General features: G+C 33.9%; 44 protein-coding genes (1 of these 44 running past the window's edge). 12 read left to right on the top strand and 32 right to left on the bottom strand.

The window, feature by feature from the left end:
- The 6 genes from addA to HMPREF3267_RS10125 form a co-directional block, all read right to left on the bottom strand.
- Positions 1-3,191: the 5' portion of a helicase-exonuclease AddAB subunit AddA gene (gene addA / locus HMPREF3267_RS10150; protein WP_062077419.1), read on the bottom strand. 460 nt of this gene lie to the left of the window's left edge; 3,191 of the gene's 3,651 nt are visible here — the first part of the coding sequence; it begins with the start codon at positions 3,189-3,191; the stop codon falls past the left edge of the window.
- A complete protein-coding gene (gene addB / locus HMPREF3267_RS10145; protein WP_070823854.1) occupies positions 3,188-6,655 on the bottom strand; it encodes a helicase-exonuclease AddAB subunit AddB in 3,468 nt (1,155 codons plus the stop codon). The genes addA and addB overlap by 4 nt, the downstream gene beginning before the upstream one ends.
- 159 nt (positions 6,656-6,814) lie before the next feature.
- Positions 6,815-7,384, bottom strand: coding sequence for a signal peptidase I (gene lepB, locus HMPREF3267_RS10140; RefSeq protein ID WP_002478435.1), 570 nt, complete (start codon positions 7,382-7,384; stop codon positions 6,815-6,817).
- A 13-nt stretch (positions 7,385-7,397) separates the two neighbouring features.
- Positions 7,398-7,919, bottom strand: a complete 522-nt coding sequence (gene lepB, locus HMPREF3267_RS10135) for a signal peptidase I (RefSeq protein ID WP_012990899.1) — start codon at positions 7,917-7,919, stop codon at positions 7,398-7,400.
- A 4-nt stretch (positions 7,920-7,923) separates the two neighbouring features.
- Positions 7,924-8,499 carry a TVP38/TMEM64 family protein gene (locus HMPREF3267_RS10130; RefSeq protein ID WP_002478437.1) on the bottom strand — a complete coding sequence of 192 codons (576 nt, stop codon included), beginning with the start codon at positions 8,497-8,499 and terminating at the stop codon, positions 7,924-7,926.
- A 159-nt stretch (positions 8,500-8,658) separates the two neighbouring features.
- Entirely contained in the window at positions 8,659-9,990 is a 1,332-nt protein-coding gene (locus tag HMPREF3267_RS10125; RefSeq protein WP_002478438.1) for a glucose-6-phosphate isomerase, read from the bottom strand.
- 330 nt (positions 9,991-10,320) lie between these two features.
- Between HMPREF3267_RS10125 and HMPREF3267_RS10120 the strand changes: the two genes are divergently transcribed.
- Positions 10,321-11,526, top strand: a complete 1,206-nt coding sequence (locus HMPREF3267_RS10120) for an argininosuccinate synthase (protein WP_002459540.1) — start codon at positions 10,321-10,323, stop codon at positions 11,524-11,526.
- On the top strand, positions 11,516-12,898 hold the full coding sequence (gene argH / locus HMPREF3267_RS10115; protein WP_002478439.1) for an argininosuccinate lyase: 1,383 nt from the start codon (positions 11,516-11,518) through the stop codon (positions 12,896-12,898). The genes HMPREF3267_RS10120 and argH overlap by 11 nt, the downstream gene beginning before the upstream one ends.
- A 215-nt stretch (positions 12,899-13,113) precedes the next feature.
- On the opposite strand, the gene HMPREF3267_RS10110 is transcribed toward argH, so the two are convergent.
- From HMPREF3267_RS10110 to HMPREF3267_RS10080, 7 genes are all read right to left on the bottom strand, one after another.
- Positions 13,114-13,479, bottom strand: a complete 366-nt coding sequence (locus tag HMPREF3267_RS10110; RefSeq protein WP_002478440.1) for a hypothetical protein — start codon at positions 13,477-13,479, stop codon at positions 13,114-13,116.
- Between the two features lie 296 nt (positions 13,480-13,775).
- Positions 13,776-14,057: a hypothetical protein gene (locus tag HMPREF3267_RS10105; RefSeq protein ID WP_002493130.1), complete on the bottom strand. Its 282-nt coding sequence runs from the start codon at positions 14,055-14,057 to the stop codon at positions 13,776-13,778.
- Between the two features lie 28 nt (positions 14,058-14,085).
- Positions 14,086-15,708 (bottom strand): hypothetical protein, encoded by a 1,623-nt coding sequence (locus tag HMPREF3267_RS10100; protein ID WP_062077413.1) that lies wholly within the window; start codon positions 15,706-15,708, stop codon positions 14,086-14,088.
- 370 nt (positions 15,709-16,078) lie between these two features.
- Positions 16,079-17,323 carry a Glu/Leu/Phe/Val family dehydrogenase gene (locus HMPREF3267_RS10095; RefSeq protein ID WP_002459545.1) on the bottom strand — a complete coding sequence of 415 codons (1,245 nt, stop codon included), beginning with the start codon at positions 17,321-17,323 and terminating at the stop codon, positions 16,079-16,081.
- 539 nt (positions 17,324-17,862) lie between these two features.
- Positions 17,863-18,993: an NADH-dependent flavin oxidoreductase gene (locus tag HMPREF3267_RS10090; protein WP_002478443.1), complete on the bottom strand. Its 1,131-nt coding sequence runs from the start codon at positions 18,991-18,993 to the stop codon at positions 17,863-17,865.
- 197 nt (positions 18,994-19,190) lie between these two features.
- Complete coding sequence (gene ygs / locus HMPREF3267_RS10085) at positions 19,191-19,571, bottom strand: S1 domain-containing post-transcriptional regulator Ygs (protein WP_002459547.1); 381 nt, start codon at positions 19,569-19,571, stop codon at positions 19,191-19,193.
- Between the two features lie 286 nt (positions 19,572-19,857).
- Positions 19,858-20,451, bottom strand: coding sequence for a peptidylprolyl isomerase (locus HMPREF3267_RS10080; RefSeq protein WP_002459548.1), 594 nt, complete (start codon positions 20,449-20,451; stop codon positions 19,858-19,860).
- Between the two features lie 68 nt (positions 20,452-20,519).
- On the opposite strand from HMPREF3267_RS10080, the gene kapB reads away from it, so the two are divergent.
- The 9 genes from kapB (at position 20,520) to HMPREF3267_RS10035 (ending at position 28,085) form a co-directional block, all read left to right on the top strand.
- Positions 20,520-20,900 carry a sporulation phosphorelay system protein KapB gene (gene kapB / locus HMPREF3267_RS10075; protein WP_002478445.1) on the top strand — a complete coding sequence of 127 codons (381 nt, stop codon included), beginning with the start codon at positions 20,520-20,522 and terminating at the stop codon, positions 20,898-20,900.
- Between the two features lie 128 nt (positions 20,901-21,028).
- Positions 21,029-23,446 (top strand): Na+/H+ antiporter subunit A, encoded by a 2,418-nt coding sequence (locus HMPREF3267_RS10070; protein WP_062078774.1) that lies wholly within the window; start codon positions 21,029-21,031, stop codon positions 23,444-23,446.
- A complete protein-coding gene (locus HMPREF3267_RS10065; RefSeq protein ID WP_002459551.1) occupies positions 23,427-23,855 on the top strand; it encodes a Na(+)/H(+) antiporter subunit B in 429 nt (142 codons plus the stop codon). Before HMPREF3267_RS10070 ends, HMPREF3267_RS10065 begins: the two co-directional genes overlap by 20 nt.
- Complete coding sequence (mnhC1, locus tag HMPREF3267_RS10060; protein WP_002459552.1) at positions 23,855-24,202, top strand: Na+/H+ antiporter Mnh1 subunit C; 348 nt, start codon at positions 23,855-23,857, stop codon at positions 24,200-24,202. Before HMPREF3267_RS10065 ends, mnhC1 begins: the two co-directional genes overlap by 1 nt.
- A complete protein-coding gene (locus tag HMPREF3267_RS10055) occupies positions 24,189-25,685 on the top strand; it encodes a Na+/H+ antiporter subunit D (protein ID WP_002478448.1) in 1,497 nt (498 codons plus the stop codon). The genes mnhC1 and HMPREF3267_RS10055 overlap by 14 nt, the downstream gene beginning before the upstream one ends.
- 2 nt (positions 25,686-25,687) lie before the next feature.
- Positions 25,688-26,167: a Na+/H+ antiporter subunit E gene (locus tag HMPREF3267_RS10050; protein ID WP_037543131.1), complete on the top strand. Its 480-nt coding sequence runs from the start codon at positions 25,688-25,690 to the stop codon at positions 26,165-26,167.
- Positions 26,164-26,454, top strand: a complete 291-nt coding sequence (locus tag HMPREF3267_RS10045; RefSeq protein ID WP_002478450.1) for a Na(+)/H(+) antiporter subunit F1 — start codon at positions 26,164-26,166, stop codon at positions 26,452-26,454. The genes HMPREF3267_RS10050 and HMPREF3267_RS10045 overlap by 4 nt, the downstream gene beginning before the upstream one ends.
- Complete coding sequence (mnhG1, locus tag HMPREF3267_RS10040; RefSeq protein ID WP_002478451.1) at positions 26,432-26,788, top strand: Na+/H+ antiporter Mnh1 subunit G; 357 nt, start codon at positions 26,432-26,434, stop codon at positions 26,786-26,788. The genes HMPREF3267_RS10045 and mnhG1 overlap by 23 nt, the downstream gene beginning before the upstream one ends.
- 127 nt (positions 26,789-26,915) lie before the next feature.
- Positions 26,916-28,085, top strand: coding sequence for an NAD(P)-binding domain-containing protein (locus HMPREF3267_RS10035; RefSeq protein WP_062078772.1), 1,170 nt, complete (start codon positions 26,916-26,918; stop codon positions 28,083-28,085).
- 31 nt (positions 28,086-28,116) lie between these two features.
- Here HMPREF3267_RS10035 and HMPREF3267_RS10030 read toward each other — a convergent pair whose 3' ends face one another.
- The 19 genes from HMPREF3267_RS10030 to HMPREF3267_RS09940 all read right to left on the bottom strand — a co-directional run bounded on the left by HMPREF3267_RS10030 (position 28,117) and on the right by HMPREF3267_RS09940 (position 56,150).
- Entirely contained in the window at positions 28,117-28,491 is a 375-nt protein-coding gene (locus HMPREF3267_RS10030; RefSeq protein WP_062078770.1) for a PaaI family thioesterase, read from the bottom strand.
- A 21-nt stretch (positions 28,492-28,512) separates the two neighbouring features.
- Positions 28,513-29,832, bottom strand: a complete 1,320-nt coding sequence (locus HMPREF3267_RS10025) for a Na+/H+ antiporter family protein (protein WP_002478453.1) — start codon at positions 29,830-29,832, stop codon at positions 28,513-28,515.
- A gap of 316 nt (positions 29,833-30,148) precedes the next feature.
- Positions 30,149-31,627: a M17 family metallopeptidase gene (locus tag HMPREF3267_RS10020; RefSeq protein WP_037544628.1), complete on the bottom strand. Its 1,479-nt coding sequence runs from the start codon at positions 31,625-31,627 to the stop codon at positions 30,149-30,151.
- Between the two features lie 215 nt (positions 31,628-31,842).
- On the bottom strand, positions 31,843-33,051 hold the full coding sequence (locus HMPREF3267_RS10015; RefSeq protein ID WP_002459561.1) for an NAD(P)/FAD-dependent oxidoreductase: 1,209 nt from the start codon (positions 33,049-33,051) through the stop codon (positions 31,843-31,845).
- Between the two features lie 283 nt (positions 33,052-33,334).
- On the bottom strand, positions 33,335-34,372 hold the full coding sequence (locus HMPREF3267_RS10010) for a saccharopine dehydrogenase NADP-binding domain-containing protein (protein ID WP_062078768.1): 1,038 nt from the start codon (positions 34,370-34,372) through the stop codon (positions 33,335-33,337).
- Positions 34,373-36,106 carry an ABC transporter ATP-binding protein gene (locus tag HMPREF3267_RS10005; protein ID WP_062078767.1) on the bottom strand — a complete coding sequence of 578 codons (1,734 nt, stop codon included), beginning with the start codon at positions 36,104-36,106 and terminating at the stop codon, positions 34,373-34,375.
- Positions 36,107-36,130: 24 nt separating this feature from the next.
- Complete coding sequence (locus HMPREF3267_RS10000; RefSeq protein ID WP_070823853.1) at positions 36,131-37,885, bottom strand: ABC transporter ATP-binding protein; 1,755 nt, start codon at positions 37,883-37,885, stop codon at positions 36,131-36,133.
- A 23-nt stretch (positions 37,886-37,908) separates the two neighbouring features.
- Positions 37,909-39,369 carry an ABC transporter ATP-binding protein gene (locus tag HMPREF3267_RS09995; protein WP_062078765.1) on the bottom strand — a complete coding sequence of 487 codons (1,461 nt, stop codon included), beginning with the start codon at positions 39,367-39,369 and terminating at the stop codon, positions 37,909-37,911.
- Positions 39,369-40,094 (bottom strand): energy-coupling factor transporter transmembrane component T, encoded by a 726-nt coding sequence (locus HMPREF3267_RS09990; protein ID WP_062078763.1) that lies wholly within the window; start codon positions 40,092-40,094, stop codon positions 39,369-39,371. Before HMPREF3267_RS09990 ends, HMPREF3267_RS09995 begins: the two co-directional genes overlap by 1 nt.
- Positions 40,091-40,669, bottom strand: a complete 579-nt coding sequence (locus tag HMPREF3267_RS09985; RefSeq protein WP_002491936.1) for an MptD family putative ECF transporter S component — start codon at positions 40,667-40,669, stop codon at positions 40,091-40,093. Before HMPREF3267_RS09985 ends, HMPREF3267_RS09990 begins: the two co-directional genes overlap by 4 nt.
- 16 nt (positions 40,670-40,685) lie before the next feature.
- Positions 40,686-43,439, bottom strand: coding sequence for a condensation domain-containing protein (locus HMPREF3267_RS09980; protein ID WP_062078761.1), 2,754 nt, complete (start codon positions 43,437-43,439; stop codon positions 40,686-40,688).
- Positions 43,440-43,444: 5 nt separating this feature from the next.
- Positions 43,445-44,137: a VOC family protein gene (locus tag HMPREF3267_RS09975; RefSeq protein ID WP_002478460.1), complete on the bottom strand. Its 693-nt coding sequence runs from the start codon at positions 44,135-44,137 to the stop codon at positions 43,445-43,447.
- Positions 44,138-44,139: 2 nt separating this feature from the next.
- Positions 44,140-46,248 (bottom strand): bifunctional Gfo/Idh/MocA family oxidoreductase/class I SAM-dependent methyltransferase, encoded by a 2,109-nt coding sequence (locus HMPREF3267_RS09970; RefSeq protein ID WP_062078760.1) that lies wholly within the window; start codon positions 46,246-46,248, stop codon positions 44,140-44,142.
- 2 nt (positions 46,249-46,250) lie between these two features.
- A complete protein-coding gene (locus tag HMPREF3267_RS09965) occupies positions 46,251-52,274 on the bottom strand; it encodes a non-ribosomal peptide synthetase (RefSeq protein ID WP_070823852.1) in 6,024 nt (2,007 codons plus the stop codon).
- Positions 52,275-52,302: 28 nt separating this feature from the next.
- The gene (locus HMPREF3267_RS09960) at positions 52,303-53,886 is read right to left on the bottom strand and encodes a (2,3-dihydroxybenzoyl)adenylate synthase (RefSeq protein ID WP_062078755.1); all 1,584 of its coding nucleotides are present in this window, start codon (positions 53,884-53,886) and stop codon (positions 52,303-52,305) included.
- Positions 53,883-54,548 (bottom strand): 4'-phosphopantetheinyl transferase family protein, encoded by a 666-nt coding sequence (locus HMPREF3267_RS09955; RefSeq protein WP_062078805.1) that lies wholly within the window; start codon positions 54,546-54,548, stop codon positions 53,883-53,885. The genes HMPREF3267_RS09960 and HMPREF3267_RS09955 overlap by 4 nt, the downstream gene beginning before the upstream one ends.
- A 22-nt stretch (positions 54,549-54,570) precedes the next feature.
- Positions 54,571-55,302, bottom strand: a complete 732-nt coding sequence (locus HMPREF3267_RS09950; RefSeq protein WP_002478465.1) for a thioesterase II family protein — start codon at positions 55,300-55,302, stop codon at positions 54,571-54,573.
- 239 nt (positions 55,303-55,541) lie between these two features.
- The gene (locus HMPREF3267_RS09945; protein ID WP_037540859.1) at positions 55,542-55,901 is read right to left on the bottom strand and encodes a HesB/IscA family protein; all 360 of its coding nucleotides are present in this window, start codon (positions 55,899-55,901) and stop codon (positions 55,542-55,544) included.
- A gap of 12 nt (positions 55,902-55,913) precedes the next feature.
- Positions 55,914-56,150, bottom strand: coding sequence for a YuzB family protein (locus tag HMPREF3267_RS09940; RefSeq protein ID WP_002459576.1), 237 nt, complete (start codon positions 56,148-56,150; stop codon positions 55,914-55,916).
- 324 nt (positions 56,151-56,474) lie between these two features.
- On the opposite strand from HMPREF3267_RS09940, the gene HMPREF3267_RS09935 reads away from it, so the two are divergent.
- Positions 56,475-57,539: an NAD(P)/FAD-dependent oxidoreductase gene (locus HMPREF3267_RS09935; protein ID WP_002492328.1), complete on the top strand. Its 1,065-nt coding sequence runs from the start codon at positions 56,475-56,477 to the stop codon at positions 57,537-57,539.
- Positions 57,540-57,671 lie beyond the last annotated feature (132 nt).

The following is a 57,671-nucleotide window of genomic DNA, read 5'->3' as shown; positions in this document are numbered from 1 at the left end:
CGCTCAGGTTTGAAAGGCAAATGTTGCATGACGGTGTGCATTAATGTTCCTACTTCGTTGGCTTTACGCTTCGTAACATGACGCATAAATCTTGGCCGTTCATATGTCGCAACACCAATGCGATATTGTCGAACGCGATCGTAGTTCGTATCGCTTTCTTCAGTTTCCAGTTGTCGTTTTAATTCAGATACGGATTGCTTAGAAGGCTTAGTGGTATTAATCACGTTTGGATATTTAAACTTAAGCTGTTGCGTAATTTTCGCCTTAATATCATCGTTACCTGTATCCAACGTATTAAGATCCGAAATAGAACGCTGCTCATTCATATCTTGATGATTAGCTTCAATAATATCTTCAAAATAATCAATAATGATATTTACGTTTGGTCTTATGCTTTCTGCTAAATTTGCAATATCATTTTCGAACATTAAATCCGGTGTCAGTTCATAGGACTTATGCTTCGACAAAATACCATAAATAAGTTCAAAAGGATGTTCTGCTGTCAAACGCTCATTAACAGCTATATGTGAACCTGAAATAGCTAATTTTTCGTACTCTCCAAGTTTTTTTGTAGATTTAAGTCTGCCAATTAAAATAAGTTGTTCCTTTGCACGTGTCAATGCCACATAAATTAAACGCATTTCTTCTGATATCATTTCTTTTTCTGTTATTGCTTTATAAGCAACAGATGACAGTGAAGGATATGCCATATTTTTATCAATATCATAATAATCGATACCTAAACCATATTTTTGGTTTAAGATAACTTGTTCCCGTAAATCTTTCTTATTAAATTCCCTTGTTAATCCTGAATAAATAACAAATGGAAATTCTAATCCCTTACTGCTATGAATAGTCATCATTTTAACGACATTATCATTAGGACCTACGATATTTTCTTCGCCAAAATCTTGGCCGCGGTCAATCAGTTCATCTATAAAACGAATAAATTGATAAAGTCCTCTAAAACTAGAATTTTCAAATTCGATAGCCTTATTAAATAATCCATAAAGATTGGCCCGTCGTCCTTTACCACCAATCAAACCACTGAAATATTGGATAACATAATGGTCATGGTAAAACTTATCTATGAGTTGGTAAACTGGATTACTTTGACTATAAATCTGATACATTTTAATATCAGCTATGAAATTTTGTAGTTTCTTTACTAATTTTTTATTAGCCAAATCATGGTTAATATAGTTCACAATAGATTGATAGAAATAGTCATCATTAGGACTGAAGACACGTATATTAGCTAATTCATCTTCGGTAAATTGATAGATGACCGAACGCATCAATCCTACTAAATAAATATCTTGTAAAGGATTATCTATTGTTCTTAATAATGATAAAACTAATCGCACTTCCGTTTGTTCGAAATAGCCTTGTCTACTGTTCACGTGAAAGGGTATGTCATGATCTTTAAACGCTTGTTGCAAGTCTCTAGCTTGCGAAAAACTACGTTCTAAAATAACAATATCTTTATATGTTGGTTGACGATAGTGACCCGTTTTCATATCAAATATACGCTTATTTTCTAAAATATCTTTCACCTGTTTAACAATATATTCAGCTTCTTGTTCTGAGCCATTTAGTTCACTATGTTCTTTATCTGCTTCAATCAATGTACGCAGCTCTACTGGATGATCCACCTCATCAAATGGCGCACCATAGTACAATTGTGCAGCATCATCGTAACTAATTTCACCAACTTCTTCGTCCATCATGTGCTTAAATAAATAGTTAGTGGTACTTAACACTTCTTTTCTAGATCGGAAGTTTTGCGACAAATCAATGCGTATACCTGTGCCGTTACCCTCTGCATTAAAACGTTGATATTTCTCAATAAATAGACTTGGGTCTGCTTGTCTAAATTTGTAAATAGATTGCTTGACATCCCCTACCATAAATAAATTACCGTCTGCTTCTGAACCAGTCTTAATGCAGGATAATATTTGTTCTTGTACGCGATTGGTATCTTGGTATTCATCTACTAATATTTCAGCAAACTGTTCGCGATACATCTCCGCGATATGAGAAGGTGAGCCATCATCATTTGTTAATATTTGTAACGCAAAATGCTCATAGTCAGCAAAGTCTAGGATATTACGACTTCGTTTTTTTTGACCAAATGCAGTTATAACGTCTTTAACAATGTCTGCTAATATATTTACTCGTGGTGCCAACCTTTGCATATCTCGCTTTAAATCTTGCGCACTGCGTGAGAAATAGTCTGCTTGGACTTTGGATACAAGCGATTTATATTTATCGTAATATGCTTTAGCTTCAACAAGTGCATCACCCATAGTTTCATTTACTTCTTTTATCTTTTTAGTCAATGCAGGAAATCTACTGACAAATTCATGATTTGCAATTACATCACTTTGTATCATATCTCCATCAAAGGCTTTAGTCATAAAAGCCATTTCATCTTCAATGACAGCTATTTGCTTGTCCGTATCTTCAGCTAAAGTAAATATTTCATAGCTTTTACTTAAAGCCTCTTGTGCAGCACGTAAAAAAATACGCGACAAATCTGTCAACAATTGTAACAAGTTGTCTTGTTGTGCTTCATTTTGGTATGGTTTCACTAATTGGGTTAACCATTCAAAAGGATTGGGGTTCGCAATACTAAAGTAATAAAGAGATTTAATGATTGTTCTAAAGTCATCGTCATTTCTATCCTTAGACAATTGCTCTGCTAGTTCAATGAAATCGCTGTTTAACACATCATAGTAGTGTTCTAAAGTTTCATCTATGGTCTGTTCTAACAGTAAGATGTTTTCTGCTTCACTACTCGTTCTAAAATTAGGATCAACATCTAACACATCGTAATGCTGTTGTATTAGCTTTAAACAAAAACTATGCAATGTAGAAATTTGAGCTTGGTGTATCTTTATGCGTTGATTCTTTAAATGCGTATTATTAGGATCTTCAAGTGCTGCTTCTTGAATGCGTTGTTCTACCCTATGTTTCATTTCACGTGCACTTAAATTAGTAAAAGTAACCACCAATAATCGATCAACATCAACATTGTCTCTGATGATACGTTGAATAATTCTTTCTACTAAAACTGCCGTTTTCCCTGAGCCGGCAGCGGCCGCAACTAACACATCTTGACCTTTAGCATATATACTTTGCCACTGCGCATCTGTCCAAATTACCCCTTCGGGCTTGACTGGTATCATGCATCGTCACCTCCATCTTTAACCGCCTCTTGGATTTCTTCAATAGGATTAATTGTTTCATCAACTGTACGATATCGTTTACTATCAATCATGCCATCAACATGACAAACAGACTGATAGCTACAATATTGACAAGGTAAAGTTTGTTTATATTTTAATGGCGCCACTTCTGTATGTCCTGCCATAATATTAGATGCGGTTTCAATAAAGTTACGCTTATTATGCTCAATAAACTTCATGATTGTCGCTTCATCAGCGACTTGACTGCCTCGCTGATTTATAGTGTTTTTAGCTGTTTTTCCCACGGGTATGATATCAGACACAAATTTTGGTTCCATTCTTAAATCTAAAGCATTTAACACTTCTTCTGAGCTATTTACTAATCCACTCATTCTAAACGCTTTTTTAAAATCTAATTCTAACTGAACATTATCAATATCAGTCCAATGTTTATAATTGATGCGAGGTTCATGCACATGAAAATACAGCAATCCCCCTGGTTTAATTGTGTCTGATAATCCTAACCGTTCATGGTTCTGCAAAACAATATCCATATATGTCATCATCTGCATTTGTAAACCATAGTAAACCTTCTTTAAATCTAGCTTTGCACTTTCTTTTGACGATTTATAATCAATAATATTCACATAACTTTGATCATCTTCAGTGTAGGTATCTATGCGGTCAATTTGTCCTCTTATATTAATCGGAATGCCTTGAGTTGTTTGAAGTGATTCGGCCATAAGTTCATCTTGATGAGGCTTGCGACGAAATCCGGTTTCAAAGCGTTGTGGCTTAAATTTAGAATAGCTACTTTGGTATTTTAATGCGCCAAGTGTCGTTTCTATAATGGCGCCAATACGCTGCGATAAATAGCGATAATAAGCTGTAGAATTTAATAAATTAAATTGAACTTTCGGTAAAATTTCTTCAAGTGCTTCAGAAGTCAGCTGTTTGATTGTCTTAGCGTTTAAATGTTTAAAATCACCATTAACTCTGTCAGAAATGTACTTTAATACAGAATGAAAAATGTCACCAAGATCAAAGTTTTGCAATTGATATTTCGTACGCTCATTTAAGCGTAACCCATGAGAAGCATAGTGTTTAAATGGACATTGTTGATATCCTTCAAAACGTGACACACTGGCATTAATCGCTTTACCATATAATTGCTGTGCCAATTGATCACTCAATTGTACAGTGTGATTATCATAAGTTAATGACGTTAATAAATAATCAAGTCCATCATTTAATTGTGCATCATCTCGCATGACTTGATACGTATCTATCCATGTATCTGCAACGATTTCATCATCAAGCCATGCACGTAAAGCTTCAAATAAATGAATTTTAGTTTGATGGCCATGTTCAACGAGTAATAATGGTTGTTGCGCATGAACATAATTTAAATTATCTATCTGCATGTTTGTATAAAGCTGCTTAATTTGAGACAAAAATGGACTGATTTCTTTTTCATCGCCAGAATTACCCATTAAGCTGTACGAAAAAGTTACTTGTTGTGTCGCACGTGTCATTGCTATATAACATACAAATGCTTCATCCATCTGCAAAACATCTGATGTTGGACTCAACTCAATATGAGTTTGTGTTTCAAAAAATTTCTTTTCTTCATCAGATATTAAGCTCGTAGAAGCAATCGGTTGAGGTATCACGCCATCATTCATACCAACCATAAATACTTTAGCCTTGTTGTCTACTTTAGCTAAATCCATGCTCCCTATTGATACTTGATCTAGCGTTTGAGGAATCATGGCAAATTCTAACTGTTCTAAACCAATATCTAGTACTTCGGTAAAACGTTGTAATGACATCTCAGTCGTTCCAAATACTGTGACTAAATCATCTAAAATTTGAATGATGCCATTCCAAATTTGATCAATTTCTTCTGCTTCTTCATACCGATGATCAGCCTCTAACGTATCACGTATAGTCATTAATTGATTAGGCAGTTCAAAATATTCCATGCTTTCGTAAAATGCCGTAGCATAATCAATGACAGTATGCGCATCATTCATCGCCTGTTCGAAATAGAGAATTTTATGAACCACATCATCTTTTAGTTGCACAACCTTTTCAAAGGTTTCTTGTTCTTCAGGTGTAAGCTGATGTTCTTTACGCCCCATTTTCTGGAAATGTTCTATTTGAAATCGAGATTCATCAAACCAACGTTTCCCAGTGATACCGCGTTCTAATACAAAATTTTCTAATAAATCAATAAGATAACTGCTGTTTTTTATTTGGTATGTTAAGATATCTGTTTTAAATAAGCGCAGCATAGCATCTGTACTCCAATTTGTACGCATAACTTCTATTAATGAACGCACCATTTCCATGATAGGATGATGTGTCATAGATTTCTTTATATCAATATGAAATGGGATGTCAAATTGTGGCAGGATAGATGCTAATAGATATGCATAGCTTTCATCTCGATACAGTATAGCTATGTCTTGATACCTTAAGTGTTGCTCACGCGTCGCTTTAATAATTTGTCGTGCAACTTCATTGACTTCTTCTCGTATACTTGCTGCTTCAAGTATTTGAATGTGACCTTGTTGTTGGATTGGATTAATTTGTAAAGCATCAAATTCTTGTTCTAAGTGCACCAAATCATGATTAGTAAATCGATGTTGTTGGTTAAAATGTTTGCGATTTAAAGTTATATTTAATTCTGCTGCAATTTCTTCTAAATGTTGTAATACTTCAGATGGCTTTCTAAATAGACTAAATGGATCAGTATTTCCATCAGTTGTTAGAAGTACAGTTACCTTCTTAGCATACTTCACTAAATGTTTGATAATGTCGTACTCTAATGATGAAAAGTTATGGAAACCATCTATATAAATTTCAGCACGCTTCAACCATTGTGACTGTGGCATAACATTAATGAATTGCTTCAGCTTATCTTCTGATGTGATATAACGTCCAGCAATTTGACGCTCAAAAGCATTATATATTAATGCAATATCTTCTAATTTATGTTGCATGCGTGTAGGTAATGAATGTTGTGTCACAAGCGATTGCAAATCCTCAGGTGTTACAACATATTTCTTAAAATCTTGTATTTGTTCTGCTAATTTCTCACTAAAGCCATAATATTTAGCTTGAGAATGATAAAGCTTTAATTCCTGTTGGTGATTTTGAACAATATCATAAATCATCATTTCCATGGCTGATTTAGATAAGCGTTCTTCTGATAAGCCACCTACTTCTTGAAACACACGATGGCTTAATCGCTCAAAATGTAGTACTTCTGTTCTAAGACTTCCATACAATTCATGGTCGCTTACAAAAGCTTGTTCCAACTGAAAGGTACTTTGAGTAGGGGCTATGAGTACAATCGGGTCTCCAAGAGGTTGGCGTTTCATTTCTGATTTAATGTCACTAATCATTTGATAGGATTTGCCGGTCCCAGCTCTTCCGATATATGTATTAAATTCCATAAATATAGCCACGCTCCTTTATTAAATTCATTTTAACACAGAACATACGTTTCTATATAGTGATTTTATGAGGTTGTTCGCAGATAATCGAAAATACTTTTTATGATAAATAAAAAGAGACGTTGCGCATTGAAATGCAATCATCTCTTGTCTATATCATTAGCTCATATCAGGGTTAAAATTAAATTTAAAATCAGTTAATGGCCAAAATCTTAAAGACACTTTACCGACAATTTGCTTTTCATCGATAAGGCCAAAAGCACGGCTATCTTTACTTACCTCACGATTGTCTCCTAACACGAGGTATTTATGTTGAGGTATGACATTAGAATTATGTTTTGCACCGGCCAAATCTTTTATATCTAAAGATCCAGTAATATACTCTCCTTGCTTACGTTTCATATTGTATTCGAGATAAGGTTCTTTTACTTTTTTTCCGTTTATAATAAGTTGATCATCTCGATAGTATACTTTGTCACCTGGTGTGCCTATAACGCGTTTAACATAATCATCCTTTTGGTTAGCATGGAAGACAATGACATTCCCCTTTTTCACAGTGCCTACTTTATAGCCGATAATATTGACCAGAACATGATCGCCATCTTTTAATGTTGGATTCATTGAGTCTCCTTTAATGGTATATGATTTCGCTACAAAATTAATGATTAGTATGACTAAAATAATACCTACCGCTATAGCTATTAACCATTCTGTCAATTCCTTTTTCACATAAACACCTCCTTTATCGTTCATAGTTATAACGAAAATGATGGAAAGGATAATAAGTTAAATTAACATCACCAATAATGTCTTTTTTATCTATAAGTTGATATGACTGAGATTGCTTATTTAATCGACTATCATCAGATAGTACAAGGTACTTATCAGGTGGAATGATATCTCCTTCTGAATGAGGTAAATTGCGTAACTGAAAGTCTGTTTTTATATTTTTAGCATATGATGCTTTAATTTGTCTATCATCTCGATATAATTGCCCCTGCTTGACTTCAACTGATTCACCAGCCATACCGACAATTCGACTAAACTTTAAATCACCATGTTGTCGGAACATAACGACATCGCCATGTTGTAGTATGTTAAACGTCACTTTGACTTTATTAACAATGACACGATCATTTTTTTGTAAAACAGGTGCCATGTTCTGTTGCTTTACTACTGCACCTTGAATAATAAAAACATTTAAAATGAAAACAAAAATTATCGCAGCAATAAAAGCTATTATATATTGACTAACTTTTTGCACCTTGTCACTTCTCCTTTGATTGACCCATAAAATACTTTTCAACTTGTTTGCCAACAATCCATAATACAACTGTAACTAAAATCAATAATATGCCACGAATAGGATGCGTAAATAATGTTGTTATTCCTGTGCCCATCATGCCTAATAATAATATAGAAATCAATTTAGAGATTAGCAAAATAATAAAGTAATATTTAGTCTTAATATGGGATAAACTTGCAACAAAATTCACTAACGTAGTGGGCGTAAACGGGAAGCATAGTAAGATAAATATAGGCACCGGTCCTTGTCTATCTATAAAATGAATAAGCCTTTTCACCGCTGTTCTTTGCTGAATTTTAAGCATAAATTTGGAATGAATAAATCGTTTGCAAATAAGATAGACTGTAAATGTACCTGCTACAATTCCCAACCAAGATATAATAATTCCTACAGTAAATCCATAAGCATGAATAACAACTGTAATATAAAGAAATAACGGTAAGATGGGTACCATAGCTCTTAAATATAGAAGTAGAAAGCCAGCCAAATAGCCCAAATCTCGAAACGCATCAAACCATTGTTCAATTTGTTGTAACATGAGTGACCTATCCCTTCTATAAATAATGTCTGACATTGCTATTTACTTAAAAACATTGTAGCAAATAAACGCCTACAATACCTTATTGAAAGACTAAAAACCGATATGCGGCACTATTACCACATATCGGCTCAACAAACTTTAATAAACCATTACCTATTATAGGCGTGCTTCTAAATCAGCTTTTTTATCTTCATAACCTGGTTTACCTAGTAATGCAAACATGTTTTGTTTGTATGCTTCAACTCCAGGTTGATTGAATGGATTAACGCCTAGTTGATAACCGCTCATTGCGCAGGCTAATTCGAAGAAATATACTAAATAGCCAAATGTTTCTTCATCTAATCTTGGTACATTAATGACAATGTTTGGAACACCGCCATCTGTATGTGCTAATAGCGTACCTTCAAATGCTTTAGTATTGACTTCGTCCATTGTTTTGCCTGCTAAATAGTTTAAACCGTCTAAATCCTCGCTATCTTCTTCAATCGTGATATCTTGTTTAGGATGATTTACTTTAACTACAGTTTCAAATAAGAAACGACGTCCTTCTTGTACATATTGTCCTAAAGAGTGTAAATCAGTTGTATAGTTAGCACTTGATGGATAAATACCTTTGAAATCTTTACCTTCTGATTCACCAAATAATTGTTTCCACCACTCGTTGAAATATTGCATAGACGGCTCATAGTTAATTAACATTTCAGTTGTGTAGCCTTTATTATAAAGAACGTTACGAATCGTTGCGTATTGATATGCAATATTATCGTCTAAATTATCAGATGATAACTCTTTACGTGCTTTATTTGCACCTATCATCATTGCTTCAACATTAATTCCAGCTGCTGCAATAGGCAATAGACCTACGGCAGTTAGTACAGAATATCGTCCGCCAACATCGTCAGGAACAACAAATGTTTCATAGCCCTCATTATCAGCAAGTTGTTTCAACGCACCCTTTGCTTTATCAGTAGTAGCAAAAATACGTGTTTGTGCTTCTTTTTTACCATAACGTTGTTCAACTAATTGCTTAAATAATCTAAATGCAACTGCAGGCTCAGTAGTCGTACCTGATTTAGAAATTACGTTAACAGAAAAATCTTTATCAGCTAAATAATCGAGTAATTCTTGAGTGTATGTGGATGATAAATGATTTCCAACAAAAACGATTTCAGGATATTCTGTATTATTACGGAATGATGAGGTTAGCATTTCAATTGCAGCACGTGCACCTAAATAAGATCCTCCAATTCCAATTACAACAAGCACATCAGAATTAGCTTTAATGCGTTTTGCCGCTTCAACAATTCTAGAGAATTCTTCTTTATCATAATTTTCTGGTAAATCAAGCCAACCTAAGAAATCATGACCCGCACCTGTTCCCTCATGAATTGTACGATGAATTGATTTTACAATTTCTTGTTGTTGTTCTAGTTCATGTTTTTCAAAAAATTCTAACGTTTTACTATAATCTAATTGAATATGCGTCATTTAAAAAGCCTCCTGTGGGGTAGATTACTTTAATTTTACTAACTTTGTATACCTTATTCAAATTTCAAGTCCTTAGAACTAAATTTGAGCTATTTAAAAAATGATAATGATATCAAATTAAAGTAAAATCTACCATTACTTTTTTATGCATTTTTCATATTTTTTAGAAATTACAAAAAAGCTTTAAATGTGAACATATAAGGCTAATAAAGAAAAATGATAAAGTTATAAAATGTATAATTATGTAATAAAACGGTTTTATTTTCATTACCTTTCTGTTATGATAAAGTCATAATGATAATTATGAAAACAATTTGAGGTGACTATATAATGAAAGATAAAATCGTGTTAGCTTATTCTGGTGGATTAGACACTAGCGTAGCAGTTAAATGGCTTATAGATAAAGGATATGATGTTGTAGCTTGTTGTTTAGATGTCGGTGAAGGAAAAGATTTAGATACTGTACACTCTAAAGCTTTAGAAATGGGCGCAATTGAATGCCATATTATCAATGCTACGAAAGAGTTTAGTGATGACTATGTAAGCTATGCTATTAAAGGTAATTTGATGTATGAAAATAGTTATCCTCTCGTATCAGCATTATCACGACCACTCATTGCTAAAAAATTGGTAGAAATTGCTGAACAAACACAGTCAATTGGTATTGCACATGGCTGTACAGGTAAAGGAAACGATCAAGTACGTTTTGAAGTAGCAATCAAAGCTTTGAACCCTAAATTAAAAACATTTGCACCCGTGCGAGAATGGGCTTGGAGCCGTGAAGAAGAAATTGATTATGCATTGAAACACAATATTCCTGTATCTATCAATCATGATTCTCCTTATTCAATTGATCAAAATTTATGGGGCAGAGCAAATGAATGCGGTATTTTAGAAGATCCTTATGCAACGCCTCCAGAAGATGCATTTGATTTAACAACACCTATTGAAGAGACACCAGATACTGCTGATGAAATTATCCTATCATTTAAAAAAGGTATTCCAGTTAAATTGAACGATAAAGCCTATGATTTAGATGAGCTAATCTTAACTTTGAATGACCTAGCTGGGAAACATGGCATCGGTCGTATCGACCATGTAGAAAATAGACTTGTAGGTATTAAATCGAGAGAGATTTATGAAACGCCTGGTGCTGAAGTCATTTTAAAAGCACACAAAGCGCTTGAAACCATTACGCTAACAAAAGATGTGGCACATTTCAAACCGATCATTGAAAAACAATTCGCAGAGCAAACATACAACGGGTTATGGTTCTCACCTTTGACAGACAGCTTAAAAACATTCATTGATTCAACACAGCAACATGTTGAAGGAGATGTCAGAATTAAATTATTTAAAGGTAATGCCATCGTTAATGGCAGACAATCACCTTACACGCTTTATGATGAAAAATTAGCAACCTATACTAAAGAGGACGCATTCAATCAAGAAGCTGCTGTTGGCTTCATTGATATCTTTGGCTTACCAACACAAGTCAACGCCATGTTACATGGAGGCTATAGCAATGAGCAATAAAGCATGGGGTGGACGCTTCCAACAGCAACCCGAGGAATGGGTAGATGATTTTAATGCGTCCATCGATTTTGACCAAACCTTAATTGATCAAGACATTGCAGGAAGTATTGCACATGCCACAATGTTAGCAAATCAAGGTATCATCTCAACACAAGACAAAGCGGATATTATAGACGGGCTAAAAGCAATACAAGCTGATTTTCATCAGCATAAATTAACATTTAAACATTCATTGGAAGATATTCATTTAAATATTGAACATGAATTAATTGAGCGCATAGGTGCTGCAGGTGGTCGACTGCACACTGGTCGTAGTCGCAATGACCAAGTTGCAACGGATATGCATTTATATACAAAACAACAAGTTTTAGATATAACAACGTTAATTAAATCTTTCCAACAGACCATCGTTGAGCTTGCCAATCAACACGTTGATACGATAATGCCTGGATACACGCATTTACAACGTGCTCAACCTATATCTTTCGCACATCATATTATGACATATTTTTGGATGCTTGAACGTGATAAAGGACGCTTTACTGATAGCTTAAAACGTATAGATATCTCACCATTAGGTGCAGCAGCCTTAAGCGGTACAACATATCCAATTGATAGACATGAAACGAAGGACTTACTCGGATTTGCTAGCGTTTATGAAAATAGTTTAGATGCCGTTAGTGACCGTGATTATATTGTAGAAACATTGCACAATATTTCATTAACAATGGTTCATTTATCACGCTTTGCCGAAGAAATTATTTTTTGGTCAACAGATGAAGCAAAGTTCATTACACTTGCGGATGCATTTTCAACTGGTTCCTCTATCATGCCACAGAAAAAGAATCCCGATATGGCTGAACTTATCCGTGGCAAAGTGGGACGTACAACAGGTCACTTGATGAGTATGCTTGTAACACTTAAAGGGTTACCACTAGCATACAATAAAGACATGCAAGAAGATAAAGAAGGATTATTTGATGCTTTGCATACGATCAAAGGTTCATTAAGAATATTTGAAGGTATGATTGCAACTATGACTGTTAATTCAGAACGCTTAGCACAAACAGTTACACAAGATTTTTCAAATGCAACAGAGTTAGCTGACTATTTAGTTACTAAAAACGTCCCATTTAGAACTGCACATGAAATCGTTGGAAAAATAGTATTTGAATGTATACAACAAGGTATTTACCTCCTAGATGTCTCACTAGAACGCTACCAGGCTTATGACGCACGCATTGAAGCAGATATCTATGACTACCTCAAACCAGCAAATTGCTTACAACGTCGCCAAAGCTATGGTTCTACGGGACCTGATGCAGTTAAACATCAACTTAAAGTAGCGCAAGCATTACTCGATGAATCATAAATCATTCATTAAAAATTGATTTCATTTTATAATGATTTCTTTTGGTTCTATAATAAATCGGACTGGTGAGATAAAACACTAGTTCGATTTTTAAATTTTGAATAGAAAAATAGTCCAATTACCTCTATAATAATTAGCCTATTGGTTATTCGACCTACTTGCAGATAATCACTAATTTAAGCTGTAACATAAATATGCATTTACCATAAAACTGCCTAAGACTTATCATCTTTTGGTGTGATTGTATAAGTAATTGCTATCGTTACCAGTATGATGATATGACTGATTATTCCTAAAAAAATGGCATAACCAGATGCATAGAACGGTTTAAAATACCCTGATGTTTCATACAAATTCATAAAAACATGCGTACAAATGAAAGATATTACTATACCTATTGTTCTAATCATAAATGTTGAGACATAGCTCTTAAAGCTTTTAATAAACATTCCGAGAGCAATAGATATTATAACTAGCGGAATATATCCCCACATCACTTTATAATGATAATCTATAATTAAACCAAAATAATCTATTGGAAGAATGGATAGTAAGTAGATGGATAATTTAAATTTATTCACTGGTATGGTTCTCCTTTAACATGTGATGATTTCAAATAAAGTATTATTAATTATCTTTACGTAATATATTATATCTGCTAAGTTTTAAAATTTTATGAAGAATCGACATGCGTTTGTATTTAAACTTTGTTATTTACAGTAATATTTTATTGTGATAACTATGCTATTAATTTCTAATCATTTTTATAAAAAAACTTTCGCTAAGTTCACATTAAATCAATTTAGCGAAAGTGTTAGGTATCCTTCTCACAACAAGTCTTATTACAATAACGCATGAGATATACATTCTTATAATATTAACTAAAATATAGCAGCAGCGCATTAATATCAATATACATAAAATGTTTGCCCATTTTAAATAAGTATAGTAAAACAATAATCAGTAAAACAACAAACATTGCCGATTTGTATTTTTTCTTTTCCTGCTTCTCTTCTTTTTCATTAGTTTTATCCCTATTTAAATATTCCAGTAATTCTGCTTCTATTTCTTTATCTATTTTTGATTTCTTGTCTTCATAATTTTTACTGTGTTTTTCAGGAACTTTATTGTCATTCTTTTGATTATCCTTTCGAGTCATATCTTATACTCCTTTTTACCGACAAAACTTACGCCTTAAATACTTTCTGATATTGCACGTACCCTGACACATAATGTTCTATATCATCAATTCTTACACGATAACCATGATGTTTAATAAAGAAACTATTTAAAATGCGACCTGGCTTTTTAAAATACATCGCAATTTCAGGATAAAAGAAACCCGTGCGTTCATAATCTGCCCTTGTATGGATCGTATCAATAAATTTATCTTCGTCTAACCATTCTGCAACCAAATCATCATATCCCGAAGCTTTAGCCTTTTCAACTAAATGATATGTGGCCATCAGCATTTCTAAAAACGTAGGGTATGTTGTTTCCCTCTGTTTAATATAATCCAAGTGAGAACTAACGTTTTGAATTCCAAAACGGTAATACTTTTCTTCCGATGAAATTTGAACTAACTCATTTGTGCAATAGCCTAACCAATGGTCATGATATTTCCAATAATCATTAGCAATAAAATACTCAAATAATATTTTTACCGTTTTTAACCATTGCGGCTGCTGATCGATTTGATATAACCGTAATAGCGCAAGTGCTGCTTCTCCATCATAATATACAATACGATATTTTTCTTTTACAGTTAAATCTGGATAATTTAAAATATGTACCGTTTCGCCTGTCGTCTGATTAATCATTTTTAACATACCTTGAGCAACTTGCTGCGCTACATTTAAATAACGTTTATTAAATTGTCCATATTTTAAATATTCACATACAGCAAAAATAAATGACGCATTTTGACCTAATTTAATTTCATTGATATCATTCGTACCATCAAAAACAAACATTGCTCCTGAGTTATCTTTGCATAAACAATAATCAATAATATAGTCAATTGCTTTCTCTGTTGATGTAATATCTTTCTGTTGATATGCTAAACCTTCAATTAATGCATACGTTGAGGAAGCGTGTCTAAGTACGTTATAAAAATTAATCGTTTTATCAAAATGTGGAAAATAACCATAAATATAGCGTCCATTCGGCATTAGCATATTTTGTAAAAAGTCAGAACTCTTATCTATTAACTTATCAATTTCTGTATGTAAATTATTAACTATACGTAAGTTTTTTTGATATCCTCTTCCATGTAATTGATAAATACCTTCACCATCATATATAAACCCTTGTGTATAAAACTTCGTTACATTTTTATCTTTGTAAAATTCATAGCTAAAGCCTTTTTTATGTGTCGTATATTTTTTAAGATAATTATTAATATTTTCTTCGGATAAAAATAAAGTGTTCGTACCTTTTTTAGGTCTAACAAATGCATTGGCATTAATTTCTTCTGGTAAAAAAGTTAAATTCCAATAATTATCCATTGCAATACCAAAATCAATATAATTTCTACGAGTAGTTATCAATTCTTCAGCTACATTATCAAAACGAATGGTTTGTGTATCAGTAACGATATCCAATTTTATCCATTGCGGGTAACTACCTGCTTGTTTCTTAAATTTTTGGCATCGCTTCATAACATCACGTTCAAGATTACGCTTATTTTTTAATAATTTGACTTGCGCTTTAATATTGGGTCTGCCCAAACTCACAAATATTTTATCAAATTCAGGATAGAAATTGTTGACTTGATCAACTAAGTCTTGAATTTTACTTTCTATATTCATAGGCTTTCTCCTTTAATAATAGGTTAACTTTACTTTACAAATATTTTATTTTTTCTGCAAATTTTCAATCAATTATAAAAAAGGACGGACAGACGCCCGACCTTTCTGTAAAATATAATTAATTTTCTTTACGATTTTTATGACGTTTGCCGAATAATAATAAGGTAAGCAATGATATCAAACCAAAATTAATTTATAATTCGAACACCATCGTAGGACTACATCTTATCCCCCTAAAATGATAACGAGCTGTATATTATCTAATACATAAGAGAAAAGACAATTTCTCTCAAATAGTTTTAATAGAAATTGTCTTTTTTACATTGTTTAAGAACTTAATGTCCCAGACCCTAAAAATTATTATTGTATTTTATGCCCAACCACGATAACGAGCAGCTTCAGCAGTACGCTTAATGCCGACAATATATGCTGCTAATCTCATATCAATTCTTCTATTTTGAGATAATTCATATATTGTATCAAAGGCTTCAACTAATTTTTCACGTAATTTTTCATTAACTTCTTCTTCTGACCAATAGTAGCCTTGGTTATTTTGCACCCATTCAAAGTATGATACCGTTACGCCACCAGCACTTGCAAGCACATCTGGTACTAGTAAAATACCTCTTTCTGTTAGAATACGTGTTGCTTCAGGTGTCGTTGGTCCATTAGCTGCCTCAACAACAATATCAGCTTTAATATCATGTGCGTTATCTTCAGTAATTTGATTTGAGATTGCTGCTGGAACTAAAATATCACAATCTATTTCAAATAGCTCTTTATTCGAAATCGTATCTTCAAATAAATTTGTTACAGTACCGAAACTATCTCGACGATCTAATAAGTAATCAATATCTAGTCCATTAGGATCGTGTAATGCGCCATATGCATCAGATATACCTACAATTTTAGCACCCATATCGTATAGGAATTTTGCTAAAAAGCTACCTGCGTTTCCAAAGCCTTGAATCACTACTTTAGATCCTTCGATTTGACGTCCTCTTCGCTTAGCTGCTTGTTCAATAGCTATAACAACACCCAAGGCAGTAGAACGATCACGACCTTGTGAACCGCCTAAGACAATTGGTTTTCCTGTAATGAAACCAGGTGAATTGAATTTATCTAATGCGCTATATTCGTCCATCATCCATGCCATAATTTGTGAATTTGTAAATACATCAGGTGCTGGAATATCTTTAGTCGGTCCAACAAATTGTGAAATTGCTCTTACATAGCCACGAGATAATCTTTCAACTTCATGAATACTCATCTCACGTGGATCACACACAATACCACCTTTACCACCGCCGTATGGTAAGTTGACAATGCCACATTTTAAGGTCATCCACATAGATAAAGCTTTTACTTCCTCTTCATCTACTTCAGGATGAAATCTTACGCCACCTTTTGTTGGCCCAACTGCATCATTATGTTGTGCACGATAACCAGTAAATGTTTTTACAGTTCCGTCGTCCATTCTTACTGGAATACGCACTTCTAAAAATCTTAATGGTTCTTTAATTAAATCGTACATACCATCATCAAAACCTAATTTATGTAATGCCTCTTTAATAATACTTTGTGTAGAAGTTACTAAATTATTAGTCTCAGTCATGATCCTCTTCGCCTCTTTTTAACTAATGATTTCGCTTTCATAAACATTGTAACAATATGTCTTATGTTTTTAAAGGGGTTTCATACTAAATGTTACAATTTTTTGAACAGCCTTTAGTACTACCATTACAGTATGCCTAGCAATTTGTATAAACATCATATCAAAACTTTATATCCCAATGTTTGATTGCCGAATTAAACATTGTGCCACAATAATTTAATCAATTTTACATCATACAAATAAATCAAAACAACTCCTTTATATAAATAAAAGAGTTGTTTTGTAAGCCCTTACATTTATAATGCCACAACCCACCAACAAAATACAAGCCCAATTTAAGACGACACTCCAATAAAAAGGAGCAGAACATAATTCATTATGAATTCGTAGTCCGCCCCGGTAAGGTTGACTAGGATTGAATAAAGCTGAGTATAAGCGTATTTTCAATTCAGTCAACTACTGCCAATATTTGGTTCAGAATATAATAGAGACATGTACTGTGTATTTCTTTTAGTCCCGCTAGCTCGTGTTAATGACCTCTAATTCTCATCTGTTCTTGGTAGTGGATAAAAGCCATTATTAAATTTTTTCCACAAGTTCGGTGGTAATTCATAATGATCTTGTCGTGTTGAATCAAATGTAGAAATAATATCTTGCTCTTTGCCTTTTTCGATTTTTGAAATAAATTGATAATCGAGTGCAAGTTCACGTCCTAAAGCCACTAATTCGATATCTGCTGTTTCAACTGCATCTAATGCTTGGTCAGCCGTGAATATAGAGCCTATTCCAATCAATGGCATGCGACCATCTATCCATCTATGGATCAGTGGTAAGCGTTCTTGACCAGCGTATTTACCTTCTCGTGTTTCACCATGTACATGCATTGTTGATATATGAATGTAATCAATAGGTTGTTCTGCCAAAAGTTCAACCAATTGCTGAGTGATTTCCATTGTAATTCCTGGCGATTCTTGTTCTTCTGGTGATAAACGATATCCAACAATAAAGTCATCACTTGCATATTTTTGCTTTGCTTGAAGTACTTCTTGAACGACAGCTAGTGGAAATTTCATTGAATCTGCCCATTCATCATTGCGTCTATTATAGTATGGAGAAACAAATTGATGAATAAGATAATGGTTAGCTCCGTGAATCTCAACGCCATCAAATCCCGCTTCAATCACACGACGTGTTGCTTCACCAAAATCTTTAATCGTTTGTTCAATTTCTTCTGGTGTTATCTCTCGCGCGTGATGTTCTTGCTGCTCTCCAAAACTTTTCATTGAAATTGGACTAGGAGCTACAACATCACCATTAGGAGTCAAGTTTGGCAATGACTGTGCACCACCGTGATGTATTTGAACTAACGCCTTTGCGCCGTGTTTTTTCATCACTTTTGCTAAACGCTTTAAACCATCGATATCGGAATCATGTGCGACTGAAGGTTGACCTGGAAACGCTTTACCAAGATCATTAACATTACTTGCTGCATTAATCGCTAGACCAACATCTTTAGAACGCGTTTCACTAAATGTTATTTCACTTTCAGAAATTGTACCATCATCATTTGAAGTATTGTGTGTCATAGGTGCCAAAACAAATCGATTTTTTAGTTCAACACCGTTCGGTAGTTTAACTTTCTCAAATAACTTCGCATATTTTTTATTCATTGCAAATTTTCCTCCTTAATTTTGCACAAACTATAGCATGTGAACAACTTTAGTTCTAATTATTTGCTTGTTAATACATGTTGACATCCACTTTTTTTCTTCCCGAAAAACTAAATATCAATCATTTGTGAATTTTTATATAAAAAAACTAACGTTCCTTTTAATCAGCAACGTTAGTTTGACGTGTTCACAGTCATTCAATTGTTATGCATCGCACGTTTTGACTGTTTAATCCAGACCGGTAGGCGTTCTTCAAGCGTTTGAAACCCATACTTTTCTGTCTCTTTTATTTCATCCAAAACGGATTGTTTTTCTTTTTTACGTTCATAGTTTTTAAAGTAATCATTATCTTTAAGGGACAAATTAAGCTTTCCTTCATCATCAATCGATAAAATTTTAGCTTTAACTACCTGTCCCTCTGACAGAAATTTCTTTAAATTGTGGACATAGTCATCCATAATCTCTGAAATATGAATAAGTCCTTCAGTATGGTCAGGGGTCTCAACAAATGCGCCATAAGGTTGAATACCAGTCACACGTACCTTAATATGTTGACCTGCTCTATAGTGATTATTCAACGTGATAACCCCTTATATCTATTTTACTTAACATAATAATAATAGCACAAAACGATAATATGGACTAATAATATTGTTAGGAACAGAGAAATCATGTAGTTTATAGACTAATTAAAAACCATGCAACTGATAACAATCAATCTACATGGTTTTAATCCTTGTTAAATCATATATTCTATTTATAAAAGTAGTGCTTGGGTTACCTATTAAATCCCAAGCAGCCAACAACTCATACAGCTAAATATTTAAATCCTTGTTGGTCGTGATTATATCGCGTTCTTAGTTCTTATTCTGCTACATCGATACCTTCAATAACAACATCATGTACAGGTTTATCTTGAGGACCTACTTTAGTATTAGCGATATCTTCTAATGTAGTGTCTCCTTCAATGAGTTGTCCGAAAACCGTATGCTTTTGATCCAACCATGGTGTACCGCCATTTTCTTTATAAGCTTGAGCGATTTCTTCAGGCCAGCCACCATCAACAAGTTGACTAATCATTGATTCTGGGATGTCTTTCATTTGTACAACAAAAAATTGTGACCCATTTGTATTTGGACCAGCATTGGCCATTGACAAAGCGCCATATAAGTTAAATGCTTCTAATGAAAATTCATCTTCAAAAGCACTTCCATATATGCTTTCTCCACCCATACCAGTTGCTGTAGGGTCACCACCTTGAATCATAAAGTCATTAATCACACGGTGGAATGTAACACCATCATAATAGCCATTTTTCGCATGTGTCACAAAATTTTCAACTGTTTTTGGAGCAATATCTGGGAATAATTTAAACGTCATGTCACCTTTATTTGTATGCATGATTACTTTAATTTCATTATCTTGTATTTCTTTATTTAACTGTGGATAGTTAGCCATTTCAATTCTCCATTCATGTTATGATGATATACATATATACTAACATATTTGAAAGGAAGTCATATAACATGTTACATCGATTTTCACATAAAACTGGGACTTATGGCGTCTCCATTGTAGAACAGCATGGTGATGAGGTTCTTGTTCAAATTGAGCAAGTGATTAAACATCCAAAACAAGGTGATTTACATCATCCCAAAGCTACAGAAGGCGTGTTCTTTCACGAGCGTAAAGCGCTAAGCCACTTTGAAAAGCGTTATGCTAAGCAGTCACAATTACGGGAATTTAATGTTGAACGTATGTCTTATGAAGCATCATTGCAACAAGCACTCTCCGCATTAGAAGATTCACTTAAAGAACAAAATGATGATTATGCACAGCGCGCATTAGAAAATTTGTCACGCATAAAAGAGGATTATACCCTTCAATATAAACAAAATTTTTACTAAAAAACGTGTTTCTTCTTATTTAAAAGTCTCGATAAATGTAAGCATAGTAGTGATTGTCACGTTTTTCAGAACAATATGATTCATGTATAATGAATAACATAAACAAATTTTTAAAGGAGGACAATATAATGAGTTGGTTACATATTGCGGTTATATTACCGTTAATATTTGCACTCATTATTCCAATCCTATATCGATTCGTACCACGTATCCATTTAGGATGGTTTGTATTACCTGTCCCTATCGTCTTATTTATTTATTTTTTAACCTACATACCAATTACGACGTCAGGTAATACGATAATGAGAACTTTAAACTGGATGCCTCATATCGGAATGAACTTTGACCTTTATATAGATGGCTTAGGTTTATTGTTTAGCTTATTAATTACAGGGATTGGTAGTTTAGTCGTACTTTATTCGATTGGATACTTAAGTAAGCAAGAACAACTTGGAAACTTTTACTGTTATTTATTATTATTTATGGGTGCGATGTTAGGTGTTGTCATCTCAGATAATATGATTATGTTGTACTTATTCTGGGAGCTAACGTCTTTTTCCAGTTTCTTACTGATTTCCTTTTGGAGAACACGTCAAGCTTCCATTTATGGTGCACAAAAATCACTAATCATTACAGTATTTGGCGGCTTATCTTTACTCGGTGGTTTTATTCTATTAGGTATTGCTGGAAATAGTTTTAGTATTAAGCAATTATTTGAAAATACCATTGAAATTCAAAATAGCCCAATATTTAATCTTGCGATGGTTTTAGTTTTAATTGGAGCTTTCACCAAATCTGCACAGGTACCTTTTTATATTTGGTTACCAGATGCTATGGAGGCGCCAACACCAGTAAGTGCTTACTTACATTCTGCAACCATGGTTAAAGCAGGATTATATCTAGTGGCGCGTATGACACCATTGTTTGCTGTATCTCAAGGTTGGATTTGGACCGTGACACTCGTCGGTCTAATCACTCTATTTTGGGCTTCTTTAAATGCAACTAAACAAACTGATTTAAAGGGTATTCTTGCATTTTCAACCGTCTCTCAGTTAGGCATGATTATGTCAATGCTGGGTATTGGCGCAGTGAGCTATCATTTCGAAGGCGCTGATAGCCAGCTCTATATTGCAGCTTATACTGCAGCAATGTTCCATTTAATTAATCATGCGACATTTAAAGGTGCTTTATTTATGGTGACGGGAGCGATTGATCACGAAACTGGTACGCGTGATATCAATAAACTAGGTGGTTTATTGACTATCATGCCGATGACCTTTACGCTTACGATTATTTCAGCATTAAGTATGGCAGGCATTCCACCGTTTAATGGTTTCTTGTCAAAAGAATCATTTATAGATGCTATGCTTTCGGTAACACATGCAAATATTTTTAGCTTAAACACATTAGGTATGATTTTCCCAATCATGGCTATTGCTGGAAGTATCTTTACCTTTGTCTACGCTATTAAATTTGTCATGCACATCTTTTTTGGCAAACATCGTCCAGATCGTTTGCCAAAACAAGCACATGAAGCACCAATTCTCATGCTTGTGTCACCTACTATTTTAGCGATTCTAGTGATTGCCCTTGGTTTATTCCCTGGATGGACATCACAAGCACTTGTTGCACCTGCAGCACAAGCAATCAGTCAGTCATCAAATGTAGTAGCAGAATTTGAACTATTTCACGGTCTGACCCTAGCGTTCATCTCTACGTTAGTGATTTATGCTTTAGGAATTGTCTTTATTTTAACGTTTACTTACTGGGTTAAACTATTGCAAGCTCACCCTCAACGGCTAACGTTCAATTATTGGTATAATCGTTCGGGCATGCTTTTACCTAACTATTCTAAGGCAATGACAAGTAGTTATGTAGATGGTTTCTCACGTAATCATTTAGTTATTATCTTCAGTGCTTTATTAGTCATCACTATCGCTACACTGTCAAGTGTGCCTTTCCACTTTGACTTTAAAGACGTAAATCGTATTAGAATCTTTGAAGCAGCTATTATTGTATTGCTTGTTGTTGCTGCGTTTATGGTCGTCTTAGCTAAGTCTAGACTCTTTAGTATTATCATGTTGAGTGTCATTGGCTATGCCGTATCGGTACTATTTGTCTTCTTTAAAGCACCTGATTTAGCTTTAACTCAATTTGTTGTTGAGTCAATCTCAACTGCATTATTTTTACTATGTTTCTATTATTTGCCTAACTTAAACCGTTATAACGAGACGCGATCATTTAAAGTAACGAATGCTTTGATATCTGCTGGCGTAGGACTTGTTGTTATCATTTTAGGTTTGATTGCCTATGGTAATCGCCATTTCACTTCAATAGCTGAGTACTATAAAGCGCATGTGTATGATCTAGCTCATGGTAAAAACATGGTCAACGTCATCCTCGTCGATTTCCGTGGTATGGACACTTTATTTGAATCGTCTGTACTTGGTATTGCAGGTTTAGGCGTATATACAATGATTAAATTAAAAAACAAGCATAAAGCCAATTCAAGTGAGGTGAAGCGTTATGAACAGACAGAAAAATAATTTAATGTTACAGTATGCTGCTGTCATTATCGCTTTGTTAATTTCACTTTTTGCTGTCACATTATTTTTAGCAGGTCATTATACACCTGGTGGTGGCTTTGTCGGTGGTTTATTAATCTCAAGCGCTTTAGTAATTATCACCATTGCTTTTGATATCAAAACAATGCGTCGTATCTTCCCTTGGGATTTTAAAATTTTGATTGGTATAGGTCTTGTCTTTTGTGTAACAACACCTATTGCAAGTTGGTTATATGGCGAAAATTTCTTTACACATACTGAATTTAATGTTCCCTTACCATTGCTTGCACCTATGCATATGAATACGCCCATGTTCTTTGACTTTGGTGTGTTATGTGCCGTAGTTGGTACCGTAATGACGATTATTATAACGATTGGAGAGAATGACTAATGGAAATTATCATGATTATTGTTTGTGGCATATTAACTGCCATCAGTGTCTATCTCATCTTATCTAAAAGTCTTATTCGCATTATTATGGGAACAACAATTATCACACATGCCTCAAATCTCTTTTTAATCACAATGGGTGGTTTAAAAAATGGTGAAATGCCTATTTATGAAAAAGGTATCTCTCATTATGTTGACCCTATACCACATGCCTTAATTTTAACTGCGATTGTCATCGCCTTTGCAACAACAGCCTTTTTCTTAGTACTTGCATTTCGCAGTTATAAAGAATTAGGCACTGATAATGTCGAACGTATGAAAGGAGCTCCTGAAGATGCTAGAAAGTAATTTATTAGTGGTAGCCATTATCGTGCCGATGATTACAGCGATTATACTAGTATTCTTAGGTAAGCGTCCTGTTATCAAACGTTATGTGGCTCTTATTGGATGTGTGTTAACGTTAGTAGCTGCGATTGTTAACTTTAATCATGTGGCACAACATGGTCCAATTAAAGTTGAACTCGGCTCATGGTCGGCACCATATGGCATTGTTTTTACTTTAGATTTATTTAGTGCCATGTTAATCATTACCAGCATTGTAATTACAATGCTAATTATTTCATTTTCAATTCCTACATCTGGCATACATAGAGAAACGTATTATTATTACTTCTCTATTATGTTTATGTTGACTGGTATTATAGGCGCATTTACTACCGGAGATATTTTTAACTTATTTGTCTTTTTCGAAGTATTTTTAATGTCTTCTTATTGCTTACTCGTGCTCGGTAGTACGCAAGTTCAATTGAGAGAAACGGTTAAATATTTACTCATTAACGTTGTATCTTCTACATTTTTCGTTATCGCAGTAGCAATTCTTTATTCTATTGTGGGAACGTTAAATATGGCAGATATCAGTCAAAAACTAGCACAACTATCAAACACTGAAAGCGGATTAGTTAGCATTGTCTTTATTTTATTCTTCTTTGTTTTTGCAACAAAGGCTGGTGCCTTTCCAATGTATGTATGGTTACCTGGTTCATATTATGCACCTCCATTTGCTATTATTGCTTTTTTTGGTGCATTGTTAACTAAAGTCGGCGTATACGCGATTGCTAGAACTTTGAGTTTATTTTTCCAAGATACCGTTGGCTTCTCACACTATCTTGTCTTATTCTTTGCATTACTAACAATTATATTTGGCTGTGTAGGTGCGATTGCATTTAATGATACGAAAAAGATCATTATTTACAATATTATGATTGCTATAGGCGTGATTTTGGTGGGTGTTGCCTTAATGACACAAACTGGTATGATGGGCGCAATATATTACACTTTACATGATATGTTGGTCAAAACTGCCCTGTTTTTATTAATTGGAGTAATGTATCAAATCACTAAAACTACAGATTTAAATCAATTTGGTGGTTTAATAAAGTCTTATCCTGTTTTAGGATGGACATTCTTTATAGCCGCACTTAGTCTAGCGGGTATACCACCATTAAGTGGTTTTTATGGTAAGTTATTAATTGTAAAGTCTACATTTGAAGAAGGTTTCTATATCAGTGGTATCGTTGTATTACTATCAAGTTTAGTCGTATTATATTCCGTTATGCGTATTTTCTTAAAAGGATTCTTCGGTGAGGCATATGGCTATAACATAGCATCAAATCAACAAATTACCACGATTACAATCATTTCAATTGTTGCTGTTACCATTACAGTTGTTTTTGGACTATCGGCAGAGGTACTTTATCCTTATGTTAAGGAAGCTGCAATGACTTATACAGATCCTAGTATTTATATTAAAAGTGTATTGGGGGGTAAATGATGATTGCATTTCAATTTATTGTTAATTTGATTCTTTCTGTTATCTGGCTTTTATTAACTGGTAGCTATACCCTCAATAATTTCGTCCTTGGATTAATTCTTGGTGCCCTATTCGTATTTTTATTTTCAAAAGTATTACCGCAACATTTTTATTTATATCGCGTATATAAAATTATAAAATTAGCCGTAGTCTTTTTGATTGAATTAATTAAAGCAAATATTGATGTATTAAAGATCATTTTACGGCCTAAAATCAATAATCATCCTGGATTCTTTGTATATAACACAGACTTAAAAACAGATTGGCAAATCGTCTTATTATCTAACCTTATTACGTTGACACCAGGAACTGTCGTCCTTGGTATTAGTGACGACCGCACTAAAATCTATATTCATGCCATTGACTTTAGTACTAAAGAAGAAGAAGTCGCTAGTATTAAATCATCATTGGAAAAAGTAGTTAGAGAGGTGGGGAACGAATGATTCATGTCATTATGATGATTGCTTTAATCATTGTTGCGTTATCAATGATTGCAATGTTTATTAGGGTCATTTTAGGCCCCTCTCTCGCTGATAGAATTGTTGCACTAGATGCGATTGGCCTGCAATTAATGGCCTGCATCGCACTTTACAGTATTTTTATGGGGGCAGAGTATTTATTAGTAGCAATTTTACTCGTTGCCATACTTGCATTTTTAGGTACAGCTGTATTTAGTAAATTTATTGATAAAGGTAAGGTGATTGACCGTGATAACGACGATCATCAATAGTATCGCTGTAATATTTGTTATTTTAGGTGCATTGATAAGTGCATTTGCAGCCATTGGCATTATTCGTCTCGAAGATGTTTACTCACGCGCACATGCTGCGGGTAAAGCAGCAACACTTGGTGCCATGTTCTTACTATTTGGTACGTTTTTATATTTTTACGCCACGAAAGGTTATCCAAATATGCAACTACTATTAGGTATTATCTTTGTCTTTATAACTGGTCCCCTTTCAAGTCATATGATTATGAAGGCAGCTTATAATATTAAAACGCCATACACTAAGAACACTAAAATAGATGAAATTAACGATGATTTAAAAGATAAAAAATTATAACGTTAGGGAGCGGAACTACGAATTCATAATGAATTCTGTTCCGTTCCCTTTTTTGTTGCATTTATTGTGTTAAACATGCTATTATAAATCGTAACTATTACGTTTTATAATAGAAAGTAGTGATTATATGCATTGGACAATTATTGGTGGCGGTCTTCAAGGAACCACAATTGCTATTAAGTTAAGACATCATGGCTTACCACTTGAAAATTTAACGATTATTGACCCATATGCTTCATTATGTGAACAGTTTAATCAATTTAGCCAGCGTATTCGCATGCCTTTTTTAAGGTCTCCGTTTGTACACCATTGTCATCCAAATCCATTTCATTTAAAACAATTTGCGAAATACCATCAGTATACGGGCGCGACTTATGGTAAATACAAACGTCCTCAACGTGACATGTTTATGGATCATACACATCAACAAATTCATGATTACAATCTTAATATGTCCCATCGCCAAGGCAAGGTTAGTCACATACGTAAACAGCAATCACAATGGCAGCTTGAACTACAAGATGGCACACTTTTTAATACAGATTGTGTGGTATTAGCCAATGGTTGCAATCATCAGCCGTACATTCCTGACATCTTTCAACAGCAACCAGATATCACACATATTTTTCAAACTAATATCGACGAAACAATTTATCAGCATACCGCTCATGTTGTCGGTAGTGGTATTTCTGCTGCACATTTAACATTAAAATTAATTGATTTACAGCCAAATAATACGATTCATTTATGGATGAATAAGCAATTTGAAATACATGATTTTGACGCTGATCCTGGATGGCTCGGTCCTAAAAATATGAACCGGTTCTTACAAATTGAATCATCACATAAACGTATGGCTATCATAAACCAAGAACGACATAAGGGTTCATTACCACATGAATTATATTTACGCCTTAAAAAATATGTATCTGAAGGTCGACTTATCATCCATCAGTCACCTATTAAACACATATCGGATCATCATTGTTATACGGAACAGGAGCAGCATCCATATAACCATATTTTATTAGCTACTGGTTTTAAGCCTACTTTGCTTCAACAGCCTATGGTTAAAAACTTGATTCAACAAGAACAAGCACCTATAACCATGAGTGGATTCCCTCAAATAACTTCAGAATTAGAGTGGTTACCACAATTATTTGTTGCTGGTGGATTAGCAGATTTAGAATTAGGCCCATTCGCTAGAAACATTATGGGTGGGCGTGATGCCGCAGAACGCATATATCAGGCATATCAACGTCTAACTCAAAAACCCTATAAAAGAGGAAGCGCATAATAACGCTTCCTCTTTTATAGGGGAAATTTTGTTACTTTATTGACTTGATTGCGATTGTACCACGCATAACACTAATAAGTTGTGCTTTGTCATCTGTAATTTTAATATCCCAAACTTGTGTTGTACTACCTTGGTGCAATATTGTAGCCGTGGCATAGACATAACCATCACGTGTAGATTTCATATGATTGGCATTCATCTCTAAACCAAGTGGAATGAATTTTTGGTTATCAATTAAATTAGCCGCACCAAGTGAACAGGCTGTTTCACCAAGTGCTAGACTTGCGCCTCCATGTAAATATCCAAAAGGTTGTTTCACTTTATCACTCACTGGCATAGACAATACAACCTTGCCCTCTTGTTCGGACTCAATCTTCATATCCAATGTTTCTAATAAATTAGTCATATGAGACACTCCGTTTTTGTTTTATAATACCATAGCTGCAATTGTTCCAAAAATAATGAGCGGCACATTATAAAAGATAAAGTTTGGAATACATGTATCTCGTATATGATCGTGCTGTCCATCAATATCTAATCCTGCTGTAGGCCCCAGTGTTGAATCACTCGCAGGTGAACCCGAATCACCTAATGCAGCAGCGGTACCTACTAAAGCAATTAATGCCATCGTATCCAATCCAAGAGAAGCACCTAATGGAATAAATAACGTAGCAATGATTGGAATTGTTGCAAACGATGAACCAATACCTAATGTGACAATTAAGCCAATGACATACATGATGATGATGCTTAATAACTTATGTCCACTTGTCACTTGTGTTAAGTTACTTACCAAGTGTTGGATATCTCCAGTTTCATTCATCACACCCGCAAAGCCATTCGCTGACAAGATAACTACACCTATAAATGACATAATTTTAATACCTTCAACAAATTGACTATCTAACTCTGTCCATTTATAAACACGAGAAATGAAGAATACAAGCACCCCTGCAAGCGCACCAAAAATCATTGAATCTGTAAATGTTTGAACTAAAAATGTTGCTAAAATAGCTACAACAGTTACTCCTAAGACATATGGTTTAATTTCAGTATTGCCTGCTTCGTTATCTGTATATGATTCACGCTTATAATCTCTGGGTTTACGATAGTAAATCATACCTAGTATCAAGCCAGCAATATAGCCCATTGAAGGTATTAACATCGCTTTCCAAATCATATTAAATTCAATAGGATGATGTGCTTTTGAAAATCCGCTTTGAATAATTTGGTGGAAGATTTGACCAAAACCATAAGGTAATAATACGTATGGCCAACATAATCCAAAGCCAATGACTAAACCAATCAAACGTCGATCTATGCGCAAGTCATTAAATAAACTTAATAATGGTGGTATCACAATTGGAATAAAAGCGATATGAACTGGAATTAAGTTCTGGCTCATAATACTCATCGCTAAAAGTGCCACTATAATAATGACTTTAACCTTAATTCTTGACAATCGACTATTCTCTGAGTGGATTGCACGTATAATCTTATTAACTAAATAATCGGTAATACCACTATAAGAAATTAAAGCAGCAAAACCACCTAATAAAGCATAACTCAAAGCGACCTCTGCACCATCTACAATATTTTTAGCGAAGACCGCCACCACTTTATTTAAAGTCATACCTGAAATCAATCCACCAACAAGTGCACTAATAAAAAGACTAATGACTACATTAAGTCGACATAAACATAAAACAATCATTAGCACTACTGCAATAACAACTGCATTAATCATAAAAAACACATCCTTTATCACTCTACCGAACTAAAGCGTTTTTGTATGACGTTTATAATAGCAGTTCAAATTACAGCTGTCAATATAAAGTTGCAAAAAAATGGTTAAAAAAAGAGCAGGACAGTATTCATTATGAATTCGTAGTCCTGCCCCGGCAAGGTTGACTAGGATTGAAAAAAGCTTGGCATCACGCGTATTTTCAATCCAGTCAACTACTGCCAATATATGGAGTTCATAGCCTAAAACATAATGATGTCCCCAGATCATTTATAACTTGAAATAGTTGACTTCAGGAACTATGTTCCACTATGAATCTTTATGTTAATTGTTGTAACCACTTTACAATTGTTGGTATTAAATACCCTGTTGCACCTTTTGGACCATTATAGTTCTTATGAGCGATGGTAGCTGGACCCGCAATATCAAAATGTAAATGCGGCACACTTCCGCTAAAATGACTGATGAAAGCAGCTGCAAATAAAGCTTTACCTTGGCCATTCGTGTGATTGACTAAATCGGCAACATCTGACTGACGAATTAAACGTTGCTCTGTCGCAGTCATAGGTAGTTCAAATACATATTCTTCGTACTGTTGTGCAACGGTTAAAATTTCTTTTAGTTGATCATCTGCTTGTGAATTAAATACAGCAGCCTTATCTTCTCCTAAAGCAGCAATTGCTGCACCTGTTAACGTTGCAAAATCAAGAATGGCACTTGGCTGAAATTGACTCGCGTAAAAGACCGCATCTCCTAATACTAATCGACCTTCTGCATCACTATTGAGTACTTCAACTGTTTCACCACTAAGTGCCGTATAGATATCATCCGGCTTCATAGAGCTGTCGCTAATCATATTTTCAGCTGCCGCAATAATACCGACGACATTTATTGGCAGTTGTAAGCGTTCAATGGCATGCAACATGCCTACTACATTCGCTGCACCACACATATCAAATTTCATTGTTTGCATGCCTGCCTTTGACTTAATGCTATATCCTCCTGAATCATAGGTAATACCCTTACCTACAAGCATAATAGGTGCTTGCTCCTCATTTGTACCTTGATATGTCAATGTAATCAGTTGCGGTTCATGTGCAGAACCCTTGCCTACTGCGTGTAACAAACCAAAGCCTTCTGACAACAATTGTGTGCCATTTTTTATATCAATCTGAACAGCACGATCTTCAAAATGTTGTGTAATTTCATCGGCAAAAACTTTAGGCGTTAACAAATTAGGTGGCATATAACTGAAGTCACGTGCAACATTCACGCCTTCACCGACAATAACACCTTGCTCTAGGGTATGCTGTATCTCATCATCTATCTTATTCAAATAAATGGTTAAATGATATGGTACACGTTTATTTGATTTGTAATGATCAAATTGATAAATCGCTCGTGCACTTTGTAGTCCGAGCAATGTCGCGCAGTGTTGCTTGGACATTGTTTTAGATTGAAATGTCTCAAATAGTAGCTCGGCTTCTGCAATCATTTCTTTACGTAAATATTGAAATAATTGACCAAATCCACATAAATAATCAGCTGAAGTTAACGTTTTTAAATTACCTAAGCCAACTGTGATTAATCTTACTAGACGTTGATTAATATATAATGCTGTTGAAGAAATATGTCCTACATTAGCACTAATAATATGCTGATGCTTATAGCTCTCCAATAAACCTGTCAAATCGAGACCATCATAATAAATTGGCTCTAATTGATTCAGATGTGATGGTAATCCTATGATTAAAGTGTCCTTGGTACCTTGTTGTTGATTGAAAATTAATTGAACCATAGTATCATTCCTTTTATATAATTATTTAATTTTAAAATTTTCCTTATAAATTTAACTATATCATTTATAAATCATAACATAGTACCAATTAGGTATATCAATCATGTTAATATGTTGATTTAGGCACTAAAAAACCCCTTGCTCAATGCAAGAGGCTAAACGGTAGGTCAAAGTGTCCTATTAACTTTTTTTATGTTAATCGTCAGTCCATTATCTTAGAATTTACCTTTTTTGAATGCTAAACCTACGCCACCGATTTTGAATATTGCACGTGTATCGATCACTTTTTTCATGAAAGCAGCTTTTTTACCTGCAATGTCTCTACCGTATACAATACCAACACCATCATGTGAACCTAAAGAACATACTGTTCCGCGGTCAACATATTCAAAGTCAACTGTAGCTTCACCATTTAAGATATGTTTAATGTTTTTAGCCACGTGCTCTCCTTGTTGCATAGCAATTTGAGCAGTTGTTGGTAATGGGCGTTCTTCACCAGCTGGAATAAACGCAGATACATCACCAATCACAAAGATATCATCATGACCTTCGATAGTTAAATCTTGTTTGTTCACGATACGCCCACGTTTAACACCTTCAAATGATGCTTCCATTAATTGACTACCACGTACACCTGCAGCCCAAACTGAAGTACCCGCTTCTAATTGTTGTTCTTGATCATTGATTTTAACTACAAAACCTTTTTCGTTACAAGCAACGATTGGTGTAGCGATTTTAAATTCAACGCCGCGATCTTCTAAATACTTAACTGCGTAGTTAACTAACTCGTCTGAGAACATTGGTAACATTTTTGGTGCAGCTTCAACGCAAGTAATTCTAACCTTTTCTTGGTTTACACCATACTTATTACATAATTCAGGAATGCGGTCAGTTAATTCACCTAAAAATTCAATACCGGTGAATCCAGCGCCACCTACTAAAATAGCTAAGTCATTATCATTTTTCTCTTTTGAAGCTGCATAGTTGGCAAATTTATCTTCAATATGACGAGATAAATGACGGGCAGTATCAACATTTTCAATTTGGAAAGCATAGTCTTTCATACCGTTGATACCAAATGTTTCAGTTTCAAAGCCTAATGCAACAACTAAAATATCGTAGTTAAAAATACCGCTATCTGTTTCTACTTTTTTCGCATTGCGGTCAATTTTAGTCACTTCAGCATTGACGAAGTTTACTTTGTCTTTTTTAAGTACGCTTTCAACTGGATATATTAAATCTTCGTAGCTAATAGTCCCAGCTGACGCTTCATGTAACCACGTTGATTCATAGTGATATTTATTTTTATTCACCAATGTAATTTCTGCTTCTTCAGCTGAAACATGCTTTTGTAATTTTGTTACAGTTTGTAATCCAGCATAACCTGCACCTAATACAAGTATTTTTTTTCGTTCTTGAGCCATTACTATTCACCTAAGCTTTCATTTGATTTAATTTCTACGTAGTCTAAAGTATGTGACAATAATACAATTCATAAGTTAATTCAATATGAATGTGTTGCAAAAAACAATTTATAGACTTTATACATACGTATCAATGTCTTTTTATAATCTTGATCAAGTCATTTGAGTTCACAAAAAAGACAAAATCTTCAATCCATGTTTAATTCTATAGTTTTTAGCTTACATTTTCAAGCGAATATAGGTTTAAAGTAAAAGTTGTTAATAGTTTGTTATTTTTTAACCATTAGTTATGAAAGTAGCAATGGCTTTCTTGTTGAAGCATATTTAGTAACGTCTCGGCGTCTATAGCTTCATATAAGTTTGTTAAACCATGTTGTTTAACATTCCCTTGTAATATCAATATCGCCGTCCAATATAATGTCAAAGCAGTTACATCATTCCAATCTTGTGACCACCGTATTGAAATTGTCTTGTTATCATTTAACAGCAAACTAATGCATGTAAATGGCTCATGGCGATTGGCATCAACTTCAAATTCATTGCGTAATATAGTGATGGCACTAGTGATATCATGTTGATCAAAGTGATATTTCGCTTGTGCCATTTTATAGATAATACTGTCGTCTTTAAAAGCATTAAAGAAATGTGCTTCGTTAATCGTTGTTTGCTTAATATAATTTATAAAGTGTTGGTTAATAATAGGAATGCAATGATATGGTGGTGCGTCTGACTCAAGCTGACGTGTTGTCATCAAATAATTTGTAGGCGTTAACTCTCCTTGTACTAAATACATTTGATTGTATGCATAAGGTGGATTAGATGTTGTCATCATTTCAAGGACAGCGGATTTAGATAGATGTCCTGTGCCTGAAAAATACATTTCTAAGGATTTTACTTCATTACGGCAATATGTATAATCAAGTAGGACTTCCGTTAATCCTGGGTTAACACCTGCAAATTGAATGGCATTAAGCTTTGCTCTACTTAGCTGGCTATGCAATTCTGCTTCATTGTTTGCCCACTGAATGTCTCCAGAAGCATCGATATAGTGCGTGTGATATGTGAAACAATATCGTAATAATTGTCTGATTGCCTTTCCAGTGCAATTTATAATCAAATCACATCGACGTATCAATGATATGATTTCATCCTCACGCTCTAAATGAACGGTTGTAAATGTAACATGTTGTGGTAACTCATGTTGAGGTCGTAGTTGTCTAGAAGTAATAATAACGTTGATATTCTGGTGGTTTGCTAATAATGTCGCAAGCTTATACCCTATTACACCATTGCCTCCGATAATACCAATACATTGTACCATTTATAATTTCCAACCTTCCGATTCACTTTTAATAGCTAAAAAGTCTTGATACATACCTGCTTCATTTGCAAGTGTATCATGCTGACCAAGTTGACAGATTTCTCCTTGTTGTAACACCACGATTTGGTCTGCATTTTTAATTGTTCCTAATTTGTGTGCAATCGTAATAACCGTTTTCCCTTTGCTCAGTTCATCAATCGCTTGTTGAATCAGATGTTCATTTTCAGGATCAATACTCGCTGTTGCTTCATCAAGAATAATGATAGGTGCATCTTTTAGAATGGCTCTGGCAATAGAGATGCGTTGTTTTTCACCACCTGAAAGATTATTTCCTTTTTCGTTGACAACGGTTTGATAGCCTTGAGGTAAAGACATGATAAAATCATGACAACAGGCCTGTTTCGCTGCTTCAACCACTTCTTCTTGTGTCGCATGAGGTTTCCCAAATAAAATATTGTTTTCGATAGTATCATTAAACAAGTAAACTTTTTGAAAAACTGCACTAATATGTGACATCAATGTGCTTAGTGTCATATCTCTAATATCTACGTCACCAATACGTATACTACCTTCATCGACATCGTAAAATCTTAACAACAAATGACACAGTGTTGACTTACCACTTCCAGATGGTCCAATAATCGCTGTTGACGTTTGTGCATCAATGTTAAATGTCACATCTTTAATGACGGATTGTTGCTCATAGGCAAAGCTTACATGATCAAAGGCTATATTATAGTTGGTAATATTTTGGTTCGTTGCAGTTTCATTGAGCTCTGGAGCCGTTTTTATCTCGGCGATATCATCCAGTGTCACATCAATAATTTCTAACACATGTGCTGCATTATTAATATGCTCTACACTATCAAAGATGACAAATGAAAATATAGCCATCATAATGAGCATCGGTAGTTCAATTGTATGGTTAAAATATAATAAAGTTGCGACAAGCACAATAAGTACTGAAACAATTTTTAAACTTAATAAGTGAAGTAAATTAAACGGTGTATATTGCAGTTCTATTTTAGAATTTGTACGCTTACTATCGTCAACAGCACGATTGAAGCTATTTAAACTCGTATCTTCTTTAGAAAAAGCTTTAATAACTTGAATACCTCTTACAACTTCTAACACCTTCTCAACAAGCTGATTTTGTGCATAGTGATATTTCGGTGCATTACGATGACTTATTTTTTCTAAGATATAAATACTCAGTAATGATAGCAAGACACCGCAAAGTGCAACCAACGCAACCTGCCATGAGACAACGGCTAATGATAGAATAAGTACCGTGATTAGGATATATCCATTCACCACTATATCAACCATTTTCATGGCATAGTTTTCTAAAAATGTTAAATCTGAAGTTACGGTTGTTGAGAGCTCATTCGAATGATTACGCTCAAAATATCCTAAACGCACATTTTTTAATTTTTCACCAATGGTTAATCTCTCTGTAGCACTCATTTCGTAGGCAATACTCTCTTGTAACCTATTTTTCGCATACGCAGTGATGAAACGTGCCAACACTAATACAATCATGACACCAAGTACCAAAAATATTTCATTACTTTCAATATCTTGATGTGTTAACATGCGATTAAACACATTGGCAGCTAAGAAGATAGGCATTGCAATAAAAATTGCATTCAGAAATGACATGACAAATCCTAAAATCATTCGAGCTTTGAAGGGTGCAGTCCATTTTAAAATTTTATTGGTTATTTGAAACATCGGAATCCTCCTTATCGTCTATCACTACGACGTGACGCCCCAGTCTTTAACACCTCTATGAATCGTCCACATTTTGTGATATGTACCTTGATTTTTAAGCAACGCTTCATGTGTACCTTGCTCAGCAATACGATGTTGATCTAACACTATGATTTGATCTGCTTGTTTAATCGTTGATAAACGATGTGCAATCACAATTAACGTTTTATTGTGTGTTAATGCATTTAAAGCACTTTGAATCTTTTGTTCATTGTCTGGATCTACATAAGCTGTTGCTTCATCTAGAACGATGATAGGTGCATCTTTCAAAATCATACGTGCAATCGTCACACGTTGTTTTTCTCCACCTGATAATTTATCACCAACAGCACCCACATATGTATCATAGCCTTGAGGTAACTGTTGAATAAAATCATGACATTGTGCTTGTTTAGCAGCAGCAATAACATCTTGATCTGATGCTTCAGGACGTCCTAATTTAATATTTTCTTTAAAGGTTAAGTTTAATAAAAAGTTATCTTGACCAACAAAACCGACTAAATCATTCAATTGTTTAGGGCTGATATTTTTAATGTTGGCATCTCCTATTAAAATGTCACCACGGGTTACATCCCAAAATCTCAATAATAATTTAGCAATCGTGGATTTCCCAGTTCCAGAAGGACCAACTATAGCGGTAAAGGTCTGGCTAGGAATTGTAAAGTTTAAGTGATCAAAAACAAGGTCTTCACTTTCACCTGTATAAGAAAAACCGACATCATTAAACGTAATATTGGTATTTTTAGGCTGTTGAAATTGTTCGGGTTGACTTAATTCTTCTAAATCTAAAATTGTTTGTACTTCAGAAATTGCATATTGAATCGACATTAATTGATTCACATAATTAGTGAAGTTCTTAATTGGTGCAACGACACCTAAAGATAACACTAAACATAAGAAAAATGATGCTTGATCTAATTGATGTATGGCCACCAGATACATCCCCATAGGTAAGACCCCTAAAAAGGTTGATGGTAAGATGCTGGCACCTAAATTCATATAACCCCATGTTTGTTTAAACCAATTTAATGTATGTGTCTTATAATCATTGACGGCATCTTTATATTTTTGATAAGACTTTTGCGATTGATTAAATGTCTTAATTACCTCAATACCTTCGATATATTCTACAATTGAACTATTCATATAATTATTTGATGCCATTTGTGCAGCATACGTATCATTAAAGCCAGACATTAACTTTTTAAATGCAAAAAATGATATCGGAATTGTAATGAGCATTGCACATGCCATCCGCCAATCAATGACAATCATACAAACAAAAATCGCGAGTGATAATAATAAGTTGCCAATGACTTCAGGAATAATATGTGCTAGAGGTAATTCGATTGTTTCAACTTTGTCTACCATAATGCTCTTAAGTTCACCGATTTTTTTCGCTTCCACAACACCGAGTGGTAATCGCATAAGTTTCTGTGCCAATCGTTTTCTAATTGTTGACAATATGTCATAAGCTGTTACATGGGACAGCATGGTAGAACAACCGAAAAAGATAACTTGTAATACATAGGCTAAAAGCGCTATGCCAATGTAAAATAATACGTTGTGTATTTCTTTATGCCCAGCTACCACATACAGAATAATTCGATAGACTGCCCAATATGGAACTAAACCTGAAAACACACTCAAGATGGATAACAAGACCGATAACACAATTTTTCCTTTACTATCTTTACCGAAATTCAATAAAGATGTGAACCAATGTGAGCGATTTGTCATGTTTGTTACTCCTTTCTTTTACCTCATGATACTTGGAAATATGATGCCAATTTATCATGACCTGCATGATCTAATGGATAATGATCTATGACTTGTCCAGCTGCAAAATGCATGACATAACTGCATAATTCTAAAATTAAAGCATAATCATGCGTGATAATAAAAACGCGCTTACCTTGTGCATGGACCGTCTGAATATTCTGTGCGACTTGCTTCATGTGATATAAATCTAAACCTGACGTTGGCTCATCAAAAATAATAAAATCTTTATTGCTGATAAGCGCGGTCGCTATTGCAACACGTTGCTTTTCACCACCAGACAATGAGCGTGGATGCGCCTCTTTTTTAGCCAATAAATTCATGTGTTTCAAAATAGCATTAACATGTGTTTCTTCTATATCTTGATTGAGTAGTTTCATTTCTTGGTCAACACTTTCTGTAAACAATTGTGTGTTGACATCTTGAAATACCATATAGCTATGCTTTAATAATTGTTTCCTTTTTGCATGACATTGTTGCCATGAGACACTTCCTTTGAATCCCTTTGCTAAACCACAAAAACAACGTGCAAAGGTGGACTTTCCACTACCATTATCACCAATTATGGCAATCATTTCATGTTCAGGTATGCTGAAATCTGCAATATTTAGTTGTTTAGTTTGTCTCCATTTGTTGTAACCATAGCTGAAATCTTTAATGTGTATTGACGGTTGATTATCGTTATGAGGCATATCGTTTTTTACTGGACAGGCTTGATATCTTAATCCCATTGTTTCATACTGTTGTTGTTCGAGCGCACGAAAATCATTCACCGTAAAACACTGTTGCAATTGTCCGCTATCGATATAATAGATATTGTCAGCCAAATCAAGCGCATAATCGAGACGATGATCTATAATGATTACCGTCGTCCCTTGTTGCTTCAAATAACGTATCATCTGCTGAAGCTTTTTAATACTATACATATCTAAATTGGAAGAAGGCTCATCCAAGACGACGATTTCTGGCTTACTAATTAGCACGGAAGCACATGCAATCATCTGCTTTTCGCCTCCAGACAACTCAAAGATATTCCGCTGTAATAAATGTGTTAACTCAAAATAATCCATGGTTTGTTCAATTTTCTGCATGATTGTAGCTGGTGGAACACCTTGATTTTCCAGGTTAAAAGCCAGTTCACTGGTTGTATCCACGTTATAGAATTGTGTTTTAGGATTTTGAAATACGCTGCCTACCATGGTCGAAATTTCATACATGGATAATTCAGCCATCGATTGTTGATTAAGATAAATGTCTCCCCCAATATCACCCGTTTGAACCTTTGGTATTAAGCCATTAATCAATTTTGCTATGGTTGATTTACCGCTGCCTGACTTCCCACAAAATATAGCAACTTCACCTTGTTTGATTTCTAAAGATAACTGCTTTAGTGCTGGATGTGTTGCTTCAGCATAAGTAAAAGATACGTTGTCAAATTTAATCATCAACTTAATTTCTCCTTATAATAATTCACCCACAATGCCAACATAACAATAAAGAACACCATATCTAACCACTTAAATTTGACTGTACATATATTTGTCCTTGCGTGTGGTGCATCGATGCCACGTGTCATTGCAGCAAAGGATAAATCATTGCCAATTTGTACGACTGATATAATCAGTGGAATGAGACGATACTCTAAATTTTTAAAAATATGTCGTCTTAACGTAATACCGCGCATTTTCATGGCATGATTAATATTCCTATACTCTTCTGAAATCGTTGGAAAAAAGCGAAAAATAACAGTGATTGGAATAATAACGTTGCGTGGCATTTTTATTTTTTCCATAGCGGCTATAAATTCGCTCACTTTAGTTGAATATAATGTAAAATAACCTACAATGAAACCAGGCAACATATTCATAAATATGCCTACGCAAGCCAACAAGATAAACTGCAGCATACCATGTGTATACGGCACAACATAAGCTTGTAAAAGCATCAGTATCACGAACAACATTGTAAACTTTAAAAAAGCTAAGTATTTATATATAGAAAGTAACAAGCTCAATGAACATAACGTAATCATAATACGTAAGATACTTTGTGAACTACCACTTGAAATAAGAATAGTGCTCACAGTAATTGTCAGTAAAATCTTAGTTCGAGGGTCTAATTGTGCTAACCGTGTTCTATCATCTTTAAATAAAGAACTTATTTTACTCACATAAGCCCCGCCTTTTTAAAATGTTTACTAAACATTTTCTTACCTAACCAAGCACCTAAGAGCCCACCAACGATTGTTAAAACAAACATAATTGGTAACGTCCATAATGGCGTTATAGATGCTAATGTTTGCACATATTCATGCCCATAAGATTGTTCTAACTCTTTAAAATACGCCTCTCTAGCTAAAAACATACGCAACACAAAGCCCATCATCCATAATGAAAAGACCGCATAACCCCATGCAATATTATTCCAAGCTTTGTAATCACCTTGTTTCATAATCAAATCACCAAGCAATCCACAAATCAATCCAGCTGGAATCATAATTAGTCCACTTCCCATGATGGTAAAAGCTAGCCCTAATATAAATCCAGTTAGTGTTAACATTCCAAATTTTTCAATTTTCATCACATATAAAATAAACGGTATACCACAAACGATTGGACAAATTAATCCTAAAAATGGAATTAAAAACGGTATATAACCTAGCATAAAAGTAACAAAAAAGACGACCAAATAAATGGCTGTAAAAATACCTACTGTAATTAAATCTTTAACGTTTAACTGTTTCATAAAAATGACTCCTTTACTAATGAGCTATTAAATTTGCTATTGCTGTGGCATTATCTTTATCTTCTACGCAATCGTAATGATTACCTGGAATATTTTTTTGTTCAAAATTACCTATGCAATATTGTTCCCATTGATCATTATCTTGTGCTGGCAATAAAGAACTATTTTCTTTTTGTTGCGCATTTAAATACGTAACATCCCCAATGTAAGTCGTGGGCACCATATGTGCGGATTCCCAACTTGCCATTTGAACTTGATAAGAAGACATTAAAAATGCTTCATTAATAGTTTCTCCATTTGTTTCCTCTATTACATTCGCATAAATCTTAAATCGTTCATCAAATGTTTTGCGTTCAAAAAAATGTTTTAATTGTGTAACTAATTGATCTGATTCCCCATATTTATTTTCCAGGAAATCTAATAAATGATATTGTTTGTCTTGTTCTATGTTGCTATACATTTCTTTAATACTCTGAGTTAATTTATTGTATTCAATATCAGGAATGACATCAGAGATTGTTATAAAATGATTTTGTATATATGCCATTTCTGACACGATGTCATCTATTTGAGATATAGGTGATATCGATGTATCAATTAACGTCACATGTTCTACGTCAATGCCTTGTAGTGTTAAAATATTAGCAGTTTCTAACGCCACCAATCCGCCCGAACAATATCCTACAAGATGAATCGATTCATAATCCGTTTCACTAATCATTTCAGCATAGGATTCACTAATTTTTTTAACAAGATTTTGACGATTGATATGACAATATTGCTCTTGATTGTTAATGGTAATTCCTGCCAGTGCATCGCGATCAATAGCTTTTAAATCATCGATTAAATAACGCAAACAATTCATCGTTCCTAAACCAGCATGAAATAGTATTTTTAGTGTCGTACCTTCCTTTTTAAAGAATGTCAACTTCCCGATTGATTGATTACTTTCCGACTCCTTCACATTTTCTACTTCAGCAATTTTGGTATTAATTGCATTGAATAGCATATTAATCGTGGGTTCGGCTAATAATTTTCGTAATAAACCATCAAAATTGATGATTTCATAATCATGTGATTTACACGATTCAACCACTTGAGTAGAAAGTCGTGCTAATACTAGTGAATCCGCACCAAAGTTATAAAAATTGTCATCATAAGATAGTGAATTGACTTGTAATATCGACTGACAATGGTCGATGATTTCTTGCTTTAAAGATTCGGGTACTAAATCTGCTTGAACATCAGATGTTTTATTATCTATTTGTTTGACGTCTTGCTGTTGTGACATGATTTGCTGATACGCACTTGTTTTTCTTTCAGTGTCATACCAAAAGCTAAGTGCCTTAGTTAAACTTTCACTAGTTGTATAATTCATGAGCATGTGTTCTAAATCCATAATAAACCTATTGATAAATGCTTCTTTAAAAATACCTTGTCTCGTATCAATATTAACGTTTAACTTACCGTTAATTTCCATGATTTGACAATCCATAAACACTTGTGGCGATTGACTTAAGCCTTCATCCCCAATTTTCAAATGCTCAAAGTGCATATCTCCAGTCCCTAATGAACTTGTAAAAACAATAGGATACAGACGATTTGAATTTGTTTTTCTAATCTCTCTAATTAAATCAACACCGGTAAAAGTGTTATGCTGTAAGTCCTCTAATAGTGTAGCTTGAATCTTTGAAGCGTTTTCCAAAAACGAACTATTTTCATCAACATTGATTGATAATAAGTTCGTAGAGGTGAAATCACCGACAATATGATCAATATCTTTATATGTTTCATTACGGTTCATCGTCGTTAAATTGACTACAAATGTCTGTTGATCGATCCACTTATTGACAACACAAGCAAATGCGGTTAGTACAAATGTATTTGGCGTTAATCCATGCTGTTGTGCAAATGTTTTTAAATTTAACCATGACTGACGATTGACTACAAATGAATTTCTTACAAATAAATCTTTGGCATTATCAATAGTAATTGGTAATTGTGGATATTGTCCTAAATGTGGCAACTTATTTAACCAATATTGCTGATCAACCAAATATTTAGAGCTTGCCTTAGTTAATTCGCTTTGCATATATATATCTTTTAGCTCGTAGTCTTGAGATGTATCAATAACGTCATTTTCATTAAAATAGGCACTTTCAAACGCTTTAAGTAATATCCAAATACTTGTCCAATCTAAAATTAAAAAATCAAACGATAGGTGCAGTATGGATTGCTCATGTCGTTGCGTAATACCTATATCAAATAATGGCCATGTTGCTGGATCATATTGTTTATCTTGAAGTTGTTCTCGTATTAAATGACTGTCACCATTTTCATTATTTACTAATAATTTATAATCTAAGTCACCTGACAATATCGTTTGTGTCTCCCATGAGTCAATAATCGTCCTCAAAGCTTGATGTTTCTTTATGAGTTTATTCCATAATTGATTAGCTCGCTCTATGTCTAATTTAGGAAATTTGACTTCAAAATAGACATGACTTGATACATCTCCAAATTTGCTTTGTTGCCCTATTAGATAGGCACTTTGAATGTCTTTTAAGGGAAAGCGTGTTGCACTTTGATAATAATTAACGTCACTATGTTTTAATAAAAGCTTTAAAATATCCTGTTTGTTTTGCTTCAAAAATGCTAATATTTTTTCATTTATTTTTGCATTTTTACTTTTATAATGTAATTGACCGTCTTTCGTCCACAGCGTTATACCTTGCTTATATAACTCAATGAGTTGCTGCTCTAAATTCACCTTTATCACATCCTTTCTAAGGTAATTTTATTAGATAATTGATACGTTTCATTTTGATTATTTTTCAAAATAACTTTATCAATTTCTGTAATATTTCCTTGTTTTAATTGAAGTTTGTCATCATGACAAACCAATTGGCACATCAATTGATAATCTTGTGGTTGACACACGAAGATAACCTTATCAATTTCTGTGAATTGATTCGAATGAATTGTACTTGAAGGCCTCTGTGGCGTACTATAATCTGAAACCACAAACGGTAATGTTACAGGTAGAATTGGATAATAACTAAATGCTATCTTTTCGTTTTTTAAATTTTTTCTATACCACGTAATCACCTTTCTCCCTTTGATTTCAAATTGATTTAATATTGTTTTGTTTTTTGAAAAGTGCGCAATAGACCTTAAGCTAGCTTTTTGAGCTTCAATGGCAAAATCTATAAATCCTTGCTGACTACAACACCATTTTTTCCATCGCGCTTTCATTGCACGGCCATAAATACATCTAAAAATATAAGCAAATGGCATTAATGTGCGATTCATTTCTATAAGTTCAATATAGGGACCCTCATTGAACCAAATAAATGCATTTTTAGATTTTTCACCGCCTCTTTCAATTTCAAACCCTAGCTGTTTGAACGCTTCCATCGCTTGTGCAAGATTTTTCACTTTATATTGTAAGTGGCCAATTTTATACATAATTACCTCTTTTCTAAAATAAATAATGCTTGCTTAAATGATGCTAATTCATCGCTTTGTTGTGGTTTTTTATCTAATAGTTTAAATCCCGTCTGATTAAATAGTTCATACCATTCATCTAGCGTGAGAAAGGTTGTATTTTTACTTTTTCTAATATCAGTTGGCTCGGTCATCATAAATGCTTGAGAAATTAACATAGGTGCCGATTCACCATAAGCTTCACCGATGATAAGTTTGCCTCCTTTAGTTAAAATCTGATGCACAGCCTTAAGTAATCTGTTCAAGTTCTTCGCGTTATTAATAACACCCACTGCGATCACAATGTCTATAGGCTGATAAGCATTTAATTTGCTATGATGAAGGTTATCTATATTTAGAAGTTGATATCGCATAAAGGTTTTATCAACAAATTGTTTTTTTGCCAACGAGATAAAATACTGCGAAATATCCGTAAAGAGATACGACCCCGTAAATATCTGCCCGATTTGTTTCAAAATGCACGTCGTAGTTGCACCTGTACCAGCGCCTAATTCTAATATATTGAGCCTTCTATGTTCTGCGCATGTTTGAACGTATAAAGCAATTTGTGTGTTAATATAGCGTGCAATCGCTGTATGGCGATACAACGCATTGGCAATGTCAATATCTCCATGTTCAAATAAAATTAAATTAACTGGTTTATCTCCTCTAACGATAGCTTCAATATGCTCAAAGTGTGCTTTAAAATATTGGAAGATTTTCTTTGGCATAATAGATGTTATCCATTGCTGCTCAAGATGATTCCATTCATGTTGCACGTTATCTTTAGTAAGCGTTTGATAATCAAAAATATATGCATCATCCATAGTTTTAATTACATAAAAATGATCTACTAAATAATTCAACCATCTGCTCATAATGTCTTTATTGTTAGGATGTACTTCTAATCTTTCAAATATGTCATCTAACATATAAGACTGTTTCTTATCTAAATACTTACCTAATACATAAAGCATGGTGAGCGCACATACACGTTCTAATCTAAGCAGTTGACCACTTATATCATCATCAGACGCAATGTCATATTTGAACTGACTGACATCAAAGTACGCATAAAAATCATTTTCTGTCTTTTGTGGATAACCAAATGCTTGCATAAGTTTTTTCCAAGCCATGGCATGATTGATGTGGCTCTGTGCCTTGGAATTAAAGCATTTTTTACTGTAATATTCTTGGTTTAAATATAAATTTATTTCTTCAAAAATCATCCGAGTCCAAAGTTCTGTAAATATTAATTGCTGTGTTTGTTCATAGCTTGAATATATCGTTTCTATGTTATTTTTTTGCATGCCAAGTGGTGGATGATCTTTTAATTTATAAGGCAACAAGTGTTCTTTTGGAAAATGAATATATTCTCTCCACTGCACATTACCGTGCGGATCGGTTAATGCTAGTTCGCCACCTTGAAATCCTATTTTTATATTGAATAACTGTCGCATAAATTGGTCAATATCATCACGAACTTCATTGTACGCACTTAAATTTAATTGAATACCATTTAAATTAGTCGAAAGTAAATGATACGGTCCATCATTATTTAATTTTTCAGGGAGGGGTTCATTTACAAACGCTGGTAATAATTTACATAGTATTTCTGCCACTGGATAAGATAACTGTGTTGCAAATTCGAAATTGATATATTTAACATCTTGTTCCTTTTTTATGATTTGATAATTTTCGATAAAATTTTGTACTGATGGCAATCTACTATATAAATTGCAAATTGCAAAATAACGTTGATTTTTTCGAGCGACCCCATATAACTCCGCATATTCCCTCTCAGAAATAGGTTGTTCAAATATGACATCTATCCCTTTTTGTAATAGCTTTTTGGCAATAATATTGCCTTGACCACCTTGAACTTCTGATTTAATTGCTACACATGCAAAATCAATATGACTCGGAATCTCATCGATATGCGTATATAAATTTAACTGATAAAATTCAGCACAGTCGACAGAGCGTTGACTACCATTTGCTAACAACCCACAAATATTTATATCATCATGTTTACGTATCGCCTCTATATAAAATTGACCAAATCTACTGCCACATATAATACAATTTTTCATATTTACAACACCCCTTCATCACGATTAATATGTTGTGAGCCTTCTATTTTAGCTGCAATATCAGCGACAGTAGGATTTGTAAATATAAAGGATAGTTCGAGTTCAACGTTAAATTGGTTTCTAATTTTATTGGTAAGTTCTATCGCTTTAAGAGAATCACCACCAATTTCAAAAAATCTGCTATTACTGTTAGAAACCTCTTGTTTAACAATATCCGTTAAAATATCTTTAACATCGTCTATGAAACTACTTACTTCGAGTTGATTATCATTTTCTAAAACGGAATCTATTTTTGTAAAATAAGTATCTTCATATCTATCACTTACGTTTAATTCATGATTTAGAACATTTTTATTATGCGCAATCTCAAGTATCATCTTAATAAAATAATCAAACATTTTATCAAGGTTGTCTGTACCTATGCGGTGATCTACACTATCCCAATAAATGTCTAAACCACCATCTCGTTCAATCACTTGATTGTCTAACCAAACCTGAGGCGTTTGACTAATATTGTAAACAATTTCTCCTAGTAAGTTTTGGCTATTAAGTGCATGTATACCTAGACCACTTGTAAATACAAACGGCATGAGTATATAGTCATTAATTTCACAATATTTTCTTAAATCTCGTTGAAATTCAACACCGGAATACAGATGATGTTCTAAATCTTTGACGAGCTGTTTCTGGACATATTTAAAGCGATCTAACAATGTTGTGCTGCCATAATGTTTAATTTCTAATAAAGTTAATGTAGTGAAATCACCTATGACATGTTCAATATTAGGATGTACTGGCAACCTATTAAATTGCGTAATATTAAGTGAAAAATTATCGTTATGACTGACTTTCCTAATCGCTTCAGCATATATACCGATCAAGAGTGAGGTTGGCGTCAACTCTATGCCTTTAGCTATTTCTTTTAACTTTTGCCAACTTTGTTTATCAACATGATATGTTCTTCTTGTAAACTGATTTGCATCATCATTTGATACAGCCATTGTTGGTATTTCTGGTGCTGTTAAAAAGCGTCCGACTCGTTTTAACCAATAGTCTCTATCTTTGGTGTATTGCTCTGTTTGTTTAAGTTGATTTAGGTAGCATACATAATCTCTAAAGTTTAACGCTGTAAGTTGTTGGCTTATATCTTTGTTAAGATACAGCTGATTCCATTGACTTAGCAATGTAAACATACTCCAACCATCAAAGATCAAATTGTCGAAACTAATATGCAGTCTAACTTCTCTGTCAGATAAAATAGATACTTCAATATTAAAAATGGGCCATTGATTGATATCTAATACTTGATGAGACAATCTATTTCTAATTTCCAACAACGAACTTTGTTGCTGTTGTGAATTTTTATTTTCAAGATGGTTCGTTTTAAATTTATAATATGGCACTTCGCTTAATATTTGCTGTAAGCCATCATCAGTAATTATTGCTCGCATCATGCCGTGGCTATGGATTAGCTTGTTCCATGCTCTTTCTAGTCGTTCTAATTCAATATTCGTAGCATTAATTTCGAAATAGCAATGCGTCGATACATTATGGTGGCTTAATTCTTTTTTCCTGCCTATGAAGTAAGAATATTGAACATCAGTTAAGGAAAACGATTCATTTTCTTTTGCTGGATTAGTTTGAAATTCGATGGTTTCATCTGTATGCGCTTGGTTCTTATTCTTCTCAACTTGTGCAGCCTGCGCTTTGATTGTTGTGTTTTCCATGGCATCTTTAATAGTAAAATTTATATGAAATGCGGTTTCTATTTCTTTAGCTATATGTGTAGCAATTAGTGAATCGCCACCAATGTTATAAAAATTTGAATCGCTATTAATAGTGTTATCGTTAAACTCTGCACGCCATATATTTAGTATCTTTTGTTCCATATGAGTTAAGTTGTCAGCTTTAACGCTGGAATCACTGTTTCTTTGTTTACGAGCTAACTGACTTAATTTTTTCTGATCAATTTTACCATTTTTATTTAATGGAAATACATTTAAGAAATAAATATGCGCTGGAATCATATAATTCGGTATAACATGCGTCAGTTGAGATGTAATATATTCAGATGTTATATCAGTTGGAGAAATGCAATAAATATTAGCATAAACCCTATCATTACCAACTTGTTGTATACGCTGACAATCAAAGTTATTTTCAGTAAACATGTTTTGCCAATCTCGTCTAGTTAATTTCCCCTTATAATCACCAATATAAGCATTTAATATATCAACCGTAATTTGTTCAATAAATAAACTTAGATTAGGTTCAACAATAATTATATGTCCATCTGGTTTCAACTTAGATTTAAGTTTCATCAACTGCTGTTGTATATTAAAACTTCTATGAAGCGCGTTAACAGCAATAATCACATCATAATGGTAATCTTTTAGCTGCTCAAAGTCGTTTTTTACTTCGATTCCAATGTCATGATCAATATACTCCCGATTTAATAATTTTGATTCATCTAAATAATGGTAATCTTTGCCTTTATGATTGATTTGATGCACAAGGTCACTGCTTAATGCGCTGTTTCTTGTCTCAAACTCTAAGACATTTATCGATTGATTGTTTAATTCTTGGATAGTTTTGAACAAATAGTCTTGTATCGCCATATTCCAAGGCATTAGTTCTGCAAGTTTAGATGGTGCTAACTCTGGTTCTTGCTGATAGAACAGCTCAATAGGATTCAGTTCTCCAGTAATCAGTTTAGGTAAATATTTTTCTAATTTATTTAAAAATTTGATGATGGATTTGTTTTCATCAGGGTATTGATAAGTATTATCTACTTTAGATGTACGCTTGTATTTGCCATCTTGTTCATTAATATAGCCTTTAGCTATAAGTCTATTTAGCCATTTGTTCACTATAGACTCGTACTTTTTATGAACATTTAATGTTGTTAAAATAGTCTCAAACGAACGATAATTTAAGCTATCTAATGCATTTAAATTCTCAAACATTTTCATTAATACGTGATAGATCATGTTATTCATTCTAGATAATGTTTGAGGTATATCTTTAATACCATTTTCATCATTTAAGATGGTTGTGTGACTTTTAGGAATAATAAATGCTGAAAGTGCATTATTAGTTTTAATAACCTTCACTTTACTAATGTCTATAGCGTTTGAGATTGCTTTTTCAATTTCACCGATTTCAATTCTATGCCCTTTGATTTTTACTTGATTATCAATTCTACCTAAAAATTCAATCGTGCCATCATTCCAAATACGACCTTGGTCACCTGTTCGATACCACTTAACATGATTGTTATCATAGTAGAATTTTTCTTCAGTTAGCTGTTGGTCACCAATATAACCTTTAGCCACGCCAAGTCCACCAATATGTAATTCTCCAACTACATTATTAGGGCATACTCTATCAAATTTATCTACTACTTTATACATTTGCCCTTTGAGTGCTGTTCCATATGGTATCGAAATCCAGTCAATAGGAAGTTGATGTGGAACATCGATATGGTTAGACCAAATGGATGCTTCCGTTGCACCACCCATCGCAACGACTAAACTATCTGACATTGAACGTTCGTAAAACCGCTGTGGCAAGTTTAAATCTATCCAATCTCCTGACAGTAATACTTTACTTAAAGGAAGATGTTCATTTTTACCTTCTGCCATGGTAACAAGCATATCAAACAGAATAGGCACAGAATCCCAAACTGTCACATTATATTTATGAATGATTTCTAGCCATTTATTAGCATCTTTAAAATTCTCTTCGGTTGTGAGGATTAGCGTGCCACCTGCATCTAATATCCCAAATATGTCGTAAACAGATAAATCAAAGTCTATTGATGACACCATCAATAATGTATCTTCATTGGTGATATAATACTTACAATTAATATCAAGTATTGTATTCATTGCATTATTATGGGTAATTTCAACACCCTTAGGTACACCTGTTGAACCCGACGTCATAATGACATATGCAGAGCTATTCGCACTAACAGACTTAATCTTGCAATCTTTTGGCTTTGTAGTTAAATTAACATCAATCATTTTTTTATGACTACTTCTTAATGAACATGACTCAATATATTTGGTATTGCTAATAATGACATCTATCCCTACCTGCTTATAAATCTTGTCTCTCCGATCACTAGGTTGCTGAATACCAATCGGTACATAAGCAGCGCCGGCAAATAACACACCGAGAATTGACACCACTTGGTCGATTCCTCTAGGTAATGTAATCCCCACATAATCATGGGGCTTAACGCCAATATCTTCTAACATCTGTTTAACGGACATGGCTTTGTCAAATAATTCACCGTAAGTCATACGTTTACCATCATCTGAAGCTATTAATGCAATATTGTCTGGTGTCTGCTGATAATTTCGCACGAAACCTTCATATAGCATTGCATTAGGTTGTTTCAAGTCTGATAGCTGTATGTCTTCCACATATTCGCTTAATATGTCGTTCGTCTTATTCCAATTATCAACATCTGTTAATGATGCGAGCAAACGACGATAGTCATCTAACATCGCATCAACCGTTGTATCTGTTATCAAATCATCCACCTTGTCCCAGCATAAATGCAAGTCGCCTTTAATAAGATAAGATTGAAAATCTAACCACACGCCTGGTGTTTGAGAAACCATATACGATATTTCTCCAAATGTTTGTCTTGTCTCATCGTTTTCAAGTTCATAATCAATATTACATGCGAATACGACTGGGGCGATATTTATACTTTCTCCATATTTTTTTGAAACATCACGTTGTACTTGTACACCGCTATAATCAGAATGGGATACATTCTCAATAAACGTTTGCTTTACTCTTTGTAACGTATTCGCAAAGCGTTCATTTTTATGAGGTATATGTTCAACTAATAACAGATTTGTAAAATCTGCTACTATATGCGTTACATCTTTTGTATCACTTTCTCTATTAAACAACGGAATATTGACATAAAAGCCTTCTTGATTGCTCCATTTCTCTAGTGTCAACATATAGCATGTAAGTAAAACAATAGATGGCGTTGTGTCAAATCGCTTTGCGTTCTCTTTAATTTTTTCCCATACCTTATTTTCAATTATTCTTTTATGTCTTGATACTTTTACCTGTTCTACCAATTCTGGCTTTTTTAAAATGGGTAATTGAATAGGATTCAACTGCAATTCATCTATTTTGTGTGACCAAAATGTTTTATCTTGTTCTACTTGTTCATCATCTATCTGCTTTTGTTCCAAATATGTCTTAAACGTGATTTGTTCTTCACTTACAGTATGACCATGATATAAATGCGCTAATTGTTTTATGATCATACTGATACTTAAAACATCTGCTACCAATAAATCGATATTTAAACTTATTTGCACCTTTTGCTGTGGCAATATAAAAGCAGTTAAGCTTGCCACTTCTCCACGATAAACATCTAATTTTTTGTGGGATAGTTCTGTTCTATATTTTGCTAATTCCACTGATACTTGCGTTTCATCTAAGTTATCTAATTCGATTATATCGATGCGTTTTTTGATTGGTTCTTTCAGAAATTGTTGTTGATGGTTATCAATAAATCGGCAGCGTAACATAGGGTGAATACGTTGTAGCTCATTCCATGCTTGATTTAATTTTTCTATATCCACTTGATGCCCTATAATTTCAAAGTATGCATGACAGCCAACGCCACCCAACACTTGATCCTGTTCTCTACCAATTAAATACGCACTTTGTACATCTGTTAAAGGAAATGGCTGATAGTTATCAACCGCTTCTATTGAATGATGAACAGTACTTTTTTTCTTTTTAAATTTACTGTTGTCAACAAGTAACATCCACTGGCTAAATGTAGGTTTTTCTATTAATTGAGAAAATTTTATCCTTAAACCTTCTCGTCGCAATTTACTGACTAATGCCATGATATCTATTGAATGAACGCCTAAATTAATAAGATTTTCGTGCGCATCAATGTGTGTAAGATTTGTTTTTTCAGTTAACCAAGACTTAATAAGCTGTTTTATTTTATCTTTCGAAAAAAGCACTTCCATTACTACAAACCTCCATGTCTTATTTAACTCATTCTTTTAATCTATTAACATCAATTTTCCCAAATGTAGTTAAAGGCCATACGGGTACTTTTTTTATTAAATCGGGCAATTTAAAATTTGCTATACCTTGTTGTTGTAGATAATTTCTCAGTTCATTAAGATTGATATTTGTATTCTCTTTAATGCAGACACAAATTTTCTCACCTACAACCTCATCTGGTACTCCTATTACTTTGACTTCGTCAACATTAGGATGGCCTAAAATGACATCTTCTAATTCATTAGGTAAAATTTTCTCACCTGATTTATTGATCATCTCTTTGATACGCCCAACAACTCTAAAGTTTCCATCAGGTTGTTGCTTCACTTTATCTCCTGTCATAAAATACATGTCATCATCTACACATTTTATGTGTGGCGCATGTTCATAGTTATATATTGTATAGGGGCCTCTGACGTAAAGCTCGCCATATTCACCTTGCTGCACTTCTTTTCCACTATCATCTAATATTTTAATTTCGTCATATTCAGAAATAGGTGTCCCTTGTGTGTGATAAGTGACTTCATTGCCATCTTGCTTATCAGTCATACAAATTAATCCTTCTGCAATACCGTATACTTGTTGTAATTTACACTCAAATTGTTCTTCAATTTTTTGCGCAGTAAATGAATCTAATAATGCACCTCCCACCTGAATTAATTTGAGAGAACTGATATCATCTTCATCGTTGTCTTTTTGATAATCTAGACACATTTTCGCCAATGATGGTACAAGCGCTAAATGAGTAATATCTTGTTCATCTATCAACGGGAAAATTTCATCAGGGCTCGTAACACTACAAATCACTATTGTGCCACCGACCGCTAATGTTCCAATGATTCCTGGACAACCTAAAGGAAAATTATGTGCGATAGGCAAAGCAACTAAGTAAGTCGAATGTTCATCTAAGCCACATCTTTGTGCACATTGTTTGGCAACATAAATATAGTCACAATGTCTACGAGGTATAAGTTTAGGTATACCTGTCGTACCGCCTGAAAGTAACAATAATGCAGTATTATTATAAGATGGCTTGATTAATTCCTCTGAATAGCGATAGTCATAATCATTACGATTTGCGGAATAAAAATTTTTATATTGCTTGGAATTTCCAAGAATATATTGATTAATCTGACAACCTAGTTCACCTTCTATTTCATTAATCAGCTGTGAATATGAAAAGCCTAAATACTTATCTTTAGCTATATATGCTACCGCACCAGACGCTTCCAAAACACCTTTGATCTCAACTTTTCGATGTGTCGCTAAAGCTAATACAGGTATCGCTCCTATTTTAAATAATGCGAATAAGACGAAAATAAATTCGAAGCAGTTTGGTAACTGGATTAACACTTTATCGTCCGGTTTAATGCCATCCTGATAAAATTTATACGCAAAATGATTTATCTCGTCATACATTTCTTGATATGTAAATTCAAACTCACGATCTATAAGTGCAATCTTTTCTGGGTACTGTCTTACTTTTTCTTGGATAAATTCATCTAGTGTTTGATGATCCCAAACTTGTTCATCATAAAATATTTCTAGTTGTTCTCTCTTTGTCCTTTTCATTTTGGAACCTCCATCATTGAAATACCTAAAATAAATTTTGAATCTATATCTTCCATTCTCACAATGGATTTTGTTGTATCTTTATTGTTGTATATTATAAAATGATTGCCTGAACGTTTTTGAACTTCTACATAATCCAATCCTTCCATCAAACCTGTACCAATACATTTTAAATATGCTTCCTTGGCAACCCAACACTGAAAGAAATGATACGGATTATCGCTAATATATAACGCTTCGTGCACATTAAAATAACAGTCAATAATATCTTTGAAGTCAATTTGTCTTGTTATATTTTCAACATCTACACCAATATCAACCATTGAAAACGCAACCACACAGCAACCTTCAGTATGCGAAATATTAAAGCGAATATTATAAGCATTTTCTATATAAGGCTTTTTGTAGCTTGTGTATTGATAGACCAAGTCAGTTAACTCACACGTCAATAGATATTGATAAAACAAATTCACAAGTGCATGACTATAAATATAATTCACTTTGTCGCTTTTTCTTTTTAAATTTTTTAGTTTAGCAAGCTGTGATTTTGTTAAAAAACTGGATTGATTACCGCACTTGTTAACTCTGTCAGTCCTACCAATAACAATCACCGAATAACCATTTAACAAATGTTGCATGAGTCGTTGTGATAAATTGTGCATGTTATCATTTAGCTCATATATTTTATATTTCATTTAAATATGCCTTTATCTTATTGATGGCTTCTTCGGAATTACCGTTAATAAACATATGTCCACCCTCTACATATTCCCATCTAAATGATTTGGTTGTGTATTGCTCCCATTCTAGTAACTCTTCTAGCGTCATTTGTTCATCTGAGGTACCCATCAACGCCAAAATAGGACTATCTAAGGGTTCTTTATTCATATCTTGGTATTCTTCATCAATGACAAAGTCGGCTCTTAGCATCGGTAAAAACATTTTGATTAAATTATCATTTTCTAATACTTCTTTTGGTGTACCACCATAGTCTTGCAAGCCCTGTTTAAAACCTGCATCATCAAGATGATATATAGGATCAGGTTCTTTAAAACACGGTGCTCTACCCGCCGAAATAATCACTGCCTTAGGATTATTTAAACCGCTATGTTTAATTTTTAATGCAAGTTCATAAACAATTTTAGTTCCCATACTATGGCCAAATAAATAATAGTCTTGTTCAAAATTAAATGTTTGGACTAATTCATCATAAATTTCTTGAACTAACTCACTAATTTCGGAAATGGGCGTTTCGCTAAACCGACTTTCTCTGCCTGGATAAAGCACTCGCATCACATTGGTTGCCGGAAAATAATCACTCCAATGTCGATAAATATTCGCCCCCCCACCTGCGAAGGGAAATAATATCAACGCTTCATCTCTATCTTTTTCATGATTTATTAGATAATTTGCCAAATACCTTTTTCCTCCTATAGTTATTTTATGATTTAAAATGATATTTACACTTTTATCTTACATTAATTGATAATGATTATCAATGTTGATTGATATTTAACGCAAAATTTATTGTTTCCCAAAAAATTCTATATAATTTTTATTTTTTATACTCTTTTTTGGGAAAACAAAAAAACCCTATGAGAGACTCATAAGGTTTTCTAACATATTTAATTCAATTTATATTTAACTACACGTGATTAACATTCTTCTGGTGTACCTGAAACTTTGGCTGTTTTAAATGAACTGCCACAGCCACAAGATGCAATCGCATTAGGATTATCGATTTGGAAACCACCACCCATGAGTGACTGTTTAAAATCGATTGTTGTCCCTTTTAACACCGGCGCATCATCTTTATCTACGAGTACTTTTAAACCATAGAACTCTAACACTTCGTCGTTATCCCCTGCTGTTTCTTCTGCAGACATACCATACGTTAAACCAGTACATCCACCACCATTAACTTTAATTTTTAAATAACCGTCTTCCATATCATTACTTTTCAACATATCTTTGACTTCATAAGCAGCAGCTTCTGTTAAAGTTACAGTACTCATCATCATGACCTCCTAAAAAATCCATGTTTCTTCTATATGTTTATATATATTATTTAATAACTCAGTTGGCGTTTCACCTTCAACAATATCACCATTAACCAATGCATACAACCCGGATGAACAGATACCACAATTTTGTAGACAACCATATTCTAACACATCGACATCAGGGTCCTCTTCAAGTTGATCGTATACATATTGTCCACCACGTGCCATATTGGAAATACAAAATTCCACGATTGGATTCATAGTACACCCTCTCAATCATTTTAGTCATATTATTATAGCAAATATACTTTCTATATGCATACGGCCAGCTCATTATCTTGATTTTTATATGCACTCCAATAAAACGTTTACAATATGATTGTGCCCAGTCGTAAATTTGTTTGTAGTCATCAAAAAAACAAGATATAATAAGCACATAAATAAAAATACTTCAATTTTTTGGGGAAATTGATGTTTTGTTATCGTAAATGCAGTTTACACAGTTTTTCACTCAATTAATATAACATCAGTTTAAGAAAATATGAGTGATGTGTGACAATGATTTCATATCAAAGGGGTATATTTATGAAAAATTTAGTATTACTAGGTGGCGGCTACGGTAATATGCGTATTATGTCGCACATTTTACCAAATGCATTACCGGCTGACTACACATTAACGTTAGTCGACCGCATGCCTTATCATGGCCTTAAGCCAGAATTTTATGCATTGGCAGCCGGCACAAAGTCTGATACAGATGTTCGCATGAATTTTCCAGAATCAGAGCGGATTAATACCATTTATGGGGAAATTACAGATATTAACTTAGATGACCAAATCATTTCGGTCGGTCAAACAAAAGTCGATTACGATGAATTAGTGATTGGACTTGGCTGTGAAGATAAATATCATAATGTTCCTGGCGCTGACGACTATACGTATAGTATCCAAACATTATCTAAAGCTCGTGAAACATTTCATAAAATCAGCGAACTGCCTGCTGGTTCCAAAGTTGGTATCGTTGGTGCAGGCTTAAGTGGGATTGAGTTAGCAAGCGAATTGAGAGAAAGTCGAAAAGACATTCAGATTATCTTATATGACCGTGGAGAACGTATTTTAAGAAATTTCCCGGAAAAACTAAGCAATTATATTGCAACTTGGTTCAAAAAGCACGATGTAACGGTGGTACCAAATTCGACAATTGATGGTGTTGAACCCGGTAAAATATATAATAATGGACAGCCTGAAGACGTCGACTTAGTAGTATGGACGGCTGGTATCCAACCTGTTGAGATTGTCAGAAATTTACCGATAGATATTAATCGCAGTGGTCGCGTGATTGTAAATCAATATCATCAAATTCCTACATATACGAATGTATTTGTAGTTGGTGACTGTGCAGATTTACCTCACGCACCAAGTGCGCAACTTGCAGAACTTCAAGGCGATCAAATAGCCGATGTCTTAAAAAAACAATGGGCAAACGAAGCGCTTCCAGATAAAATGCCAGAATTAAAAGTACAAGGTTTCCTTGGTTCTTTAGGTGAAAAGCAAGGTTTCGCCTATATCATGGATCGTACCGTGACCGGACGTCTTGCTGCTATTTTAAAATCAGGTGTCTTATGGCTCTACAAATACCATAATGGTTAATAAAATTGTTCAATATAAAGTCTTGGACATCATTATATTTTAGGTTACGAACTCTATATTGACAGTAATTGACAGGATTGAAAAAACTTGGTATCAGCGTATTTTCAATCCTGTCAACCTTGCGGGAGCGAG

Source organism: Staphylococcus sp. HMSC62D11 (genome assembly GCF_001839145.1).
GTDB classification, from domain to species: domain Bacteria; phylum Bacillota; class Bacilli; order Staphylococcales; family Staphylococcaceae; genus Staphylococcus; species Staphylococcus lugdunensis.
This window is presented reverse-complemented; position numbering and strand designations above follow the sequence as displayed.

What these genes read in the sequence shown, in the direction of transcription:
- kapB (WP_002478445.1), top strand. Translation starts at nt 20,520, where the DNA reads ATGTTACATCGATTTTCACATAAAACTGGGACTTATGGCGTCTCCATT.
- HMPREF3267_RS10025 (WP_002478453.1), bottom strand. Translation starts at nt 29,832, where the DNA reads ATGATTAATGCAGTTGTTATTGCAGTAGTGCTAATGATTGTTTTATGT.
- HMPREF3267_RS10120 (WP_002459540.1), top strand. Translation starts at nt 10,321, where the DNA reads ATGAAAGATAAAATCGTGTTAGCTTATTCTGGTGGATTAGACACTAGC.
- HMPREF3267_RS10070 (WP_062078774.1), top strand. Translation starts at nt 21,029, where the DNA reads ATGAGTTGGTTACATATTGCGGTTATATTACCGTTAATATTTGCACTC.
- HMPREF3267_RS10035 (WP_062078772.1), top strand. Translation starts at nt 26,916, where the DNA reads ATGCATTGGACAATTATTGGTGGCGGTCTTCAAGGAACCACAATTGCT.
- HMPREF3267_RS10100 (WP_062077413.1), bottom strand. Translation starts at nt 15,708, where the DNA reads ATGAATATAGAAAGTAAAATTCAAGACTTAGTTGATCAAGTCAACAAT.
- HMPREF3267_RS09955 (WP_062078805.1), bottom strand. Translation starts at nt 54,548, where the DNA reads ATGCACAATTTATCACAACGACTCATGCAACATTTGTTAAATGGTTAT.
- HMPREF3267_RS10005 (WP_062078767.1), bottom strand. Translation starts at nt 36,106, where the DNA reads ATGTTTCAAATAACCAATAAAATTTTAAAATGGACTGCACCCTTCAAA.
- HMPREF3267_RS09965 (WP_070823852.1), bottom strand. Translation starts at nt 52,274, where the DNA reads ATGGAAGTGCTTTTTTCGAAAGATAAAATAAAACAGCTTATTAAGTCT.
- HMPREF3267_RS10130 (WP_002478437.1), bottom strand. Translation starts at nt 8,499, where the DNA reads ATGTTACAACAAATTGAACAATGGTTTGATGCGTTTCGAGATTTGGGC.
- HMPREF3267_RS09985 (WP_002491936.1), bottom strand. Translation starts at nt 40,669, where the DNA reads ATGAAACAGTTAAACGTTAAAGATTTAATTACAGTAGGTATTTTTACA.
- HMPREF3267_RS10030 (WP_062078770.1), bottom strand. Translation starts at nt 28,491, where the DNA reads ATGACTAATTTATTAGAAACATTGGATATGAAGATTGAGTCCGAACAA.
- HMPREF3267_RS09940 (WP_002459576.1), bottom strand. Translation starts at nt 56,150, where the DNA reads ATGAATCCAATCGTGGAATTTTGTATTTCCAATATGGCACGTGGTGGA.
- HMPREF3267_RS09995 (WP_062078765.1), bottom strand. Translation starts at nt 39,369, where the DNA reads ATGATTAAATTTGACAACGTATCTTTTACTTATGCTGAAGCAACACAT.
- HMPREF3267_RS09970 (WP_062078760.1), bottom strand. Translation starts at nt 46,248, where the DNA reads ATGAAAAATTGTATTATATGTGGCAGTAGATTTGGTCAATTTTATATA.
- HMPREF3267_RS10095 (WP_002459545.1), bottom strand. Translation starts at nt 17,323, where the DNA reads ATGACTGAGACTAATAATTTAGTAACTTCTACACAAAGTATTATTAAA.
- argH (WP_002478439.1), top strand. Translation starts at nt 11,516, where the DNA reads ATGAGCAATAAAGCATGGGGTGGACGCTTCCAACAGCAACCCGAGGAA.
- mnhC1 (WP_002459552.1), top strand. Translation starts at nt 23,855, where the DNA reads ATGGAAATTATCATGATTATTGTTTGTGGCATATTAACTGCCATCAGT.
- HMPREF3267_RS10020 (WP_037544628.1), bottom strand. Translation starts at nt 31,627, where the DNA reads ATGGTTCAATTAATTTTCAATCAACAACAAGGTACCAAGGACACTTTA.
- HMPREF3267_RS09975 (WP_002478460.1), bottom strand. Translation starts at nt 44,137, where the DNA reads ATGTATAAAATTGGCCACTTACAATATAAAGTGAAAAATCTTGCACAA.
- HMPREF3267_RS10090 (WP_002478443.1), bottom strand. Translation starts at nt 18,993, where the DNA reads ATGAATAAAAAATATGCGAAGTTATTTGAGAAAGTTAAACTACCGAAC.
- HMPREF3267_RS10105 (WP_002493130.1), bottom strand. Translation starts at nt 14,057, where the DNA reads ATGACTCGAAAGGATAATCAAAAGAATGACAATAAAGTTCCTGAAAAA.
- HMPREF3267_RS10015 (WP_002459561.1), bottom strand. Translation starts at nt 33,051, where the DNA reads ATGGCTCAAGAACGAAAAAAAATACTTGTATTAGGTGCAGGTTATGCT.
- HMPREF3267_RS09935 (WP_002492328.1), top strand. Translation starts at nt 56,475, where the DNA reads ATGAAAAATTTAGTATTACTAGGTGGCGGCTACGGTAATATGCGTATT.
- HMPREF3267_RS09945 (WP_037540859.1), bottom strand. Translation starts at nt 55,901, where the DNA reads ATGAGTACTGTAACTTTAACAGAAGCTGCTGCTTATGAAGTCAAAGAT.
- HMPREF3267_RS10010 (WP_062078768.1), bottom strand. Translation starts at nt 34,372, where the DNA reads ATGGTACAATGTATTGGTATTATCGGAGGCAATGGTGTAATAGGGTAT.
- HMPREF3267_RS10125 (WP_002478438.1), bottom strand. Translation starts at nt 9,990, where the DNA reads ATGACGCATATTCAATTAGATTATAGTAAAACGTTAGAATTTTTTGAA.
- HMPREF3267_RS10055 (WP_002478448.1), top strand. Translation starts at nt 24,189, where the DNA reads ATGCTAGAAAGTAATTTATTAGTGGTAGCCATTATCGTGCCGATGATT.
- addB (WP_070823854.1), bottom strand. Translation starts at nt 6,655, where the DNA reads ATGGAATTTAATACATATATCGGAAGAGCTGGGACCGGCAAATCCTAT.
- HMPREF3267_RS10000 (WP_070823853.1), bottom strand. Translation starts at nt 37,885, where the DNA reads ATGACAAATCGCTCACATTGGTTCACATCTTTATTGAATTTCGGTAAA.
- HMPREF3267_RS10065 (WP_002459551.1), top strand. Translation starts at nt 23,427, where the DNA reads ATGAACAGACAGAAAAATAATTTAATGTTACAGTATGCTGCTGTCATT.
- HMPREF3267_RS10045 (WP_002478450.1), top strand. Translation starts at nt 26,164, where the DNA reads ATGATTCATGTCATTATGATGATTGCTTTAATCATTGTTGCGTTATCA.
- HMPREF3267_RS10080 (WP_002459548.1), bottom strand. Translation starts at nt 20,451, where the DNA reads ATGGCTAACTATCCACAGTTAAATAAAGAAATACAAGATAATGAAATT.
- HMPREF3267_RS09960 (WP_062078755.1), bottom strand. Translation starts at nt 53,886, where the DNA reads ATGAAAAGGACAAAGAGAGAACAACTAGAAATATTTTATGATGAACAA.